Source organism: Martinezella sp. CNPSo 3732 (genome assembly GCF_057784515.1).
Window position 1 is genome coordinate 55,642 of the sequence record NZ_JBXSOO010000010.1, and the last position, 57,671, is coordinate 113,312.

The 57,671-nt window shown below is 58.1% G+C and carries 49 protein-coding genes and 1 riboswitch (2 of these 50 only partly in view); of the genes, 21 read left to right on the forward strand and 28 right to left on the reverse strand.

Annotated features, from left to right (window positions below; all coding sequences use genetic code 11):
- Positions 1-7 carry the start of a M24 family metallopeptidase gene (locus AC13RM_RS17660; RefSeq protein ID WP_374818061.1) on the reverse strand. 1,139 nt of this gene lie to the left of the window's left edge, so the window shows 7 of its 1,146 coding nt (coding positions 1-7); its start codon is at positions 5-7; its stop codon lies beyond the left edge, outside the window.
- Between the two features lie 222 nt (positions 8-229).
- On the opposite strand from AC13RM_RS17660, the gene AC13RM_RS17665 reads away from it, so the two are divergent.
- The 7 genes from AC13RM_RS17665 (at position 230) to AC13RM_RS17695 (ending at position 7,522) form a co-directional block, all read left to right on the forward strand.
- Positions 230-457, forward strand: coding sequence for a DUF1127 domain-containing protein (locus tag AC13RM_RS17665; RefSeq protein ID WP_113231234.1), 228 nt, complete (start codon positions 230-232; stop codon positions 455-457).
- Positions 458-526: 69 nt separating this feature from the next.
- On the forward strand, positions 527-1,378 hold the full coding sequence (locus AC13RM_RS17670; RefSeq protein WP_374818063.1) for a helix-turn-helix transcriptional regulator: 852 nt from the start codon (positions 527-529) through the stop codon (positions 1,376-1,378).
- Positions 1,379-1,460: 82 nt separating this feature from the next.
- Positions 1,461-1,622 carry a hypothetical protein gene (locus AC13RM_RS17675; protein WP_167078173.1) on the forward strand — a complete coding sequence of 54 codons (162 nt, stop codon included), beginning with the start codon at positions 1,461-1,463 and terminating at the stop codon, positions 1,620-1,622.
- A gap of 266 nt (positions 1,623-1,888) precedes the next feature.
- The gene (locus AC13RM_RS17680) at positions 1,889-2,503 is read left to right on the forward strand and encodes a hypothetical protein (protein ID WP_374818065.1); all 615 of its coding nucleotides are present in this window, start codon (positions 1,889-1,891) and stop codon (positions 2,501-2,503) included.
- A 245-nt stretch (positions 2,504-2,748) separates the two neighbouring features.
- Complete coding sequence (locus AC13RM_RS17685) at positions 2,749-4,239, forward strand: efflux transporter outer membrane subunit (RefSeq protein ID WP_374818067.1); 1,491 nt, start codon at positions 2,749-2,751, stop codon at positions 4,237-4,239.
- 4 nt (positions 4,240-4,243) lie between these two features.
- Complete coding sequence (locus AC13RM_RS17690) at positions 4,244-5,563, forward strand: efflux RND transporter periplasmic adaptor subunit (protein ID WP_374818069.1); 1,320 nt, start codon at positions 4,244-4,246, stop codon at positions 5,561-5,563.
- A gap of 3 nt (positions 5,564-5,566) precedes the next feature.
- Positions 5,567-7,522, forward strand: coding sequence for a MacB family efflux pump subunit (locus AC13RM_RS17695; protein WP_374818071.1), 1,956 nt, complete (start codon positions 5,567-5,569; stop codon positions 7,520-7,522).
- A gap of 398 nt (positions 7,523-7,920) precedes the next feature.
- On the opposite strand, the gene AC13RM_RS17700 is transcribed toward AC13RM_RS17695, so the two are convergent.
- From AC13RM_RS17700 to AC13RM_RS17740, 9 genes are all read right to left on the reverse strand, one after another.
- Entirely contained in the window at positions 7,921-9,186 is a 1,266-nt protein-coding gene (locus tag AC13RM_RS17700) for an ATP-binding protein (protein ID WP_374818073.1), read from the reverse strand.
- On the reverse strand, positions 9,183-9,914 hold the full coding sequence (locus tag AC13RM_RS17705) for a response regulator (RefSeq protein WP_113231278.1): 732 nt from the start codon (positions 9,912-9,914) through the stop codon (positions 9,183-9,185). Before AC13RM_RS17705 ends, AC13RM_RS17700 begins: the two co-directional genes overlap by 4 nt.
- A gap of 238 nt (positions 9,915-10,152) precedes the next feature.
- A complete protein-coding gene (locus AC13RM_RS17710) occupies positions 10,153-11,208 on the reverse strand; it encodes a hypothetical protein (RefSeq protein WP_374818076.1) in 1,056 nt (351 codons plus the stop codon).
- An 18-nt stretch (positions 11,209-11,226) separates the two neighbouring features.
- Complete coding sequence (locus AC13RM_RS17715; RefSeq protein ID WP_374818079.1) at positions 11,227-12,558, reverse strand: glycosyltransferase family 4 protein; 1,332 nt, start codon at positions 12,556-12,558, stop codon at positions 11,227-11,229.
- A gap of 34 nt (positions 12,559-12,592) precedes the next feature.
- Complete coding sequence (locus AC13RM_RS17720; RefSeq protein ID WP_374818081.1) at positions 12,593-13,456, reverse strand: FkbM family methyltransferase; 864 nt, start codon at positions 13,454-13,456, stop codon at positions 12,593-12,595.
- A 123-nt stretch (positions 13,457-13,579) separates the two neighbouring features.
- The gene (locus AC13RM_RS17725; protein WP_374818083.1) at positions 13,580-14,752 is read right to left on the reverse strand and encodes a polysaccharide biosynthesis/export family protein; all 1,173 of its coding nucleotides are present in this window, start codon (positions 14,750-14,752) and stop codon (positions 13,580-13,582) included.
- Between the two features lie 57 nt (positions 14,753-14,809).
- Positions 14,810-15,739 (reverse strand): helix-turn-helix transcriptional regulator, encoded by a 930-nt coding sequence (locus AC13RM_RS17730; RefSeq protein WP_285172101.1) that lies wholly within the window; start codon positions 15,737-15,739, stop codon positions 14,810-14,812.
- A gap of 734 nt (positions 15,740-16,473) precedes the next feature.
- On the reverse strand, positions 16,474-17,208 hold the full coding sequence (locus tag AC13RM_RS17735; RefSeq protein ID WP_374818085.1) for an ABC transporter ATP-binding protein: 735 nt from the start codon (positions 17,206-17,208) through the stop codon (positions 16,474-16,476).
- A complete protein-coding gene (locus AC13RM_RS17740) occupies positions 17,205-18,410 on the reverse strand; it encodes a KpsE/RkpR family capsule polysaccharide export protein (protein ID WP_374818087.1) in 1,206 nt (401 codons plus the stop codon). The genes AC13RM_RS17735 and AC13RM_RS17740 overlap by 4 nt, the downstream gene beginning before the upstream one ends.
- Before the next feature lie 639 nt (positions 18,411-19,049).
- Between AC13RM_RS17740 and AC13RM_RS17745 the strand changes: the two genes are divergently transcribed.
- The 3 genes from AC13RM_RS17745 (at position 19,050) to AC13RM_RS17755 (ending at position 23,633) form a co-directional block, all read left to right on the forward strand.
- The gene (locus AC13RM_RS17745; protein WP_374818089.1) at positions 19,050-21,167 is read left to right on the forward strand and encodes a capsule polysaccharide biogenesis protein; all 2,118 of its coding nucleotides are present in this window, start codon (positions 19,050-19,052) and stop codon (positions 21,165-21,167) included.
- Complete coding sequence (locus AC13RM_RS17750; RefSeq protein ID WP_374818091.1) at positions 21,164-22,531, forward strand: glycosyltransferase family 4 protein; 1,368 nt, start codon at positions 21,164-21,166, stop codon at positions 22,529-22,531. The genes AC13RM_RS17745 and AC13RM_RS17750 overlap by 4 nt, the downstream gene beginning before the upstream one ends.
- A gap of 61 nt (positions 22,532-22,592) precedes the next feature.
- A complete protein-coding gene (locus AC13RM_RS17755) occupies positions 22,593-23,633 on the forward strand; it encodes an FkbM family methyltransferase (protein WP_374818093.1) in 1,041 nt (346 codons plus the stop codon).
- Positions 23,634-23,669: 36 nt separating this feature from the next.
- On the opposite strand, the gene AC13RM_RS17760 is transcribed toward AC13RM_RS17755, so the two are convergent.
- Positions 23,670-24,479 carry an ABC transporter permease gene (locus AC13RM_RS17760; protein ID WP_488555361.1) on the reverse strand — a complete coding sequence of 270 codons (810 nt, stop codon included), beginning with the start codon at positions 24,477-24,479 and terminating at the stop codon, positions 23,670-23,672.
- Between the two features lie 164 nt (positions 24,480-24,643).
- On the opposite strand from AC13RM_RS17760, the gene AC13RM_RS17765 reads away from it, so the two are divergent.
- The gene (locus tag AC13RM_RS17765) at positions 24,644-25,855 is read left to right on the forward strand and encodes a KpsE/RkpR family capsule polysaccharide export protein (protein ID WP_488555362.1); all 1,212 of its coding nucleotides are present in this window, start codon (positions 24,644-24,646) and stop codon (positions 25,853-25,855) included.
- 143 nt (positions 25,856-25,998) lie between these two features.
- Positions 25,999-27,099, forward strand: a complete 1,101-nt coding sequence (locus AC13RM_RS17770; protein WP_285172095.1) for a DUF4214 domain-containing protein — start codon at positions 25,999-26,001, stop codon at positions 27,097-27,099.
- Between the two features lie 229 nt (positions 27,100-27,328).
- Here the strand turns inward: AC13RM_RS17770 and AC13RM_RS17775 are convergent, their stop codons facing one another.
- From AC13RM_RS17775 to AC13RM_RS17825, 11 genes are all read right to left on the reverse strand, one after another.
- A complete protein-coding gene (locus tag AC13RM_RS17775; RefSeq protein ID WP_285172094.1) occupies positions 27,329-28,570 on the reverse strand; it encodes a hypothetical protein in 1,242 nt (413 codons plus the stop codon).
- A gap of 458 nt (positions 28,571-29,028) precedes the next feature.
- Positions 29,029-29,223 (reverse strand): hypothetical protein, encoded by a 195-nt coding sequence (locus tag AC13RM_RS17780; protein WP_285172093.1) that lies wholly within the window; start codon positions 29,221-29,223, stop codon positions 29,029-29,031.
- Between the two features lie 52 nt (positions 29,224-29,275).
- Positions 29,276-30,112 (reverse strand): class I SAM-dependent methyltransferase, encoded by an 837-nt coding sequence (locus AC13RM_RS17785; RefSeq protein ID WP_285172092.1) that lies wholly within the window; start codon positions 30,110-30,112, stop codon positions 29,276-29,278.
- A 95-nt stretch (positions 30,113-30,207) separates the two neighbouring features.
- On the reverse strand, positions 30,208-32,358 hold the full coding sequence (locus AC13RM_RS17790; RefSeq protein WP_285172091.1) for a tetratricopeptide repeat protein: 2,151 nt from the start codon (positions 32,356-32,358) through the stop codon (positions 30,208-30,210).
- Between the two features lie 192 nt (positions 32,359-32,550).
- The gene (locus AC13RM_RS17795) at positions 32,551-34,353 is read right to left on the reverse strand and encodes a Hint domain-containing protein (RefSeq protein WP_167078169.1); all 1,803 of its coding nucleotides are present in this window, start codon (positions 34,351-34,353) and stop codon (positions 32,551-32,553) included.
- An 896-nt stretch (positions 34,354-35,249) separates the two neighbouring features.
- Entirely contained in the window at positions 35,250-36,440 is a 1,191-nt protein-coding gene (locus AC13RM_RS17800) for a Hint domain-containing protein (RefSeq protein ID WP_167078167.1), read from the reverse strand.
- Positions 36,441-36,493: 53 nt separating this feature from the next.
- On the reverse strand, positions 36,494-37,225 hold the full coding sequence (locus tag AC13RM_RS17805) for an outer membrane protein (protein ID WP_440479035.1): 732 nt from the start codon (positions 37,223-37,225) through the stop codon (positions 36,494-36,496).
- Between the two features lie 857 nt (positions 37,226-38,082).
- A complete protein-coding gene (locus AC13RM_RS17810) occupies positions 38,083-38,646 on the reverse strand; it encodes a DUF982 domain-containing protein (RefSeq protein WP_440479034.1) in 564 nt (187 codons plus the stop codon).
- Between the two features lie 411 nt (positions 38,647-39,057).
- Positions 39,058-39,303 (reverse strand): helix-turn-helix domain-containing protein, encoded by a 246-nt coding sequence (locus tag AC13RM_RS17815; protein WP_092706051.1) that lies wholly within the window; start codon positions 39,301-39,303, stop codon positions 39,058-39,060.
- Between the two features lie 304 nt (positions 39,304-39,607).
- A complete protein-coding gene (locus AC13RM_RS17820) occupies positions 39,608-40,141 on the reverse strand; it encodes an NUDIX hydrolase (RefSeq protein ID WP_167078165.1) in 534 nt (177 codons plus the stop codon).
- 297 nt (positions 40,142-40,438) lie between these two features.
- A complete protein-coding gene (locus AC13RM_RS17825; protein WP_167078163.1) occupies positions 40,439-41,767 on the reverse strand; it encodes a dicarboxylate/amino acid:cation symporter in 1,329 nt (442 codons plus the stop codon).
- Between the two features lie 218 nt (positions 41,768-41,985).
- On the opposite strand from AC13RM_RS17825, the gene AC13RM_RS17830 reads away from it, so the two are divergent.
- Together AC13RM_RS17830 and AC13RM_RS17835 are read left to right on the forward strand one after the other, a co-directional pair.
- On the forward strand, positions 41,986-43,863 hold the full coding sequence (locus AC13RM_RS17830) for a sensor histidine kinase (protein ID WP_488555363.1): 1,878 nt from the start codon (positions 41,986-41,988) through the stop codon (positions 43,861-43,863).
- Positions 43,860-45,236: a sigma-54-dependent transcriptional regulator gene (locus tag AC13RM_RS17835; RefSeq protein ID WP_488555364.1), complete on the forward strand. Its 1,377-nt coding sequence runs from the start codon at positions 43,860-43,862 to the stop codon at positions 45,234-45,236. Before AC13RM_RS17830 ends, AC13RM_RS17835 begins: the two co-directional genes overlap by 4 nt.
- A gap of 53 nt (positions 45,237-45,289) precedes the next feature.
- On the opposite strand, the gene AC13RM_RS17840 is transcribed toward AC13RM_RS17835, so the two are convergent.
- From AC13RM_RS17840 to AC13RM_RS17850, 3 genes are all read right to left on the reverse strand, one after another.
- Positions 45,290-46,900, reverse strand: a complete 1,611-nt coding sequence (locus AC13RM_RS17840; RefSeq protein ID WP_488555365.1) for a hypothetical protein — start codon at positions 46,898-46,900, stop codon at positions 45,290-45,292.
- Positions 46,901-47,112: 212 nt separating this feature from the next.
- Positions 47,113-47,988 carry a glutathione-dependent disulfide-bond oxidoreductase gene (yghU, locus tag AC13RM_RS17845; protein WP_113231202.1) on the reverse strand — a complete coding sequence of 292 codons (876 nt, stop codon included), beginning with the start codon at positions 47,986-47,988 and terminating at the stop codon, positions 47,113-47,115.
- A gap of 562 nt (positions 47,989-48,550) precedes the next feature.
- Positions 48,551-48,697 (reverse strand): DUF1127 domain-containing protein, encoded by a 147-nt coding sequence (locus tag AC13RM_RS17850; RefSeq protein WP_015342994.1) that lies wholly within the window; start codon positions 48,695-48,697, stop codon positions 48,551-48,553.
- Positions 48,698-48,931: 234 nt separating this feature from the next.
- Positions 48,932-49,028: riboswitch (TPP riboswitch) on the forward strand.
- A 53-nt stretch (positions 49,029-49,081) separates the two neighbouring features.
- Between AC13RM_RS17850 and thiM the strand changes: the two genes are divergently transcribed.
- From thiM to AC13RM_RS17870, 4 genes are read left to right on the forward strand one after another with little or no spacing between them, the layout of a single operon-like run.
- A complete protein-coding gene (thiM, locus tag AC13RM_RS17855) occupies positions 49,082-49,885 on the forward strand; it encodes a hydroxyethylthiazole kinase (RefSeq protein ID WP_488555366.1) in 804 nt (267 codons plus the stop codon).
- The gene (gene thiE / locus AC13RM_RS17860) at positions 49,882-50,520 is read left to right on the forward strand and encodes a thiamine phosphate synthase (protein WP_488555367.1); all 639 of its coding nucleotides are present in this window, start codon (positions 49,882-49,884) and stop codon (positions 50,518-50,520) included. Before thiM ends, thiE begins: the two co-directional genes overlap by 4 nt.
- A complete protein-coding gene (gene thiD, locus AC13RM_RS17865) occupies positions 50,517-51,329 on the forward strand; it encodes a bifunctional hydroxymethylpyrimidine kinase/phosphomethylpyrimidine kinase (RefSeq protein ID WP_488555368.1) in 813 nt (270 codons plus the stop codon). The genes thiE and thiD overlap by 4 nt, the downstream gene beginning before the upstream one ends.
- A 4-nt stretch (positions 51,330-51,333) precedes the next feature.
- The gene (locus AC13RM_RS17870; RefSeq protein WP_488555369.1) at positions 51,334-52,098 is read left to right on the forward strand and encodes a 3-oxoacyl-ACP reductase; all 765 of its coding nucleotides are present in this window, start codon (positions 51,334-51,336) and stop codon (positions 52,096-52,098) included.
- Positions 52,099-52,174: 76 nt separating this feature from the next.
- Here the strand turns inward: AC13RM_RS17870 and AC13RM_RS17875 are convergent, their stop codons facing one another.
- The 3 genes from AC13RM_RS17875 to AC13RM_RS17885 form a co-directional block, all read right to left on the reverse strand.
- Positions 52,175-53,047, reverse strand: a complete 873-nt coding sequence (locus tag AC13RM_RS17875) for an undecaprenyl-diphosphate phosphatase (RefSeq protein ID WP_285172076.1) — start codon at positions 53,045-53,047, stop codon at positions 52,175-52,177.
- 200 nt (positions 53,048-53,247) lie between these two features.
- Positions 53,248-53,460: a hypothetical protein gene (locus AC13RM_RS17880; protein WP_285172075.1), complete on the reverse strand. Its 213-nt coding sequence runs from the start codon at positions 53,458-53,460 to the stop codon at positions 53,248-53,250.
- 103 nt (positions 53,461-53,563) lie between these two features.
- On the reverse strand, positions 53,564-54,268 hold the full coding sequence (locus AC13RM_RS17885; protein WP_069615499.1) for a transcriptional regulator NanR: 705 nt from the start codon (positions 54,266-54,268) through the stop codon (positions 53,564-53,566).
- 186 nt (positions 54,269-54,454) lie between these two features.
- Here AC13RM_RS17885 and oiaX point away from each other — a divergent pair, with 186 nt between their 5' ends.
- The 3 genes from oiaX to AC13RM_RS17900 all read left to right on the forward strand — a co-directional run.
- Positions 54,455-55,714 carry a 3-oxo-isoapionate-4-phosphate decarboxylase OiaX gene (gene oiaX / locus AC13RM_RS17890; protein WP_488555370.1) on the forward strand — a complete coding sequence of 420 codons (1,260 nt, stop codon included), beginning with the start codon at positions 54,455-54,457 and terminating at the stop codon, positions 55,712-55,714.
- 5 nt (positions 55,715-55,719) lie between these two features.
- Positions 55,720-57,048, forward strand: a complete 1,329-nt coding sequence (locus AC13RM_RS17895) for a four-carbon acid sugar kinase family protein (RefSeq protein WP_374818141.1) — start codon at positions 55,720-55,722, stop codon at positions 57,046-57,048.
- A gap of 90 nt (positions 57,049-57,138) precedes the next feature.
- A protein-coding gene (locus tag AC13RM_RS17900; RefSeq protein ID WP_113231193.1) for a phosphogluconate dehydrogenase C-terminal domain-containing protein crosses the window boundary here: on the forward strand, positions 57,139-57,671 show its 5' portion. 295 nt of this gene lie beyond the right edge of the window; only the first 533 of its 828 coding nucleotides appear in the window; it begins with the start codon at positions 57,139-57,141; its stop codon lies off the right edge, out of view.

The following is a 57,671-nucleotide window of genomic DNA, read 5'->3' on the forward strand; positions in this document are numbered from 1 at the left end:
ACGACATTCCTGCTCTCCTCAATAGTTTTCGCCCTGCCTACCTTTATCGTTGCCGTATGCCGAGCGGTGCCGACACTACCGCTGCCGCAGGCGTTATGTCGACAAGGAAAATACAAATACATCGCTTTCCCAAAGGCCGCTGCCGCGTTCGATAGCTAAATTATTTGACAGCGCGAATACGGCTCCGGTGGTTCACTGCTCTCATCGAAGCAACCGATGGAGTATCGCCATGCAAGCCACAAGCATCATCACATCTTCCGAACAGGCCCGCCCCTTCCGCAAGGCTCGACGCTCGTCTTTCTCGACCGTGCTGGACCTTGTACGTATGCTCGTACGCAAGATGGTCGAGCGCAGGAACCGCAATGCGCTTCTGGGACTGTCGGACGATCAGCTGAAAGATATTGGCCTTTCCCGCGGTCAGAATGGAAGCGATGTCCATATTTATAGCCGCTACTAAAAAGATGGCGCAGGATGTGTTAGGCTTCACTGGTATGGCGGGCGTCAACGCCGGGGTGGGGAGTTCGGCATGTCAGAAATTACGACCGCCTTGCTGCTGAAGACGAAAACTGTCCTCATCCGCGATATCGTCTGCAATGGCGAATGCCGGCATAAGAGTGGTGAGGAATGCGCCCACAAGACGAGTCTTGTCTATCCCTATCGCGGCGTTTTCAAGCGCCACGTCGACCAGAGTGATGCCGTTGCGGAAGCAAATCAGGTGCTGTTCTTCAATAAGGGACAGGGATATCGAATCAGTCATCCTGTTGACGGCGGTGATTCCTGTCTCGATCTCAGTATAGATGAGAGCGTCCTTCACGAGCTTGCGCCGAAAGAACAGGTTCAGTCCGGCGAAAGCGTCATCTTCCGCCGGCAGCACCGACGCATAGATCCGCGCGCGCAGGCGCTCGTGGCGATGCTTCGCCACGGGCTTAGCCGCAATATAGCCGAGAGCCTTGAAGGCGAAACGCTGGCATTAACCCTGGTGCGCCGCTCTCTCGGCGAGCGGACATCGCATGCGGCCGGCGCAAGTTCCGGCCGGCAGAAGCTCGTCGATCGGGCAAAGCTCGTTCTGTCCTCCGATCTCGCACGACGCTGGACGCTCGCGGAGATCGCGAAAGAAGTGGGAGTCTCGCCCGTTTATCTGACGCAAGTCTTCCAGCAGGTGGAAGCCATCCCTCTTTACCGCTATCAGCTGCGGCTTCGGCTGGCACGCGCGCTCGATCTCCTCGCTTCCTATGACGACCTGACCATGCTCGGGCTCGATCTCGGTTTCTCCAGCCATAGCCATTTCAGCGCCGCGTTCAAACAGACCTACGGGCAGACACCGGCGGAATTTCAGCGTTCGGCGCAATTGAAGCCGAAGCGCTACGCGGTTCGCTAAAGATTCCGACAGCGCCGACATGATGATCAGTGCTCTTATGATCCTACCCCGGCAAGGGGATCGATCAAGAAAGGATCACGAGATGAAGAGAACCACATGTGCCGCTTGCGATTGCGAACTCGGCGCCGAGACCATCAAGGTCAATCTCGGCGGCAAATCGGTGGAGGTGTGCTGCGAGGAATGTGCGTCCGCCTTGAAGGAGGCGGATCAATCGACATCCGCTGCTTCCGCAAGCAGGGAATAGCAAACACCGTGGAGAGAACTGTCGCCAAGCGACAGCTCTCTCCATCTACGACCTGAGATTAGCCCCACACGCCGCTTGTTGTTAGGCCAGAGACGAACTTTAAGGCGACAATAGAGGAAATTGTAATGAAGCATTGCTGTCAGGCTATCGGCAAACTTCGTTCGCAATATTCCCCTCGCGGGAAAAGTTAAGAAACATATCGACGTATTGCATTCATAAGGCCCCATTAGCTTTTGCTGCAGTTACTCGTAGCGAAGGCATTGATTATGAAGAAACGACTTATCGTCGCGGCTTTATTGGCAGCAGCAATTGGCGGCGCAACCGCTTCGGCTTATGCAGCCGGTGCAGAAATCGCATCCGACCAGCAAAAGCCCGCAGGCGCCGAGACCGCGCAGCCGGGTCCGGTCGGCCCACCATCGGACGGCTGGTATTTCCAGGACCGTCATCCCGAAGGGCCGATGATGGCCTTTGGCGGCGGCATGCCCATGCCGCCGGGACCTCCGCACAGACCGAACCCGGCCCTAATGATCGCGGAAAAATTATCGGCGCTCGAAACCTTGATCGGTGTCCGCAGTAACCAGCTCGATGCTTGGCGGGATTATACCAGCGCCCTGGTCGATCTCCTGACGCCTGCGAAGAATGAGCTGCCAGACCCGCCGCCCATCGATGACGCCGCCGCGCCCCAGGCCGCCCGTCAGGGCGACGGGCAAGCTCAGCTTTTCGGAGAGCGCCTGGCCGATCGCCTGCTGGATCGCGCCGCCAAGGCCAAGGCTCTCAAGGACAGGGCCGTCGCTCTGCACAACGTGCTGAACGCCGATCAACTCACCAAACTGGCGGACGCGGAGCGATCGCTCGTTCCCGGCCCGCATCCGTTCCACTGATCACCACGACAGACCATTTCCCCTCCGCTTCCAACCAACCGAGATCCCCCCGGACGCCCCTGTTGGTTGGAAGGAGCGGCCCTTCGCCGGGCCGAATGGTCCGGGAACGCCCCGCCCGGCGCTCCCGGACCGATGGCGTGTGCGCAGCGTCATCCTTCTTCGCAGAGGAAAAGCGATGGTCTTCCTCATGCTCCATGCCTTCCTGGCCTCAATCGAGGCCAGCCCATAGGATCAACAAGCCAGGGATGGAAATCTTGCCGATATGTTTGCGCTCAAACACGGGACCGTCGAATATTGCCATTGCCGCCATAGTCGTCGGAACATTGACAGGCTGCGTCGTAGGACCGGATTATAATACGCCCGACCTTGCCGTGCCGGCGCATTGGGGCAGTAAGACGTCGAAGGAAATACAGCCGCCGCAATTGTCGCAATGGTGGAAACGGCTTCGTGATCCCACGCTGGATGCTTTGATTGAGGAGGCCGTCGCAGGCAATCTCGATGTTGCAACAGCGAAAGCAAAGATACGCGAAGCTCGCGCGACCTATCGCGAGCAAAGAGGCGCACTTCTTCCGACCGTTGAGGGGACAGCATCAGCAACGCGCACCCGAACGGCTGCCTCTGACGGCACCCCTGCCAGCGTCTACAATGAGTACGAGCCGGGATTCGATGCAAGCTGGGAACTCGACCTGTTCGGCGGCAACAAACGTGCCGCCGAAGCTGCGAAATACGGCGTCGATGCCGCGGAAGAGGATTTACGCGATACGCTGGTAACGCTCGTCGGGGATGTTGCTTCCTATTATGTTCAGGCCCGTGAGTATCAGGCCCTGCGTGACCTGGCGCAGCGCACCGGCGTCTCACAGCGAAGGACGGCGGAATTGACGCAAGCTGAATTCAAGGCCGGGACAGCGACAGCCATTGACGCTGCGAAAGCAGCAGGCGAGGCGGCCAGCACTGAGGCGGATATTCCAACCTATGAAACCTCCTATGCGCAGGCAGTTCATAAGCTTGCCGTACTCCTTGGTAAACCGCCAGCAGCCCTCGACGAACGTCTAAAGACCGGCGGTGCCATTCCACGACCGAAGCTTGATGTCTCGACAGGTATTCCCGCCGATATCCTCTTGTCCCGTCCTGACGTTCGCAGTGCCGAGCGCCAACTCGCACAATATACCGCCAAGATCGGTCAGGCCGAGGCGGATCGCTATCCTTCAGTCTCGTTGACGGGCAGCATCTCATCATCTGCCACAAGCATTTCGGACCTTGGCAAGAAGTCAACGATCGGCTGGTCGTTCGGCCCATCGCTCACCGTACCGATATTCCAGGGTGATCAGCTCAAGGCTGCGGTGGATGTCGCCAAGGCACAACGCGACCAATATTATATCGCCTACCAGTCGGCGGTCTTGACGGCTATGCAGGATGTCGAAGATGGCATTGTGTCACTGACGCAAGAGAGACTGAAAAACGCCAAGCTTGTCGTTTCCGCCGCATCTTATCGCAAGGCGGCAGACTTGTCCCACGAGCTAAATCAGGCCGGCGCAGTCGATTACCTTAACGTGCTTGATGCGGATCGCTCAGTCTACAGCGCCGAAAGTTCGCTTATCCAAAGCACCGCAAATATTGCTTCAAATTACATTTCCCTCAACAAGGCGCTGGGCGGAGGTTGGGACGGACAGGTCGATGTCTCCGCGCCTGTCGTCGTTGACGCCGATACGGGTCCACATCTGGCCAAGGCCAAATAATCTCATGTCGAACACACTCGAACATAAGGCACCGCCGACCGTCAGCCCGAAACGAGCCAAGGATGCAAGCTCTCTTCCCACCAAAGTGCTCCCAAAGCGGAGCATCAGACCGCGGCACATGCTCTATGCAGGTCTTCTTGCCTTTGCCGCAATCGGCATTCTCTCTTTCCAATACGGCTATTTCGACCGGCAGGCGACATCGGCCATCACGGCGCCGGTGACGCGAGGCAATGTCGAGGAAGCCGTGCTCGCATCCGGCACCTTCAGGCCGATCAAGCTGGTCGCGGTCGGCGCACAGGTCTCCGGTCGGATCACAGCTGTTCATGTCAAGCTTGGCGATACCGTCAAGAAGGACAGCCTTGTTGCCGAAATCGACTCGACCACACAGAGCAACGACCTGAAGACCGCTCAGGCCTCCCTGGCGAACGTTAGGGCACAGCGCCAGGAAAGCGAGGCCGATCTTGAAAACGCGCAGACGACGCTCGTCCGCCAGCAGACGACATTCCGCAACCAGGCAGGCTCCAAGGCGGACCTCGACAGTGCGGAAGCGAACGTTAAGAAGATTACCGCCCAAATTGCAGCTCTCGACGCGCAAATCACATCGGCCGAAGTCGCGGTGGAAACAGCGCGCGCCAATCTTTCCTACACGCACATCACGGCGCCGATGGACGGCACGGTGCTCGCCATCGTCAACCAGCAGGGCCAAACGGTGAACGCAGCGCAATCGGCGCCGACGATCGTCATCCTCGGACAAGTCGATACGATGATCGTTCGCACCGAGATCTCCGAAGCCGATGTCGTCAAGGTCAAGGTGGGGCAACCGATTTATTTCACCATCCTTGGCGATCCGAATAGCCGGTATGAGGCCACATTGCAGTCGATCGAGCCGGCACCTGAATCGATCACCAGCGACAGCAGCATCACCTCGTCGTCGACCACAGCGTCATCGAGCAGCAGCACGACATCGTCATCTTCGACCTCGGCGATCTACTACAACGGTGTGTTTGCAGTGCCGAACCCCGATAATTATTTCCGCACCTACATGTCGGCGGAGGTTCACATCGTTCTCGGACAGGCCAAGAATGTGCTCACCATCCCTTCCTCTGCATTGGGCGCCAAATTGGCCGAAGGATCTCGCATCGTTGAGGTCGTAAACGACAACGGCAAGAGGATCCGACGTAATGTCATGGTCGGCCTCAACAACAACGTCTCTGCGGAAATCCTGTCCGGCCTCTCTGAGGGAGAGAATGTCTTGGTCGGCGAGGCAAGCAATGCAGCCAGTAAGAGCAGCAGTGGCGGCCCTCCCCCTCCAATGGGGTTCTGATGCATGCCTTCTCCGATTATCGAATTGAAGCGCGTGCGCCGCGAATATCAATCCGGGGATCGCACGATCGCGGTCTTGCAGGATGTCGATCTATCCATCGCCGAAGGCGAAATGGTCGCGATCGTCGGACCTTCCGGCTCGGGGAAATCCACGCTGATGAACATCATCGGTCTATTGGACCGTCCGACTGCCGGCACGTATGCGATCGCTGGCGAAGAGACGCATCGCCTAGACAGCGATGCGCTATCCAAACTGCGCAGAGAGCATTTCGGCTTCATCTTTCAGCGCTATCATCTGCTTTCCGAGCTGACGGCGATCGGCAATGTCGAGGTACCGGCCATCTATGCCGGGCAACCGAGTGAAACAAGACGAGCGCGCGCGGCAGCGCTTCTTGAGCGGCTCGGCATGAGCGAACGAAACAGCCATCGCCCGGGCCAGCTTTCGGGCGGCCAGCAGCAGCGAGTTTCGATCGCTCGCGCCCTGATGAACAATGGCAACGTCATTCTTGCCGACGAGCCCACGGGCGCCCTAGACCGGCAGAGCGGTGAGGAAGTCCTGCGTATTCTGGGCGAGCTCCATGGCGAGGGCCACACGGTCGTGATCGTCACTCACGACATGAACGTCGCCGCGCGCGCCGATCGCATCATCGAGATCTCCGACGGACGGATCGTCGACGATCGACGTACGCGCAACGAAGTTCCAGCATCGCGGGCCTCCGCTACTGCGGCCGGGTTCGGCAAATTCGGCTGGCGAGAGATAGCCGGCCGGCTGACGGAGGCCTTCCGGATGGCACTCCTTGCACTCAAGGCTCATCGGCTGCGCACCTTCCTGACCATGCTCGGCATCATCATCGGCATAGCCTCGGTCGTCAGCGTCATCGCGCTCGGCGAGGGATCGCAGCGCAAGGTTCTGGAAAATATCAATAGCCTCGGCACCAACACGCTCGAAATCTTTCCCGGCAAGAGCTTCGGCGATACGCGCTCGGGTCGCATCAAGACCCTGGTGGTCGCCGACGCCGATGCATTGGCGAAATTGACCTATGTCGCCGCCGTTACACCGACCGTCTCGACGAGTAGCACCGTGCGGGTCGGCTCGACGGAGGCGAACGCCCTCATCAATGGCGTGGGAGATGCGTATTTTTCCGTGAAAGGATCGAAACTTATCACAGGGAGATTCTTCGATGCGGATAGCGTGACGCGCTTGTCGCAGGATGCGGTAATCGATCAGAACACTGCGACGACCTTGTTCGCCGACCGCGGGCTCGATCCGCTCGGGCAAACCATTCTCGTCGGCAAGGTTCCCGTGCGCATCATCGGCGTCATCGCCTCCCAGCAAGGCGGCTTCGGCTCAAGTGACAATCTTTCCGTCTATCTGCCCTATACTGGCGTCCAAGCCCGCCTGCTGGGCGACATGTCGTTGCGCAGCATTACGGTACGGGTCGCCGACAATACCGAAAGTTCTGCGGCGGAGGCGGCCGTCACGCAGTTTCTGGAGCGCCGCCATGGCACCAAGGATTTCTTTATCCTCAATACAGACGATATTCGCCAAACCATTACCAGCACGACCCGAACGATGACCCTGCTCGTCTCGGCAATCGCCGTCATATCGCTGCTGGTCGGAGGTATCGGCGTCATGAACATCATGCTCGTCTCGGTGTCAGAGCGTATCGCCGAGATCGGCGTGCGCATGGCAGTCGGCGCGAGACGCCAAGACATCCTCCAGCAGTTCCTGATCGAAGCCGTCCTCGTATGTCTGCTGGGTGGTGCATTCGGCATCGCGACCGCGCTCGGCTTCGGCTTCGCTTTCAACTATTTCGGATCGAACTTCACGCTCGTTTATTCCGCAAGTTCGATCATCCTGGCCTTCGCATGCTCCTGCGCGATCGGCCTGACCTTCGGCTACCTGCCGGCCCGCAACGCATCGTTGCTGGACCCTGTCGCGGCATTATCAAGAGACTGATATTTCTGGGAAAAAATCAACGGCGGAGCCGGAAAGCAATCCGGCTTCGCCATTCGTGTTGGGGGCGTCATGGCGAAGCCGGGTATGCGGGGCGACCAAAGCCTGCTCGAGCCAAGCTACTGATCGATCACGATTTTACATCAGTTGCCAGCACTGACATTTCTGAATGTTGCTGAAACAAGGCATTTTGGGGAAATTTAATGTCTCGGCTTTTCCGCCGGCGCGAATTATTTGGTAAGTTCTGTAACCTTACTTTCAATATTGGTTTATGTAGAATTTTCGAGAGTTCTACGTAAGTAAAGCCTGTTTGATCGCGCGGATGTTCCGTCAACAGATCCCGTCCCTGCCAGGGACGTCCAAGCTGCGATACCACGATGGTTTGGGTCGCGTCGCTCGTGCTAGCTTGCGACCTTGACCCCGGCGCTCTTGAACGACACGACCTGCTCCAATCCGTGCGGCTGACGGTTACGCACAGTGATCTCGCCCTCGAATCGGGTGACGATCTCACGCGCAATGGCCATGCCAAGGCCGGCTCCCGGAAAAGACCTTTGCCTTGCGATGTCGATCCGGAAGAAGGGTTCGAAGACCTGATTGAGCCGATCCTCCGGAATGCCTGGTCCGGTATCGACAATTCGCACAACGGCTCTATTGCCAAGGTGCGTCACCGTCACCATCGCAGACTGGCCGTGCGTTGCCGCATTGATGAGCAGATTTCGAAGGGCTCGGGTGACGGCGAGAGGGCCTGCACTGATCGTTGCCTGCTCCAGTTCGCCGCTCGTGACGTTCATATCGATCGCTTTCAACTCGGTGACGATATTGCCGACGATCTTGTCAAGCCTGACCTGCTCCAGACTGTCCTTGGAAATCTCTTCCCGAACCAGCCCTATCGCGCTGTCGGCGATCCTGTCGAGCTCCTCGAGGTCGGCAAACCACTTGCGCCGCTCTTCATCATCCCGGATGAACTCGGCCCGCAGACGCATCCGGGTCATCGGCGTTCGCAGATCGTGTCCGGCGGCAGCAACGAGCCGCATACGGCTTTCCGTGGCGGCCTTCACCCGGGCCGACAGGCCATTGAGCGCCTGCGCGGTCGCCCGAATTTCTCCCGGTCCGCTTTCCGCTATGTGCGGCAGGGTGCCGTCGGGATTGATCGCCGCCGCCGCCTCCTCCAGCAGACGCAGCGGCTTCATGATCTTCGAGGCGGCAAAGATGGAGACGAGTACGCTGCCGATGATGATGAGACCGAGCCACCCCACAAGGATTTTCCACCCGCCCGGCGGCGGGCCATGGTCCGGCATCGGCATGATCAGCCAGCTGCCGTCGGAGAGCTTCAGTGACGCGATCATCTCGCCCGTCGACTGGCGTACTATGGCGGCCTCGCGCATGCCTGATCTTCGAAGCAGGGCTTCCATCAGGAAGCGCGACAATTCTTCGTCACGTTGGCCTTCAGCAGGCCCAGGGGTAACCACCAATCCCGCCGATGCCGCGGTGGTTCTGTCCTTCTCTGCGAAAGTGGCAAGAATGGAAAGCTGGTGGGCCATCCGTTCGATCGTCATGTCCGGCCGCGGTCCGCGCATGACAAGGCTTGCCACGAAAGACGAGGAAATGACGACCAGAACGATGGCGGTCATCAAAAGTAACGCCAAGCGCGCGCCAAGCGACCTCATGAATCGCCCTTGATGGCCGTCACCGGAACGACGAGCTGATAGCCTCCATTGCGGATCGTCCTGAAGATGGGCTCCTCTACCGTTTCTCCAAGCTTGCGGCGCAGCCGGCTCATCAGGACGTCGATCGAGCGATCAGCCGGATCGCGGTCGCGCCCCTGGGTCAGATCGAGCAGCTGATCACGCGACAGGAGCCGACCGGCACGTTCCAAGAACGCCTTCAGAAGGTCGAATTCAGCGCCCGTCAGCGAAATCACCTCGCCACTGTCTCTGCTGACCCGACGAAGCTGTGGGTCGAGCATCATGCTCGCGAACTGATAGCGCCTCTGCTCGGGCTCCAACGAGGAATCCTCGTTCGTGCGGCGCAGGACCGCACGGATGCGCGCGGCCAATTCACGCGGGTTGAACGGCTTGCCGAGGTAGTCGTCGGCGCCGATCTCGAGACCGAGAATGCGATCTATGTCTTCTTTCAGGGCAGTCAGCAGAATGACCGGCACACGAGGGCGGCGGTTTCGCAGATCGCGGCAAAGATCGAGGCCCGACCCATCGGGAAGCATGACATCCAGGACGAGGAGATCCGGATGACGCCGGTTGAGCGCATCGTTACATCCGCGCAGGTCGCTTGCCGTCGACACGCGGAAACCCTGTTCCTCGAGATATCTGCTCAGAAGAGAGCGTATTTCGTGGTCGTCATCGACTATCAGAATATCGGGTGCGGCGCTCGCGTTCATGGGATTCATTCCGTTTTCTCAATTCTTATACAAACTATAGTTTGCCTGAAAAGAAGGGTTTTGCGGCGCCAATACGGAAAAATCCGACCGGGAAACATTCATTTACAAAATTCCCGACGCTGGAAATGTTGGGTAACAAAATAATGCGCAGAAAATGGAATCCGCTGCCGATGACGTGTCAACGCGTCGAAGGGCGTTGCTCACCCGTGGTCATCAGAGCCAGTCCGTCACCCGGCTATCAAGCCGCTCGCAGCCATTCGACGCTCCAGGCGGAAAGCCGCCCTTCAATGGCACCGCTGTCCATCATCAGCCGAATTTCGATCGGCGCACGTGGGTCGATAATATTGACCGGTACTGCCGCCTCGAAAGAGCCGGTGCCTTCGGGGCAGACACGCAGGCTCCCTAGCAATTCGGCAGCATGCACCTCCAGGGTGAATATCTGCCCCTGACAATCTTCGTCGACATCGAAGGCAAATTTCGCATTCCACCGACCTGGCGGCAAGTGAAGATAAGGACCATAGATCAGGCACCGGGCTCCCCCGGTGAGGTCGACAAGATCGTCCAGGGCCTGCCCCAGGCTGTCGCCTGACAGAAATGTCTCCTGCGGCCAGAAAATCGTGGCGCGCGGGCTTTCCCGACGGTCGAATTCCAGAGGACGAAGAACCTTCCTTGCCGTATCGCGCAGTGCCTCGCTAACCTCCGGGACAGCCTCCTGCGGCATCAGATATCCTGCGATCACCGCCGCTGCAGCCTCCTCCAGTTTCGGCGGCTCGGCATGCGACGGCTGTCCGGCCGGCGCCATTCCCACATGAAGAAGCGCATTCGCGATTTGCTCAAATTTGAGATCAGTGCTGAAATGCCGGTCTATCGTCTTCAGAAGCAGATCTATGCTGCCCTTTTGAGCGATGTCGTTGCGACGTAAGACCAGCGCTCCGGAAGCGCCCGCCAGCGGCTCGAGGCAGGCAAGGCTGGCCGAGACGGCCCTGACCAAGCCGATATCCCGCTGCTCGGTCGCCCGAGCCAGATATGAGACCGCATCGAGCGGATCCTCGAGAAACAACAGAAACGGCACATTGACCCTGAGGATCAATTCCGAAAGCCGGGCTTCCGGAAATTGCGAGACAAGAACGGCATGCATGCCCTTTCGCGCCACGACATGCTGCTTGAGGTCCTCCACCGTATCGGTTGCAATGACCGCATAATCGCCGAAGGCTTCGCGGGCCAGGGCATGCACCGCGGCAACGCCCCAGGAGGACATGACGCCCGGCATCCCGAATGCAAAGAGAATGGTCATGATCCGCCCTTTCTGCGGTTATCCGTTGAAGAGGCTGTCATAAAGCGCGCTCACCTTCTGTTGATATCGATCCGTCGAAAAACGGGCGGCCTGCCTGGGGCCAGACTTGGCAAACGAGGTGCACAGCCCGTCGTCCTGATCCAGACTGACGATCGCCTTGCGCATCTCCTCCGTGTCATAAGGATCGACCAGCAGCGCGGCATCTCCGGCTATTTCGGGGATCGATCCCTCCGTGGAGCTCAGGACAGGCGTTCCAAGCTGCATGGATTCCAGCACCGGCAGCCCGAAGCCTTCATAAAGCGAAGGAAACAGCACCGCCCGCGCGCCCCTGATCAGGCTGATCAGCAAGGGATAGGATACGAAATCGAAGCGCTGGATCTGCCGCTGCGGCAGGATGCGGTCTTCCGCGCGAAGATAGAAGCGAAACCGGTCGTCATCAATGAGCTGCTGCGTTTCCGCTCCCTTCCATCCCGGAGCACCCACGATGATAAGCGGCTTGGAAGTCTTTGCGGCAAGATAGGCCTCGATCAGACGTGAGATGTTCTTCTTCGGCTCGAAAGCACCGAAAAAGAGGAAATAGCCCTTCCAATCGAGATGGAAGATGCCGGCAACCTCATCGGCGACCACATCGGCCGGCTTCTCGCGAAGTCGCTCCGGCACGTGAACGGCCTGGTAGGTATTGCTCACGCGCGCCTCATCGGCACCGAGAACCCTGATGATATCGGCCCTCGACGTTTCGGATACCGTGACGATGTGATCCGCTCGCCGGACCAGGGAGCGCAGCATCTTGTAGTGATAGCGCTTGTCGTCCTCGGTCAGATAGGGCAGCCGCAAGGGAACAAGGTCATGGATCGTGTAGATATTCAGCGCCTTCCCAACCGCAATCGGCATCGGATAGGTGCAATGGAGAAGATCCGGCTGTGCCTCGAACTTCATTGTGAGATTATTGCCGTAGCGCTTGAAATGATGGCGCGCGAGATGGAACAGGTCGCTGGAAGCATAGGCCAGGGCTGCATCGCCGAGCTGCACCTGAAGAGATTTGAGAATAACCGTTCCGCTGAGTGGAATCGGAACCGGCTTCACACCAAAGGGCGCGGCGATGCGACGACGCAGCCAATGCCGAACTTCGGATAATGCTCCGCGCGGGCGGGCGCCGGATGCATCGAAGAGAACAACCTCCCGCAATACCGGGTCCTTCGGAACCTTCCCCGGAATTCCGTAAACAACTCCGGTCTGATAACCAAGCGAACGGGCCGCCGACATCAGACTGCGGGTGTAGGTCGCAACACCCGTGCCCTTTTGCAGAGAAAGATTGAGGCCGTCGTAAAGGATCGTCTGGCTCACTCCCATCTCTCCTTCAGCATCTGGAAATCCCTCGTCGCTATCAAGCCGGCTTGTCGCGCGACAAGACGAGCAGCGAATCATCGGCCGCATATTTCGAAAGCAGGTCTTCGCTGGTGATGGGAACCGCCTCGCCGCTGAAATCGAGGCGCCGCATTGCCCCGTAGATGCCGACGAGCCGTTCGAGAAAACCGGATGCGTCGGCATAGCGGGCAGGATTGAATTCGACCACGAGCATCGGCTTATGGCGGGCAATGGTCTCGGCCATTCCTTCGAGTATCACCTCCTCCGCCCCCTCCGCGTCGATCTTTATGAAGTCGACGCGCGAGCAGGAGGCGCTCATCCCGTCGAGGGTCGTCACGGGGACCTTTATGACGACACCGTCCTGTGGGCGAGGTTGAAACACGTCCGAAACGATCTGCGCGTTCTTCGGTTCGCTATGGGGAACATATAAAGACGCTTCTCCCGATATCGTTGCACCAAGCGCTGATGTTTCGATCCGCGTCCGTCCGAGCAACCCGTTGAGCTCGACGCTGCGACGCAGGAAATCGGCGGCATGGGGATTGGGCTCGACGGCGATCAATTCGCCCCTGATACCGACGAGTTCGGCAAGCAGAAGGGAGTAATAGCCAAAATTCGCACCGACATCGATCGCGGTCATTCCGCGCTTGACGTTGCGCGCGCAGAACAGCGTCAGCCAGATTTCCCAAAAGCCGTCCAGAAGAACATGGGATCCGAAACCTCTATCTCGGGTGTCTACATAAAGCTTGTAGCGACCGAGTACACGCACCAAGGCCGTGTGGTTTCCGAGGTAGGCGCTGTTCACGCGCTGCAAGATGGCGGTTTCGGCCTGATGCCGATCGAACGCCATCAATTCATGAAGATGTAGCAGTGCCGAAGAACTCATTGTACCTCTCTCGTTCCAGCATGCCCGTAACGCATTCCGCAGGCCGGGCAACATCAGGAAACTCCCTCGATCGCCGCGAGATTATCCGCCTCCGGCCTGTCCCTCGCCTTTGCTCCGCCGTTTTCAGTTTGCCGCCGACGCGGAGATGCCGACCGACGCCGCCGACAGAGCCGTCCCGGTAACCCCCTGGAAGAGGCCCATGAACTTCTGGATATCGATCGACGAGGCATTGGAGATATAAATTATATCTCGCGGCTGAACCTCGAAGTTCTGCATCGCAAGCAGCGTCGAGCCGTTTTTCAGGTTGAACCGATAGACGATCGGGACAGGTCCGCCACGGCGCAGCAACGGATTGCTCGGCGCAACAATGCGGCGGGCGACCTCAAGCGGTTCGTATCGGAAAAGGAAGACGCCCGAAGCATCGGCGCGGCTATCCTGCAAGCCTCCCGCCCGTGCAACGGCGTTCGCCATGGTCAAATGCTGAACGCTGAAGGGGACCTCGCCGCTCTGACCTGAGGCGCCAAGAATCGTATAGGTAACCGGCTCGCGCACCACAGTGACCACGTCTTCGGGCCGCAATCTCACGTTTTCGCGCGGATTTTGAACAATCGCGGTAAAAGGCAGATGCATCGTTCGCCCGCCACGCGTCAGGTAGACGACGCTGTCGTTGACGCCGGCGCGCAATCCTCCCGCCGCGGCAATAGCATCGAGTATTCGGCTGCCGGCGGGCGAAAGTGCGACGCGTGCACCACCGGCCACCTCGCCTGTAACCGTGACGGTGTTCGACGAGCTTTGCTGGACGGTCACCAACGCCTGCGGCTGCACCGCCTTGCCCGTCAGGCCGGAAACCACCGCCTTTTCGACCGACGCCGGAGTGCGGCCGGCAGCCGTAATCCGGCCCACATAGGGAATACTGATCGTGCCATCGCTGTTGATGGTTTGCGGCGGGATCATCACCGAACTACCGGTCGCCTGTTGCTGCCCCGAAACGCTCGAGGCCATCCCGAACAGACTGCCGGGAGGCGCCTCCCAAAGGCTGACGGAAACGACATCGCCAACCGCGATCCTGAGGCCGGGATCCCGTGCGCCCTCACCGAAATATGCCGCAAAGCTGGCTTCCGGTCGCGCGACGCTCCTGACCAACGCCGTCGATGTCACATCGACCACCGCGAATGGCGGCATGGCGCGCGCGGCCGCTTCCTCTAATATGCGGGAGGCCTTGGGGCCGGCCTCCGGTAATCCACAACCAGTAAGAACGCAGGCAAGAACGCACAGTAGTCCGAACTTCAACGGCATCGATGATCCTGATTGGCATGGAGGCAGTTTTGACGAGGCAACATCGTGCCAAGCAGGCTAGGCCGTTCCGGCATCGTCGCTACGCTCCCGGGAAAAACGAAGGATCGACGATGGGCTGGAGCCGTAGGCATGTTTGTAGAGAACGGAGAATCGCCCGGGATTAGAGAATTGCAGGCTCATGGCAAGATCGGTGATGCTTTCGGCCTGACCGCCCTTGATGGCGCCATGTGCTGCGGCCAGCCGGTAATTGCAAAGGATTCCCATCGGCGTATCGCCGCGATAGGTCTTGAACATACGTTGCAGCGCGCGCGGGCTGCAGCTCGCCGCATGTGCGAGATCCTCCAGCATGATGGCATTATGCAGATTGTCGCGCATGAATGCCTCCGCCCGCAGGAGCTGCCGCGGCGCGTTATCCAAGGTGCCTCGATTGAAGGCGTCGGACAGATTGTGCGGCAGCTTGGCAAACAGCTTGACCAGCAGAAGCTCGCTGTAAGCCTTGGCGAGCATCATCCGCTCGGTTTGGCGAGCTGTCGTCAAATCTTTCTCGGCCTGGCGCAGTGTCTGATAGAGCCCTTGTGCGCCGCCTTGACGAAAGCTCACCGGTGCAAGCGCAAATTCCTGCACATAGGGTTTCCCGGTCAGCTCCTCGAAATGCTGGCGGATTACCGATTCTGGGATCTGAAACAGCAGCCAGGAACTGCGCGGCTTGATCTCCAGCCGCTTTCCCGCCCGGTCGCTGATGCTGGCGACGTAGTTGGCAGGAATGCGCAAGGATTTGCGCATTCGCCGATGATTGATCTCTATTTCACCTGCGAGGACGAATACGATGCTGACGCGCGGCAAATCCTGCTTCGCGATCCCCTCGAGGCTGGCCGAATGCTCGGCGCTTATGATCGAGGCCGACTGAAGCGGTTGCTTGCTGAATTTGAAGGAATAATCGCCTGATGTTTCCGAGGGAACCGCCCATTTCCAGTTTGGTTCAAGCATGTCAAGGTTGCGAATGATTGCATCCCGGGAATATACCTCGAAAGTGCCAACGCATTGCTCGACAACTCTTTCCAACATCGCCATCCGCTAATCCTACTCAAAATCTCAGGTTGTATATTAGCCATCGCTAACGCTCGATTTCTATCTAGGCTACATTTTTCTAGCGTTCGTTTTTGACGACTCCATTACTTTGCTCCCGTGCCCACTTCGGGATGCAAGACGTTCATCGTAAGTTGCATTACCTATATTTAAATTAGCACGACGAATTTTAGCACGACAGTACAGATAGTGACGATGTTATACAGAATCCTACCTCTTCGTAGCGCGGCCACAGGTTGAGTATCCCCAGCGACGATATCGGACAAAATAATCGCTGCCGGCAAATATATTCGACATGCTTACGGGCAAAGGTTGCAAAAGTAGTTACTAATTTATCTTGATCGAATTATCGGAGGTTCGTTGCGTGCACAAGGCTCGCTGGTAAAATTGAGAAGTCATGCGACTACCCGGGCTTGTGGCTGAAACAATCTGCGCGCTACGTTCATTTTAATTATTCTAATACATGATGAGGCTTAGGTAGGAGCCTGCGTCAGCACCCGGAATGCCGCTGTCCGTATATAGCCGGGTCCCGCAAAGCACAGAGACGCGGTGCATTCTATCGTTCTATATTGTGCCAATTTGCAAATACAGCGTGCACTATTGTTGCCTATCTACACGACAAACAGACGGCGGCTTTACAATGTGGAGTAGATACGAAACGCCGTTTCTATGTCGTCGAAGACGCGGCCGCGACCATTCTTCAATACGAGCGCCGACTTGCACAGATCCCCGATCATATTGAGATTATGTCCCACAATGATCATCGAGCGATCCTTGCGCTTGACGAAAAGCTCTTCGAAACAACGGGATTGGAAGCGTTTGTCGCCAACGGCCAATACCTCGTCGATAAGATAGCAATCGAAATCGATGGCAAGCGACATGCCGAAGGCCAGCCGCGCCCGCATGCCCGAGGAATAAGTCCTGAGAGGCATGCGCAGATAGCGGCCAAGCTCACTGAAATCCTCTACCACATAGCGAATTTCATCGAATGGCTTGTCATAAATGCGCGATAGGAAGCGCATGCAGTCGTAGCCAGTCATCGAACCGCCGAAGCCACCGCTCAAGGCAATGGGCCACGACATCGACATGTTGCGTACGACCTTGCCCGACGTTGGCTCCTCTATCCCTGCGATCATGCGCACAAGCGTTGACTTGCCGGCCCCGTTGTGCCCGAGGACGGCAATCTTTTCACCGCGACCGATCTTGAATGTCACGCCATCGACCACGCGACGCATCCGGCCATGCACCTCATATTCCTTGACGAGATCGAACACGCCGACAATGCCATCCTCATGCCAGGGTATTTCGCTCTTCGGCGCCAGCGTCCCCGGGGAGGCAATCTGCATGAGACTGGAAGGGAGACCCGTCATTGCTGAGCCGCGTGCTCATATACCTGGATCGTGAAGAAGCGCACGATCCAGAATGTCGCGAAGCAAATCGCAAGCAGCATCAGAAACGAACCAAGGCGTTTCGGGTACAACGCATGATCGGGCAAATTCGGATCGGCGATTCGTTCCAGATACAATTGTTGCCGCTGCGCATCGATCCTGGCATTTTCCAGGGAGGTGGTCGCCGATGTCAGCATCTTCGCTGCCATTTCCCTCTCCAGAAGCAGCTGCTCATATTGCGCGATACGGGGCGCCATCGAGCCGTCATCGCCGACGATACGAGCCCGTTCATCGCTGATCTGCCGTTCCATCGCCGCCACGCGCGCTCTCAACGCCTCCCCTTGCGGACTTTGCGGCGCCTGTTCTTGCAGGGCCGAAAGACGCGCCTTGCTGTCGGCCAGATCATCCGAAAGCCGGGCAATCATGTCCAAGGCGGCAGACGATTGCTTGCTCGGGTCGACAAGCGCTTCCCGATTGCGAAAATCGGTCAGGCTTGTCTGCATCTTGGACAGTCTCGTCTGGCTGTCATTTACCTCGATCTGAGCATAGCGAATGGCATCCTCACGGGCGCGATCGTTGAGCCGGTTGATGAGCTCTTCCGCATGCTGCACCAGGGCATTGGCCAAGCGATAAGCATCATCGGCGCGAAATGCACGCACATCCAGCGTGGTCACGCCGCTGCCGCTATCGGTATGCACATTGATGGAACGGAGATAGTGCTGATACAGCTCCTCATTATTGGCTTCGGCCCAGGGTAGCGGATAGCGGCTGAGGAAGTCGCCTTCCGGCCGGGAAAGAATAGCTTTCAGATCGTCCCTGCTCACCAGCGCGTCGACAGCTGCGCGCGACTTGATGAACTCGGTGACGATGTAGCTATCATCCTGTGCGCGGACGAATCCGGTGCTCTGAAGGAAACCGCTGAGCAAGCCGGCTGCATTTCTATTAGGGCTGCGCACGACAAATTGCGTTTCGGAAGCATACTGATCGGAGCAGATGAAACCGTAATAGATCGCCCCGAACAGGCCAGGAACGACGACGATCAGCAATAGCAGCAGTTGAGATCGAGTCCATCGCGCGACAGAACGCGGCCAGGAAACGGGTTGACCTATGACGACACCGGATGAGCGTGCACTCACCAGCCTAACGAAATCAGTGAATTCCTTATTATTCTCGATGCGGCTCATTTGGGACCATCAAATCTCTCTTGGAATGGTCAGAACCACCCCACAGCTGCCCTTCCGGAGCTCCGATCAAGCAACCCCAGTCAGCCGGCCTCCATCGTTTGGGCTCGTCGTTCCGAACAACGCACAGGACGATTTCGACGGCAATTTATTTTGCAAGAGATTCCCATATATCCTTTGAAAGTCAAATATATTTCTGGGATTTCGAAATTTTTACATACGGAAACAAGAATAATTTGCCTTATGTCGCAATTAATACTTTGGCGACGCGATCCGTATGGCGAGGCCGAATTGCGGCGGCAATAACTGCCATTCGGTTAGCCGTTTCACCCTCATTGCTGGTTCAAGGAATTCGGTATGGGAAAGTTCGGGGGTATCTTGAAGCACGTCGGCAGTAACTTTGCCTCGGATGGTCGTGCAGACCTGTTCATCGGCCGTTTTTGCCGAAGCCTCTTGAAATTTCTCCTGAGTAGGCGTCGCAACCTCCCATTTTCGATACCGGAAGATGTCATCCAGCTACCGTTGCCCTTCATGCCCCAAAAGGCGGTTCCGCTCATGCAGCCAGCCGTGAGCGGGCATGGCAGGCAGTTTCGTTCAGGCGCTGGTCATCGCTCCTAGCGGACATCTTTTTGGGGGACTTATATGCACATAGATTCGACGATCTTTCCCCCGGAGGCGCGGTCCTCGGCAAAGACAGACGAGCAGCCATCCTGGTTGCCCCCGACCAACGCGCGGCTGCTTGCTTTTCTTCCGACACGTCAGCGCTTTCCCCTCATCGGCCCCGCCTTCTCCGCGTCCCTCAAGCCGATCGAATTGACGATGGGGGCCGCAGATGGTGTGGTCAGTTGGGGAGACGGGCCGCTTGCCCGACTGGCACGCCTCTATGCGCAAGTGCTGCGTCTGCCGTTCTGGACGGTGGCGGGCGGCTTCCTGCAATCGGCCGGTCAGGACGCCACATCGCCGATCTCCATCGTTGCCGACGATCTCGGTATTCATTCTTCTGCCCGCCAGCCATCGCGGCTGGAGGCGCTGCTTCAAAATGTGCCATCCGACACGGAGATTCAGCGCGCCCGCGACCTGCGGCGATGGATCATCCGCGAGCGATTGTCCCAAGACAATCAGCTGCGGGACGAGGCAGTTTCGCTTCGCCGAAGCCGTCGCAGGCGCATCCTGCTTGTCGACGAGGTGATGGGAAATCACACTGTGCAAAGCGCCGGTGCCGATGCAGCGACCTTCGCAAGAATGTGGACGGCGGCTCTTGCCGAGGAAAATGCCGATGTCATCGTCAAATGCCATCCCGACGTTATCGCAGGCCAGGCCCGGGGCTTTCTTCAACCCTTCGCCCGAACGGCTGGCGTGCAACTTGTGGACCGCGCTGTTTCGACACATTCCCTGCTGGACATGGTGGATGAGGTCTGGACCGTGTCAAGCCAACTCGGGCTGGAAGCGTTGCTGCGGGAAATACCCGTCGTCACCTTCGGCATGCCCGCCTATGCCGGCTGGGGACTGACTGCAGACCGCGCCGTGGGCACGGTCGCAACGACCGCACGCTCGCGTCGTGGACGCCGTGTCAGCATAGACGAGTTTGCTGCTGCTGCGCTCTTTCAATATTCCCGTTACGTCGATCCTGTCTCGCGTAGCCCGATCACGGCCGAGCAGGCGGTCGAACGGCTGCTCGAATGGCGCACGCACGCCCGTGCGCTCTCCGGCCGTTACCTTTGCGTCAATTTCTCGCTTCACAAACGCGCGGTCATGCGCCGCTATCTGAGCAGCCCCCGGTCGCAGGTGCAGTTCGCCACCAATCCGAGCGCGTCAGAGATCCAGGGTGCCGACACCATCGTCCTTTGGGGGAACACCACTGCTCCCGATGAATCCATTCTGTGGAAGCAGGGCAAGAGATTGCCGATCATTCGGGTTGAAGATGGCTTCATTCGCTCCTCCGGCCTCGGCAGCTCGCTGGTGCCGCCATCTTCGCTCTGCTTCGATGACCAAGGCATCTATTTCGATGCCTCCGCTCCAAGCCGGCTGGAGACGATCCTGAACGGGACGAATTTCGACGATGCACTTCTTGCGCGTGCAAAGCGCCTGCGGCAAGCCATCGTCTCGATGGGCATCACCAAATACAATCTGCCGCCGCAGCCGGCGCCGGATTATCGCGCTCTCGCCGAAGGCCGCGATATCGTCCTCGTGGCCGGACAGGTGCCAAACGACGCTTCGCTGCGGTTCGGCATGGCAAGTCATTCATCCGATATCGAACTGCTCAAGGCCGTACGGCGCGCGAGACCGACAGCCTTCATCATCTACAAGCAGCATCCCGATCTTCTGGCGAAGGCGGCCGGTCGTCATCCGCCTCCATTGCCACCGGCGGAGGCTGCAGATCTCGTCATCGGCAATGTCGATCTGGATAATCTCCTCGACGCTGTCGACGAGGTTCACGTCGCAACATCCCAGATCGGGTTCGAAGCGCTGCTGCGAGAAAAGCCGGTATGGTGTCATGGTCTCCCCTTCTATGCCGGCTGGGGCCTCACGCAGGATTCAGTCGTTTCGTTGCGGCGAAAGCGCGCTTTAACGCTAGACGCACTCGTCGCCGGCACGCTCATCCTCTACCCCCGATACTGGTCGAACATCACCAATCTTCCGTGCGAAGCGGAAGACGTGGTCGCCGAACTCTATCGCTCCCGTCTGGGCACGGCTCCCAATCCATCACGGAGGCGCTGGCTGGCACAGGCCATCCACATGCTCGAGGCTAGAAAATTATGACCAAGCCCATCATTATGGATATTTCCAGATTGATGGAACGGGCGCATTGCCCGACGCCCACCGGTATCGATCGCTATGAGCTTCATTATGCGAACTGGTTGAACGAGCGTCGCAAACGGACTACCTTGACCGATCTCGATGCGTTTCCGCCACCGTCGTGGTTTGTCGAAACTGGCCATAACGGCGCCGTCGCCATTCCGTCCGAGCGGGCGGACAAGTTGGTCTCCATGCTCAACAGCCGCTGGTCGGCAACAGAAATCTCGCCCGCACAGGCCGCCCTTCTCGAGCGGATTTTCGCCGCCATCGATGGCAAGATCAGGTGGCAGGCTGCAGCGGAAGTGAAGGCAGGCGAAGCACATACGCAAAAACTGCGCAAGATCGTACATGCTGTTGCCAATCGCTTCGCGCACGGTCTGATGCTGCCGCCCAAGGCTTCCTTCGTCCACGTATCACACAGCCGCCTTGATCGGACTTCGGCTTTTTCGTGGCTGGGAGAAACCGGCCGGAACGGCGTCTTTTATGTTCACGATCTCATCCCACTATCGCATCCGGAATTCGTCCGGCCGGAGGAGCCGGAGCGGCATCGCCGCAGGATGGAGACGGTGCTGAAACACGCATCGCTGGTGCTTTGCAATTCGCAGGTAACCGCACGTGCCCTGCGCACGTTTGCCCAGCAGAGCGACAGGACACCCCCCTCGATCGCCGTGCTGCCTCCAGGCATCGAGCGCTGCTTCCTGTCTCCGCCAAACGACATGCCACGCCCGCGAATGCCCTACTTCGTGACGCTCGGAACAATCGAACCGCGCAAAAACCACATGTTGCTGCTGCACCTGTGGCAACATCTGGCCGAACGCGATGGGGCGACGGCTCCGCGGCTCGTCATCGTCGGCAAGAGGGGGTGGGAAAACAGCCACATCCTGGCAATGCTGGAGCGATGCCCTGCCCTGCCGGGACTTGTCATCGAGGTGCCGGGGCTGGAGGATGCGGCTTTAGCGCAGCTGGTCGCTGGCGCAGCTGGTCTTCTGGCCCCATCCTTCACCGAGGGTTACGGCATGCCTGTCGCCGAGGCCATCGCGCTCGGCACGCCCGTCATCGCCTCCAACATCAGTGCCCATCGCGAAGCCGCCGCCGGACAGCCCGCTATCTTTCTCGACCCGCTTGATGGGCTGAGCTGGAGAGCCGCGTTGGACATGATCACCGCAACGCCGCAACGCCGAATGAAGCCCGGCCTATCGAGCGGGTGGGATACGCATTTCGATGATTTGGAGGCGTTGATCGAGGCCGATTTTTCGGCCCGACGCCATGCTGCCCAGAGGGCTCCGAGGCGCATCGGGAGAATGTCGACCTTGCCGGTTTTGCAGTGAGACGCAGCAGTGCAGGCACAACAAATAACAAAGTTGGCCAGCAGGACGTGGGAGCAGCGATGTGACAAGCTTTTACGACATCGAGAATTGCTACAAATTCATTCTCGGCCGTCCGATCAACGACGATGAGCGAAATGTCATCGGCCACCATCTCCTGCAAATCACCGACCTTCCGCTGGACGACCACCGCAGACGCTTTCTGACTTCCAACGAATTTCACCAACGTCATAGCGAATTGCTGTTTAACAATTTCGTGCCGAGATCGATCGTCGTGCTTTTTGAAACTGCATACAATTTCAAATTGTATCTGGACCTTCGCCAATATCATATTTCTTTTGGCATCATGAACGGTGAGTATGAGAAGTTCGACATCGAGCTCGTGAAGGCCATCGTGCCCGATAACGGGCAATTCATCGATGTCGGCGGCAATGTGGGGTACTATTCCCTCTCTGTCGCAGCCCATCATTCCCCATTTAGAGGAACGGTTCTCGCCTTCGAGCCTTTGCCGAAGTTCTGCGAGCTGTTCGCCCGATCGATCGTGGAGAACGGATTTGGAGACCGAGTGAGCGTTCACCAGCTCGCTCTTGCCGAAGTTCCGGGAGAATTGCCGCTTAATGACGCGGGCGAAACGGTCAACGCGGGAGCCACGCGACTGATTACTACCCGCGCTGAAGCCAAGGCCGATCGCATGACCAAAGTCGAAACACTGGATCGTGTTATCGGCAATCTGCGGCCTGATGTCATGAAAGTGGACATACAGGGAGCGGAAGGCTTGTTCCTGAAGGGGGCGCAAAGAACCATCGCCAGATGTAAGCCTTCTCTATTGATGGAGATCAATCACGATATGCTCTCCATTGTCTCCAAAACCGCTCCAGGCGCGATCCACCGTCAGCTCGCAGATTTCGGCTACCACATCTGGACAAGTTCCGGGCATCGCCTGACGCGAATGGCGACATCCGAGGAATTCAACTCAAACTTCTCGGCCGGCACCGTGGCAAACATATTTGCGGTTCATGAAGATCGTGCAGAGGACGTCGACCGGCGGCTTCAGCAGCTGGAGTTACAACGCTCCCACGCTCCTTGGAATTCCAGAGCCAGGTGACAAACTATGCCAAACGTTAGCGCGCCCGCCGCAGCGTCATTCGAACTTGATGTGATTGCGTGCCACGTTGATCAGGAAGAGCCCGACAGCCGTCGTAAACAGGCAGCACTTCGCAAGGTAATCAATGTCATAGAAGGTTTGCACCGAATCGCCGAAGACGCCGGCGCGAAAAAGCTCGAAGCAATGAACGAGAGGGACATAGAGCGCCAGCTTCTGGGCGCCACTGGGAAGCCAGGCCACCATGAAGAACATGCCACAGATCGGCAATGTGAGATATTGAAATGGCGGCACCAGCTTCTCAACAAACTCGAACCGTTCCGAACCGGCGGCAAAGATGAGCGCCACCGCGAAAGAGAGCCAGGCCATGAACAACCAGCCCGCCAGCACCAGAGCGAGATTCTGATAGGGCGGAATGATGTTTGCCAAACGCGCAACCGTGTAGACGAGGATGAGAGCGGCGGTCGTGCCGGCGGTCTCCAGAAGCGCACGGGCAATCATGGCGTCAGCCAGGCGGATCTGGCGATGATACATCAAGGGCATATTCTGGCGCAGGCAAGAAACCGCGTGACCGGTTATGTGGCGCCAGAGCGTCAGCGGCATGTAGCCGCTCAAAACGAAGGCCGCGACCGTCAATCCGTGCGCCTCGTGATTGAGCAGCGTCCACATGATCATGACACCCGTGGTCAAGATCATCGGCTCCAGCGCAAGCCACAGGAAGCCGATGTTTTCCCGCCCGTAGCGTATGAGCATTTCGCGCATGATCAGCGCACCAAGGACGCGACCCTGAATCTTCAATCCGGTGATGAACTGGGGACCCCCGCGCGCGTTTGCCGATACCTGATGCACCCGAAGCCCTCCTGGTTGCTATCCCATCTCCATCGGACGGTCGGTCAACGATACCGACGAAGGGCAACCGCTCAATCTTCATTGCGTCGGGCTCGGACAATTAGCGTCCGTGACGTCCGCTCGCAGATCTGCAACGACAGACGATCACCAGAAAGGGCATGATCATGGCTCTGATCAACTCCGAGACCCAAAACAAGAAAGTCGATGCAGACCAGCGGCCGCAGCCTTTCCGCCGCATGATTGCCACTTCGGTTGCCGGACCTGCAAAAGCCCGAAAGCGTCGCAAGCATTACGGCCGTCTAAGCGTTTATCTGCTGGCGGTTATTGCCCCTACCTTGGCGGTCAGCGCCTATTACGCATTCATCGCCGCTCCGATCTATGTGTCCGAATCCTCCTTCGTCGTCCGCATGGCCGCCCCGCCATCCTCCAATGTCTTCGGCTCTCTGCTGCAGAACAGCGGGATAACGCGCTCGCAGGACGATACTTTTTCCGTGCAGGAATATATCCGCTCCCGCCAGGCACTGAAGGAACTTGCCGAACGGCTTCCCGTGCGTGCTATTTTCGGCAGTCCACAGGCGGACTGGCTGACGCGCTTTCCGCGCTTCTGGGAAAACAACAGCGAGGAACAGCTCTATAATTACTATTCGGACCGTGTCTCCGTCATTCACAACGACACCACAGGCATCACCGTCCTGCGGACAACAGCCTTTCACGCGCAGGATGCCGCGGACTTGAACACTTCATTGCTGGCACTCGGCGGCGATCTTCTTGACCGGCTCAACAACCGCGCCCGCGGCGATGCGGTTCGCTTTGCCGATGGCGAGGTGCAGCAGGCGCAGCAGCGGGTCATCGACGCGCAGAGAAACATAACGAACTTCAGAAACAAGGAGCTGATGGTCGATCCGAATGCCAGCTCCATGTCGATGATCGATCTCATCAGCAATCTGACGTCCACTCTCGCCAATAGCCGGGCGCGGCTTGCGGAAACGCGCAAGACTGCGCCGGATAGCAGTTCCATTCCGTTTCTGACGAGCCAGATCGCTGCACTGGAGCAGCAGATCGAGAACGAACGAGCTAAGATGGTCGGATCGGATAAATCCGTCGCGCCCAGAATTGCGGATTACGAAAGTCTCGTCCTGATGCGGGAATTTTCCAACAAGGCGCTCGTTTCCGCTCTTGATTCGCTCGAAGCGGCCCGAGCCGATGCCCGCCGCCAACAGCTTTATCTTGAGGTCGTCGTTCCACCGCAGATGCCCGACGAGGCAGAGATGCCTTATGCGCTCAAGAACATTACAGTCGTTTTCCTGTCCTTGAGCCTTTGTTATCTGTTGGGCTGGCTCATGGTCACCGCCTTCAGGGATCATGAAAGCGGCTGACCTTGCCGGAGCTATGATCGAACCCGAATATGCCGACCTCGATATTAGTGCCTCTGAGAGGGTTGTCTAATCGCAGTTAGGCGTGCCGCATCGCTTTTGCAACCCATGCATTTATTGAAGTTCACTATCACATAGAAACGGAAATGGAGCACATTGTGATCGAAGAGCAATCGAAAACAAGCAATGCAAAGGACGTCATCATCGCGGCATATAGAGGCCTTCTAGGAAGAGATCCTGACAAGAACGGCATGAGTTCTTATCTCGATTTGCTGGAGAAGAACTCAATTTCATATGAAGATCTTATACGGCAAATCAGTGGTTCTGATGAATTTAAGACCATACATGGATACATTCACACATATGGTTCCTCCAGAAGAGAGGCAATGGATGTATTTCGGCAATTCAGAAAGTATGAGGGTCCGGGCCGAGCAGGCTTTGTGACCAACTTTCTCGGTTGCGTTTCCAACGTGAACCATGTCGGTCTTGCAAGCCATTCGGGACTGGTTGAATCATTTCCGTTTCCCGGTAATTTTCATGGGGCCGCCTTGGAATGGATCGCGGTATTGCGTTCAGTTCTCGACGCTCGGGAGCGATTCAGCATGATCGAGCTCGGCGCCGGATGGGCACCTTGGTCGGCAATCGGCTATGCGGCCGCCAAACAGAAAGGCTTAAGCGCTCACGTGATCCCGATCGAAGGGGATCGCGGTCATATCGATTATATTCACCATTCGTTTCGTGAAAACTCCATCCTCGATAGCGATGCCGACGTTATCCATGGGGTCATCGGCGTTGAGGACGGGATAGCCAGGTTCCCTCGGGCAGCGCAGGCCGGGCATGTCTATGGCGCCGCCGCTGCTTTTTCTGGCGAGGGCAATGATGGCGATGCATTCGGGACATTCGTGAGGCACCATGGCGGCCTTGTCGCGGAAATTGAAGAGGTTACATGTTATAGTCTCGCAACGATCCTGAACGGCAAAGGGACCATTGATCTCATCCATTGCGATATTCAAGGTGCCGAGGGCGACCTCTTTGAACACCATATCGATGTGGTGACGAAGCAGGTGAAGCGCGTATTCATTGGCACGCATTCCGCTGACTTGGATCGACGCCTCATCAGCTTGTTTCCCAAGCATGGCTGGGTCTGCGAAGGCATCGTTGCCGCAAAGATGAGGGACGATTCGCACGGAGATCCGATGCTTGTTGCGGATGGTGATCAGGTATGGCGCAATCCGGCGTTTTTCTGATCCAGGTCCTGGGACGGTGTTTCGAAGCCTACCTCGTGTCGGCGTTTTCGCAAGGATGCTTGATCATTCGGCATGCAGGCAGACGATCAGTGACCTGGCACAGCGAATTGATCTTCATCCATCATCACGACCGCTTTTGCGGCGAGGACACCACGTCGCCGCCAGGCGACAAGCTCACCTAAAATCGAAAATACATCGTAATGCTAGAGACCGATAACATTCACCCAGGCTACTGAGCTTTATTGCACTCAACGTCGAACTGAATTTGAGAGCTTGTGGTGAAATTGGCATCCGTTAGGACAACTTGACCAACGCTTGCATACTGGGTCAAGACGACGGTCGAGTCCGAGAGCATCTGCGCCTGTACACTGCTCACCAGCCCAGACATGTTGAGCAGGACCATCGGCGTGCCGCCACCTGGATCTCCTACGCCGGAGGTGCTGCACAGGTATGGGGAGCCGGACACATTGAAGCTCCCCGTCGCCGCGCCTCCTGCTTTTGCTGAGAAGGTGATCTCGCCATGCAACTTGAAGCCGCCGTTTGGCAACCTCGCCGCAAATCCGCTCGATGTATAGGTCCAGCCCGTGCTACTGCCGCCGCTTCCGCCAAACTTCACGACGGGAGTCCAGGCAATTTGCCCAAAACCGGATGCACTGATGTTCCCCGTCGCAGTGTCTGCTAGTCCGCCTACCATGTTGTCGGAGTTGACCAGATTGCCCCACGTCCCACTCAGCGTGAGTTTGCCGATGTCCGTGTTTTGATTGAGGAAAAGCGATGTGCTCGATCCTCCGGCCCACGAGACCGTTCCGCACCAAGTGTTATGCGTGAAGAAATTTGCCTCACCATAACTGGTCGATGCAGAGAAATCGATGCTTGTCCCGCTGCAGTTCCATGTGGTGTCCTTCATATGGAATTCTTGCAATGCGGTCGCTGAGTTGAAATTGAAGAGTCCCCCGGTCAAGCCGTTATCACCATCGACATTGTCAATCCAAAGCGCACGAATGGTGGGAACTGTATTATCGGAGCAGAAAAAGCCCTTCGCGTTCGATCCCGTGTAGGTGTGATATTCGACATGCGAGTTCGTGATCTTGAAAACTTGTTGCGCGCCGCCGGAGCCTGTATATCCGCCCCATTTGAAGGCGCAGCCGACGCCACCCACGCCCGGATTGAACTGAATGCCGTCTAGAATGACCGTATTTGGGCCGCCACCAGCACCGACAACCGTCGTCCGCGTGAACAGAACAAAATCGTCAGAGTTCGTAAAATCCCCAGCATTATTCATCCCCCAGCGGCCGCCATAAACATAGACCTCGGGAAAACCGTCAACGACCGAATAATGCGTCCGGCATCGGCCTTGGTTTAGGTTGTAGACATGCGCCGCAATGCCAGCAATGGTCGGACCCCATTTTGTGCAGGTATCGAAGTTAAAGACACTAAGATCTCTGATGGTTATGTTGTAGCCGTCCGTCATCTGATAACCGACCGCACCGGAATTCGGCACCGATGGCGAACCGACGATCGTGATCCGCTCAATTATTCCGGGGCTATGAGAGCCATCGGAAGCAGCCGACAGGACGCAAGTCGAGTTAGCAACAGCTACGCATTTTATCCATGACGTGCCGGCATATCCCGCGTTATAATTTCCAGGCGCGGTAGCGGAGCCTCGTAAGCATCTGCCCTGGGGGATCGTCAAAGCATCCACATAAAATCCGTTTGTCGAGGGCGGTACGAGGACACAGATATTTCCGGCAGCAAACGCGGCGTTGAATGCGGATGTAGCAAGGGTAGATCCGTCGGCTTTCGCCCCCCATTCTCGAATATCTGCGCCTTCTGCCGGAAATGTAGCGACCCAGCATTTCCCATCGGCACTCGGTACTTGCGCACCACCATCGCCGGAACCGGAATTCATCGAGCAGGGTGAAGATGATGCTATGTAAAGAAGGGCGGAGCATCACCTGCCGCTGCATAGCCGAGACGCATGACAGCAGGAGGCCCATCCGACACACTCATCGCCGACAGAGCAGCGGTATTCGTTGCTGTCTGCACGTTGTCGGCCTGCGCTGCGGTGGCAATCAGCAGAAATGCAATTACGTGTAAGATATATCCATGGATGCGGTTTCGCATTTTATAGTCTCCATTGACCAATAGAGATGACGCCGCCGCTGTTCCGTAGGGTTTATAGTTTTGTGATAATAAGAAGAACGGATGTGGCAACAAACCCTTGCATATAGAGTTTGATGTGATCGCGATTATGCATTCCGTACGGCGGATAATCGAACAAGCGATCTTCGTCGTCGTCTCCTAGCCTTAAATCCAATGGCGCAACATCAAATCCATTTTCTTCCAGCGTCTTCTTTAGGCGCCGCAGATCTTGGCCTCGATAAATCACGTCGACTGCATTATCGATCGTGATCTCGTCAGACAAGCAATTGAACTCCGTTGTATGAACGGCAACGCCGCCTTTTCGAAGCAACTTTGACGATTCTTCTACGAAGTTAATTCCAAGCGCCAAGTTCCCTAGATGCTCAAACGAGCAAGAGCTCCAAATAAAGTCGTAACTATCCGGAGTGAACCCCGACAGATCCCGCATATCTGCCGGGTGGAAAGATACTCTGCGTTGGAATAGTTCTTTGCTTAGCAAATAATCTTTATAAAGAGCGTCGAGACCGCTCGCATGCTGATTGGTTCCGGTCCAGTGATCGGCCTCCTCTCCGACAAAAAGATCGGTTGCCTCGATGGTTGCTCCTTGGCTGGCAAAAAGCGAGGATAGAGGTTCAGTTCCGACAGCGAAGCCGAGGCCCTTGGAGCCCTCAATGAGCTTCTTCCTCTCTTGGAGAGCCTGTATTATCGCACACCATTCCCAGAGCTTTCTGTGATGCTTCAGCTCGTAACTCCAGTTGGGGTCAATCGCCTTCGCCCATCTTTCGAACCAATCTTCATGGAAGTGCTCATGTCGACAAACCACAGAAGACGGAAGCTGGAATTGATAGAACGTTTCTGTGTCTCCACCCATAAAAACTCTCCATACACAGCATTAATCTCCGAGATCGAGATACTGATCAATTTCGGAATTGAAGCGGACCAAGCCGCCTAACGGGACGGCATCGATCAGTTTCGGCCTAGCTGCGATTGGAGCATGACTTTCTCCAACAAACCCACTCGTTCCAGTGGATCCGCCCCATCGCAGTACGCAACGGCTGAGAGCCCGAGATGGCATGACCGATCGCCGGTATCACCAAATCTGCCCCGCGTCAGCAGATTGACCGTAACTCTCCCGCGTGGCCCGACGATGCCCTCGAACGAAATATAGGTCGACCGATCGACGAGCTGGAAAGAACACGTTTCTCCCCCGGCATCGGCGATAACGGCGATATTCTCGCTGAGAGGCGGACATTTCACCTCAAGATAGACGCGCACGCTCTCGCCCTCGGCGAGTTCGCTATCGAACACAAGCCGCGAGCGGCGTTGGCTTGCCCAAACGCCCCAATCCTCCATAGCGAACCAGCCTGAATCCCGCGCTGCGCGAAACGTGAGAATCCGCCGGCCTTCGGCAGCGATGCGCAACAGTGCCTTGTCGCCACCTTCGATGATCGTGTTGCGAGGCAAGCGGCAATTCAAAAGCCCAGGCTGGTCTCCCAGACCAACGCTCATGTCGATCGCCGTCGAGAACAGCTCGGAGCAGAACGAATCCCATGATTTTGGCACGAAATTCTCTTTGATATCGCGCTGCCAGTCGGCCAGCTCATTGCGATCAACAATGACCTGTTTAAAGACGTTATAGCCGTCCTCGACGTTGTACGGATTGATGTAACGCACGAAATGCCCCCCAACCTCTGGCATCGAGGTGGCGTTGGAGGCGATGCAGGGCTTGCCGTAGTTCAGGCTCTCGCCAATGGGCAGGCCAAAGCCTTCGGCAAAGCTTGTATAGGTCGTAAACAGAGAATGCCGGTACAGATATTCCAGCTCGTCATCCGAAATGTCGTTGAAAATGTAGAGCCAGTCCCCGACATAGCCGTGAGTGGCCAGATGGTGGCGCAATTCGTCGATCTGCCAACCCCATTTGCCCACCCAGACGAGTTTCGGTGCCTTCTCCCCCAGTTCGCGGATCAGGCGTTCCCAGATGCGGATCTGGTACATATGATTCTTGCGAACCTCGATCGTTGCAACACAGAGGACATATTCCTCCTCTGCCATGCCGAGGATGTTGGTATTAAGGATCCTGCTCTTCTTCTGTGTCTTCCGCAGCTCCGTAGCAAGCGGAATTGCCTTGACGGGCAGCTCGAAGTTGAGACGCTCCTTGAAATAGGCCCTGATTTCGGATGCGACGAACTCCGAATTCGCCAGAACGAAATCGCAAACCGACAATACGTCGATCAGCTGTCTTTGAAACTTGTCGACGGCGGCCTGCTGGACATATTCCGGATTCCGGATCTGAATGAGATCGTGAATGAATACGCAGAAGCGCATGCCCTTTTCACGAAGCTTCCGCATGACATCGTAGTGCGGATAGATCCAGAAAGCGCCCGCAACGACGAATATATCATCCTGCGTGGGCCAAACTTCGAAGCGGGCGTCGAACACGGCTGCAATTGCCTTATCGACCATGCTGCGATCGACGATCGGGACATCGAACTGACGAACAAGCGTTGCAAGTGCCGCGGGGCTCGCGGCGAGAATACGATGGCGATCATATTCGGGGATTACCGGGATAACGCGGTAATCCTTGAAAATACCGGACTCGATATGAAGGACGAGGTTGGCAACGACGCGTTGAATTCCACTCAGGCTCTTGTTGTGCTGAGCATATTCCATGAGGTCGGTAACATCGAGCCAAATGGTCTTCACCGCTTTTTCGCTCTCGGCGCTGAAATCGGAAAAGACATCACCGGCGGCACCCGCTGCCACGAGTTCTATGACGGCATCGTGGTTGCCGGGGTTGCATTCTACCGAGCGCTTGTAGCTTTCGATTGCTTCGCCCGTGCGACCCATGACCTTCAGCAGGTGCCCGCGCTGCAGGTGAATGTCGGAATCATCCGGGCTGAGCTCGAGCGCCTTCTGGTAGCGCTTGGCTGCCTCACGGTAGTTACCCGCCTCCTTGAGGCAGTTTCCCGCCTGAACCCAGATCCCCGTGTCCTCGGGATTGGTCTGCAGATGCTCGTCATACAAGTCGGCCGCTTTCTGCCACAGTCTCGCATCCCGCGCCACGTCGGCCTCACGGACGACATTTCTCATTTCTTCCTTGCTGCGAAAAATGTTCATGAAATCTCGCCCGGTTTGTTGGGTCAGGTTGATCGCGATGGCTAAGGGGATTTCGGCGATGGTTCGTCGGCGCTCGCAACTCCGCCGGTTCCTGCCGGAGACGGATAGGTCTATCCCATCCGTCTCCGGCTGCTGAACAGCGCCTCACTCAGTCGGCGGCCCAAAGGTGGGCCGCCGCAAGGTGGGCTTTCCTCAAGCGGCGCGGAGCCCCGCGACGTCTGTTTCTTCCGGCGCCACCCAAGGTTGGCCGGCTTCCGCATAACCGGTCAGGCGCAGGATCACATGACCCTTGCAATCGGCCCACAGCGTGGCCGGCAGCTCGAGGTGACCATTGGTCCAGGACCAGTTGCAACCTGCGGCGAGCTCTTCCGGATGAAGGCCGATGAGGCCGTCCAAGGCAACGACATGATCGGTCTTGAGGCCATCCAAGATGCGCAGGCTCTCAAGCCGCACGCCGAGCGCACGAACCTCGCGGCCGGGAGAGAAGGTCCGCGACACCAGGCTCGCCGTCTTGGCGGAAGCGGGGAAGATGAACCGGGCGAGGTCGCCGTCGATTTGCCCCTCCACGCGTTTGCCGTCGACCAGCATGTGCAGGTCCATATCCGCAGCCCGGCTCCAGCCGAGTGCCTCCGCCCGCGCGATCAACCGCTCGCGGATCGCCTCGACGAGGACACCGCGGTCGACGAAGGGGCGGGAATAACGGGTCAGGCTCTCGGCAACACGCTGGGCGGCGTCGACCTCGACAAGGCGACCATAGGCTCTGCCGAAGAAGGCGCGATTGCCCACTTCCATGTAGCTCTCGCAGCCCATGCCCTCGGCCATCAGCACATCATGGCTTTCCAGCTCCACGTGCCAATATGTGACCTCGGGCCACTCCTCGCGCACGATCGTCGCGCCATTGGCCAACTCGCCGACCGGCACGAACACTTCGCCCATCAGGTCCACGCATACCGCATGGCCGCCGGACAGAAGCAGATCGCGAGCGGGCAGGTTATCGCCGAAAGCGCCCGCACGAACCCGGACCGGCCATTCGTTGCGCACCGGCCGTTCGACCTGTTTGCTGCCGATCCAAATGATTGGCCGAGCTTCGCCGGTCGCCGTGATCGCCAGGTCGCCAACTCTCAGATCTTCGACGGCGACCTCGCCGCGGGCGGTGAGGATACGCGTTCCGGAAACGAAGCAGGGTGTTGCCACCGGAGTAATGTCTATCGCCGCACCATTCGCAGTGATTGTCAGCGGACCTGCCTGGCCGGCTGTGAAAGTGCCGGTCGTGAAACTAGTGCCGGCAACGGTGACATTTCCGAGCGGATTGTTGCCGCTGTCGAAAAGGCTGATCGTCTGGGAGCCGCCGCTCGAAGTGATGGTGTAGTGATCGATCGATCCGACCAGCCCCTGGAATTCAATCTTGTCCGTCGCGGCATCGAAACTATTGATGGTCGTCGACGAAAGATCGAGAACAGCCCCACCGGCGTTCGCGACGAAGGTGCCCCCACCGGCTCCGAAGTTGATGGTCGTGCCGTTCAGCGCGCTTATCAAGGCCGTTCCGTTGGTGAACGTGCCGCCATTCTCGATATCGACAGTCAAGCCACTCAGCGCTCCGAGGACCGAGCCGCCGGCAGCGGTGGCGGTGCCGCCGTCAACGATGACGGTCATGCTGCTCAGGGCGCTAATACCGGAATTGATGGTAGCGTTGCCGCCCACATAGACCGTGGACGAGCCTGCTAGCGCAGCGGTAATGTTGACGGTTGCCGTTGCGCCGGGGGCGACCACATAGTTGGTGTTCCCGAGAACCGAGAGGATGGACAGCGAACTGGTGCCATTAACCGGCGTCGCGACATTGCCTGGCGCGATATTGGTTACCGTTGTTGTCGTAGCATCCGGGTTGGTGATGGTGAGGTTGTAATTTGCACCTATCCCACCTATGCCACCAGGGTTGTAGGTCAGATTATATTGTACGCCACTCGCTGTGGTGGCGCTATAATTGCCTTCCGCCATGTTTCTTGCTCCGTTGAAGTAAACGAGTTCAGAACTAGTCTATGCTGACCCTCATCGCGTAGGACGATGGAGCTTCGGTTCGCCCTTCGCACATCTCCTTCAACGCCGTAGCACGAGGAACTCCAGAGCATGCAAAGACCATCAGCACTCTTGTCCAGGCAATCCCGCCCCTGCCACACCATTCCCGTCACAACAGTATAAAACGCGACAAAATCTTTATGATCATAGTTTAACAGAGATTTTTTCTGATTTTCTCCGAAGCGTAATTGACTTTCCAAAGCGGAATCACACTGGTTGTGAGATGGGTGCAGCGTCCGCCGTGATGGAGATTCGGGGCGCCTCGCTTACCGTCTAAAGGCCGCCGATCGATCGTTCGCCAGCTTTTCTCAGCAAGATTTTGAGGTTTGAGAATGGGGTTCGCTCGGATTGAAATCGGCTACGCAGCGCGAGGTATTCTTGCTCTGCAGCAATGCTCGATTATTTCGCCATCGCCGAGCCGCGCACCATCAGGGTACTCGCGGAGATTGTCGTTTCCGATAGTGGGATGGACGTCCCTGAAGGCACCGATGTGCCGAAGTTGTGGCGTTGAGAACCACTGAAGGAAGGCATAGATTTGGCTATTTAACAATCTTAACGTGCATAAGCAGTGAAGATCTTGTGAGCGCATTATAGCCCTAAGATCGACACCTATCGTTATGCCGTCAGGTCGATGGGGAGTTGATGTGTATCCCCTTTGTAAAACAACAGGTAAGGATGAGTAGTCGTGACAATCGGCAGATACTCAAAACAGGGAGAACGCGGGATGGAAAAGGACCCGCGTGTTTTCGAGGCGACCGGTAGCTCTCTCGAAGCTCGTCCATTGACCGGATCCACATCCAGTAAATAGGACGAAACCGTCAGGATGCTTCAGCCTCGCGGACTCGATAGCCCATTTCCTCCGCCCGCCTTTCGATAGACATACGGGCCTGCTGGAGCACTCTGCCGGCATAGACTGGCGGATAGCACCAGTCGTTCCAGGTGCGCGTTGCCGTGCTTGCAAAGGAACCGAACCGCAATACACCAGGCTCAAGGAAAGACATACGACCACCAAGAGCGAGATATGTCTCGGTCTGTGCGCCTTCGGCAAGAATGATCGAATGCTGTTCGAGCTCGATATGGTAATACTCGAACGGCACTAAAGTCGTCTCCTGCGTGATCGTCGTCCCGTTGAGGAGGAACTTTGCTGGAATCAACGATTCCTCCAGAAACATGCAACGGTCCGGCGAAACGTAAAGATCCCGGGACGGGACGTTTTCGGCAAGGGCGCCCGCCTGTATGCGAACCGGAAGGGTATCGCGTGGCTTATCGATCGCCTTCGGATCAATCCGGCGCCGTCCGACCCATCTGATTTCCGCAACGCCTTTGTGGGTGACCACAAGATCGCCAGCCCGCAAATCCTCGACCGGAGTATCTCCCTCGGGTGTGCGGATGAGTGTGCCACGCAGGAAGCAGCTCGTAAAAGTCAGGCTATCCGTGTTGGCATCATAGGTGTAGGTGACACCCATGGGTATAGTATAGGAGCCGAACGGTATCGCATTCAGCAAACCGCCGAAGAAGGTGATGGTATTCCCTGCTTGAGAGACGACGTTCGAGCCTACCACCTCTATCCTGTCTCCTGATTGAACGTTTACGACGTTCGGCGGGGCCGAGAGGCTCAAATTGATGCCGCCTGGATCGTAGGCGAAAAGCCCACTGCCATTTGCATCGGCAAAATCCACGGTAGCTCCGTTCAAAAGATCAACGGTAAGCAGGCCCACATCCGCCGTAATACTCGAATTGGCACCTATCGCATAAGTATAGGTCGAAGCGGCCCCGACATTTGCGAGACCGGCATTGATTGTCACATTCGCACCACCAATCGCTTTGATCGTTGTATTTGAAGCCGCGCCGATGCCGACGATGCTACTGATCTCGACATCAACGCTGTCAACAATCACTGTGCCTTTGGCAACAAGATTGAGTTGGATGCTATCCGAGGGAGTGCCGGCATTGCTACTATCAATCCTGGTCGTGCCGTTGTTGATTAGGTTGATGCCAATCAAAGCCATGTTGTTATCCCCTCCGACAGATTGACATGTTGTATTTTAGGGCAAAGCTGCCGTCAGAACTTGTAGTTCAGACCCACCCGAACGGCATGGAAATCAAGGCTGGCTTTGGAGTTGAGCGCATCCCCGCCCATGTTGCTGCTGCCGAAATCGACATACTGATATTCGAGTTTTGCCGTCACATGGTCAGTGAAAGCATGTTCGACGCCCGCACCTATGGTCCAGCCAGTCTTGGTCTTGTCATCGTCGAAACTTACGCCGGCCAATGCACCCTTGTAATCGACATGCCCATAGGCGAGACCGCCGGTGCCATAGAACAAAGTATTGTCATAGGCATAACCGATGCGAGGACGGACGGTGCCGTACCAGTCGATCTTGGAAGATGCGCTTGCGGTGCCGTTTCTGAAGGAGTCACTGATGTCAGCACCCTGAAAATCGGCTTCGAGGCCGACTACCCAGTTGGGGTCGAACTGATAATTGTAACCGATTTGACCGCCACCGAGAAAACCGGACCCTTCGAGCTTGCCGTATCTGCCGAGGTAATTTCCGAAGGAATGGAAACCAACATCATCGCTGCCGCCAAAACCGCCGCCGGCGTTCACACCCACATAGAAGCCGGTCCATGAAAATACCGGCGCAGCTTCAATAGGAGCTTGAGGCGGCGTGGAAACCGCAAGGTCTGCTGCATAAACGGTACTCCCCGCAACCGCCGCCATCAGGAAAACGGTGGATCCCAAAAACTTGCGCATTCGAAAATTCTCCTTAAAGGAATTCACGAGATTCAACATGTAACTTGTGAAAGTTCACGTTGAGGCCATAATATCGACGCGATTATAGCTGTAAATACGTAATTGCTAATAAATATTTTTATAAACTATACATTATTTGTATGATGCTGTCGCAATATGTATTGAGGTAATTCTGATTCTATACTTTAGCGAGCATCCAAATTCCGGAATTTGCCATTGACGATCAACGCGATTTAGAATCAGGCGGAGCGCTCCGCGTTGCTGCATGCGGACAACTCGCTCCGCCGACGAAAGACCGCCGTCAATTCCGATGACGCAATCGGATGCAACCTGTCGTTTTCGATATAGACAGTCCACGCGCTGTTCTGCAGGTTTCGAGCGCTACCGCAGATACCAATCTGCTGCGCCGGGAGGCCTGACGGGGCGGACCCTTTGAAGGAACGTCTGGCCTCCCAACTGCGCTCAACGCCCTGAGCCATCAATCTTTTCGGAAAGAACCCGGTCCGCAAAGCATGCGCTGAAGCAGACGCATATGGGCTGTGCTCGCGCTGCATTCACACGGGGAAGAACTCGGCATATCGAGCTGTAGCATTGCGGGACAAGTTGCGTGCCGGCGTTAGGCAACGGCTTACTTTGAAACCTGCTTTCCAACGTCAGGCGCAATCAGACCTCTGCTGTCGCTTTGCGTATGGACGACAGGGCAGTGGCAAGCCACATCTTCGTAGCTGTCGCAACCGCCAATTTGCGATGGACGGGAGGCCCGGCCGCCTTGCTTCAAGAACCGGTTGGGCCTCCTCGGTTATACCATGCGCAGTTCGCCATGCGCTTGCGTCTTTCTCGCACGCTGCAAAGGTTCTGTGAGTCCATGGGACAGGAAGCTTTGGCAGACTGGCGGCTTAATCGCCGGACGGAATGACGCGTATACTGGCCGCACCTGCTGCTTTGAGGAAGGCAGAGCGAACCTGTTCAGGCGAGGCTCTACCTTTGACGCCGTCGATACAGGCTTGTAACGCTTCTTCGAAGGCATCTCCGCTACGGATCGGCCATTGCGTCGTAAGATACTCTACGGCTTGACTGATCGAACCGATGAATTGAATCTCGTCACCATCACGCGGTGCGATGCCGATAGGCGCGAATGCCAATTCTTCTGGATCGTTGGAGGCGTCACTTAGCGGCGCCTGATCTTGATCCTCGGTGCTTTCGGATTTGGCGTGTCGCCGTCTCGTCACGAGTGTGGCGAGCAATGTCATATCCCGAGCGATCCGGTCTAGGGCTGCCAGTTTGTCCTCTTCAGCTGGCGCACGACCCAAACTGCTCTCTTCGGCTTGTGTTCGCTCCGGGGGTAAAGCCAGGCGATAATCCGCGTTCGTTTGACGACTGGGAACTTCAACAGGAATCGAATTAACGAGCTGCTCGCCATGATCGAGGTCGGCGCCGCCATTCTTATCATTCCGCCCCATGCCTGTATGTCCCACTGAGCATTATCGAATACATCTCATCTACGGCAGGCACTGCCGCATTATGCTGTTTCGATAAAAGTACGACTAATAAAACGTATTTGATTGGCACAGGTTAAAGCTTTGAAACGATTTTGACCAGTATCGCTACAGGAGAAAGAGCGATTACCTACAAAATCACTCGGATACTGGCTTATTTTCGATGTATAATTACAGAAGTTTTCGCTTAAAAAGCCGATAGACATCCGCGGCCGAAACGGACTCTCTTCGGCATGGAGATCTCTCCTCGTGAGCGCATAGCTCTCTTTGAGAGCCATCATGCCAAACCGGAGCATGTCGCGCCAAAATCTGCAGTGTTTTGCGACGAAAAACCCGTCGGAACGTTGAAGGGGCGCACCGAAGTGCGCCGCCTGCTCAGACGATGAAGAAAGTCGATGGAGGAACCTGCAATGCGGTAGCAATGCGGCGAAGCTTCGCTGGATCGGCCTCTGCACCAGCCTCGATTTCTGTGATTTCCTCACTGGTGAGGCCACAGGTCTCCGAGAGGTCGTCAATCGTGTAACCGATGGCTTCACGCGCCTGCCGCACCGCAGCAGCAATCTCACCATCAGGAACGGTAGAAACCTTTGAACTATCGATATTATTCGGAGTAATGGACATGAAATTTCTCCTTCCAAAGTCCGCCGGCCAATTCGTTGCCGGGTGAAGGCAGCTATTGCAGCCATGAGGCATATCGACCTAAACAGACACGGCCGAACGCTGCGTCAATATAGGCATCAATACGGCGAGGGCAAGCACGGAAGCGCATAGCTGCCAATCGCCTGGCTCTCGGCTAATGTCGCGATTTAATATTCTGTGATAGCGACAACACGTCACGGTTACAGAGGAATGAACGCTGGTGCGCACCGTCTTCCGACGACGGCCGCCGACCGGCCGACTGCGAACCACCCTGTAACGATGGCGATCACCTCCTGCCCTTTGCCTTGCGCGCCTTCCGCTCGGCCGCCAGCAGGAGCCCCTTGAGTTCCGGTTCACGCACACGATTGGCTGCCTCGATGAAGGAGACCCACTCGACGCGGCGTTGGCCTCGCTCCGGGAAGTCCTGCAAGGTCTGATCAACCTCAAGCAGATGCAGTCCGACAATGCAGGGGACGCGATTGCCGTCGGCAAGCTGTTTCAGATAGGTGAAATAGCCGAAAGGCTTTTTCTTCACTTTGCCGCGCACTCCGGCTTCTTCATAAGCCTCGATGGCAGCAACCTCGTATGGTTTCTTGCCCTTGATCGGCCAACCCTTGGGAACAACCCATCGGCCGCTTTCACGACTGGTGACGAGGAGCATCTCGGCATCCTCGCATTCGGATACCTTCCTGTAGCAAATGGCCGCATATTGCTCATGGACCTGGCCGTGCAGCAACTCCTCCGCATGAGAGGCAAGCTCGGACAGAAAGCTCCCCGACCGTCGCAAGGCTTTTTGCTGTGCTGAGAGTGAGGAGGCCATGTGCGCTACTCGCGATATGGCCGATCGACGCACACGCCTCTCGAAACTGGCTGGCTGGCGTTCACAAAAGTCGTCTGTGACACGCTGCCCTCCTGTCCGCTCGGGTTTCGTCGAAATTCACAATTGTCGGTATGATGCTGTGAGCCGTTGCGGTGACAGTTTTATGAAGGCGGCTGTTGATGACACTGGAGGGATCAGCCGTCTGGCGGTGGTACACGAAACTGTGATCGAACGGCACGAAAGCGAAAAAACGGCCCCCGAAGAGGCCGTTTCATCCCTGGGAGGATGATGCGAAGTTTACTCGGCGGCCTGCAGGGCAGGCACCTCGATTTCTTCGCTCAATTGCCCCGCCATGGCGGCGGCAAACTTGGTCTGGTCGAGCTCGTTTTCCCAACGGGCGACGACGACCGTGGCTACCGCATTGCCAACGAAATTGGTCAGGGCGCGGCATTCCGACATGAAGCGATCGATGCCGAGGATCAGCGCCATGCCCGCGATCGGAACCGACGGTACGACTGCGAGGGTCGCAGCAAGCGTGATGAAGCCTGCACCCGTGATGCCGGCAGCACCCTTGGAGCTCAACATGGCGACGAGCAGCAGCAGGATCTGGTCGCCGAAAGTCAGCGGCGTATCGGTCGCCTGCGCAATGAACAGCGCCGCCAGCGTCATGTAGATATTGGTGCCGTCCAGATTGAAGGAGTAACCCGTTGGAATGACGAGGCCGACGACGGAGCGCTTGCAGCCGGCACGCTCCATCTTGTTCATCAGGCCCGGCAATGCGGCTTCGGACGATGAGGTGCCGAGCACCAGCAGCAGCTCTTCCTTGATGTAGCGGATCAGCGCCAGGATCGAGAAGCCGTTATAGCGGGCGACGGCCCCGAGCACGACGAGAACAAACAGCAGCGATGTGGCATAGAAGGTGCCGATCAGGAAGGCCAGATTGGCGATCGTGCCGATACCATATTTGCCGATGGTAAACGCCATCGCGCCGAAGGCACCGATAGGAGCGAACTTCATCAGCAGGGCAACCATGCGGAAAATCGGCGTGGTCAATGCCTGCAGGAAATCGGTCACCGGGCGGCCGCGTTCGCCGGCAGCGCCAAGCGCAATACCGAAGACTACCGAGAAGAACAGCACCTGGAGAATATCACCCTTGGCGAAAGCGCCGACGATCGTATCCGGAATGATGTTCATCAGGAAGCCGACAACCGACGCGTCATGGGCCTGCGCCGCATAGTTGTTGACGGCCTTCGTATCTAGCGTCGCCGGATTGATGTGCATGCCGGCACCCGGCTGCACGACGTTGGCAATGATGAGACCGACGATCAGCGCCAAAGTCGAGAAGGTCAGGAAGTAGATGAACGACTTGCCGACCACACGACCGAATTTCTTCAGGTCCGACATGCCAGCGATGCCTGTCGTGACCGTCAGGAAGATGACGGGCGCGATGACCATGCGCACGAGCTTGATGAAGGCATCACCGAGTGGCTGCAACGACGTGCCGAGCTGCGGATAGTAGTGACCAAGCAGGATGCCGGCGGCGATGGCGGTGAGAACCTGCACGTAGAGATGCCGGTAGAAGGGAACTTTGGCGCGCGTTTGCGCGGCAGCGATGGGAGCAATCATGATGTCCTCCGTTAAGCCCAACCGATCTCTCGGCCCTCCGGGCGACGACTAGAATTCAACAGCCTCCGACTGTTTCGTCATCCTTTGCAATGACCGTGCCAAATGCCCGCCATGATTTTAACGTATTGCTTTTGTTGACTTTTAATTTCCTGAGCCGATCGAAGATCATCGACCTGTGCGACTATCCGCACAGATCGAATTGCGGTGCGCGCGAAATCATGCACAATACAGCAATGCTGCAGCGCCCGGCCAACGAACGATTTCTAACGCCCGAGCAACTGGGCCGGCGCTCCCGCCGGGTCTGGCTCGTGTTCGCGTTTCTAAGTGCGGCGGTCATTGCGGCTGGTCTTTATGGTGCGAATTTCTATGGTCGGCTTTCGGCAATAGAAGCGCTAAAGCGACAGGGGCACACGGATGCGAACCTCAAGGTTGCCCTGCTGCGTGCAGTCCTCGAACGTCCGCGCGCCTTGCCCCTCTTGCTCGCTGATGATCAGCAGGTGCGAGATGCGCTCGCCGAGAAGCACATCGACGATGTTGTCGCTCTCGACCGCAAGCTGGAAAGCCTTGTCTCGGGCACCAGCGCATCCGTCCTTTACGTCACCGGTAAAGACGGCGTTGCCATGGCCTCCAGCAACTGGCGCGAGCCCTTGAGCTTCGTGGGCAATGACTATTCCTTCCGTGACTACTTCCGCAAAGCCATGGAAACGGGAACCGCGGAACATTATGCGCTCGGCACGGTCAGCAATCGCCCCGGCCTCTACATTTCCCGGCGCGTCGGCGATGTCGGCTCCGCGCTCGGTGTCGTTGTCGTGAAGATGGAGTTTGATCAGCTGGAGGCTGACTGGAGCGAGACCGGCCGCCCCGCTTACGTGACCGACGAACGCGGTGTCGTGCTCATCACCAGCCTGCCCTCATGGCGCTTCATGACGACTGCCCCCCTTGCGCGCGAGGAAGCCGACGCGATTCGAAAAAGCCTGCAATTCGGCGCAGCACCCCTTTCGCCGCTTCCAGTCAGCCATCCCGAAGAAGTTGGCCCGGATGCAACCATCGTGCGCGCCATTCTGCCCGGAAGCAGCGCTGCGGAATATTTGCAGCTGACAGTCGCGGTTCCATCGACGCCCTGGCGGCTTGGCTACCTGATACCGACCGATCAGGCGATCGCCTCATCCGTGCGCGAGACGCGCTTCCTTACCTTGACCGTCCTTCTGCCGATCCTTGCATTCGCCGCTTTCCTGCTGCGCCGCCGCGATGTATCGGCTATGCAGATCGCCGTCAGCAGGATCGCGCGTGAGGAGTTGGAACGCCGGGTTCTCGAGCGCACGGAGGATCTCAGCCAGGCCCGCGACCGGCTGGAGGCGGAAATTGCCGACCACCGTGCGACGGAAGCCAAGCTGCAAGGTGTGCAGCAGGATCTCGTGCAAGCCAATCGCCTTGCCATCCTGGGTCAGGTCGCCGCCGGCGTCGCTCATGAAATCAACCAGCCGGTCGCGACGATCCGTGCCTATGCGGACAATGCCAATGTCTTCCTTGATCGGCGGCTGACAGAGCCGGTGAAGGAAAACCTTTCGGCAATCGCGGCGCTGACCGAGCGTATCGGCACAATCACCGAAGAACTGAAGGCCTTCGCCCGCAAGGGAAGGACTGCACCCGAGCCGGTTGACCTCAGAAGCGTGATCGAGGGAGCCGTCGTCCTGCTCAGAAGCCGCTTTGCCGGCCGCCTGGATGCGCTCAAGATCGAGCTGCCACCAACGGGGCTCGGTGTTGTCGGCACCCGCATCCGGCTGGAACAGGTGCTGATCAACCTCTTTCAGAATGCTCTGGAAGCCCTGGAAGGTCGTGACGAAGCCAAGGTAGAGGTATCGGTGCGCGAAACTCCGGATGAAGTCGAGATCGTGGTTTCGGATAACGGTCCCGGTATTCCCGCGGCAATCCTCGACTCGCTGTTTACACCCTTCAACACGTCCAAGGAAAAGGGCCTCGGTCTTGGTCTCGTCATTTCGAAGGATATCGTCGTCGATTATGGCGGCCGGATCGACGTCGAGAGCAATGGCAGCGGCACCCACTTCACCGTCCATCTGCGCAAGGCTACACCATGAGTGAGAGTTCCCCGGTTTTCCTGATCGACGACGATAGGGATCTGTTGAGGGCGACAAAGCAGACGCTTGAACTGGCTGGCTTTGCCGTTTCCGCCTTCTCTGCTGCTGCCGAAGCGCTCCATGCTCTCGGGGCCGATTTTGCCGGTGTCGTCGTTTCCGATATTCGCATGCCGCAAATGGACGGGCAGCAGCTCTTTGCCCGCATCAAGGCGCTCGACGCCGATCTGCCGGTCATTCTGGTGACTGGTCATGGCGATATTCCGATGGCGGTGCAGGCGATCCAGGATGGCGCTTATGATTTCATCGCGAAGCCCTTCGCCACGGATCGGCTTGTGCAGAGCGTGCGGCGCGCGGCCGAGAAGCGACGCCTTGTGCTCGAAAATCGGGCGCTGCGGCAGGCAGCGGAGCAGGCCCAGAGCGATCTGCCGCTAATCGGCCAGACCCCCGCAATTGAACGGCTGCGGCATACGCTGCGGCAGATCGCCGATACGGATGTCGATGTGCTTGTCACGGGCGAGACCGGCAGCGGCAAGGAAGTGGTGGCAAGCCTGCTGCATCGCTGGAGCCGTCGCGCAAACGGTAATTTCGTTGCGCTGAACTGCGGTGCACTGCCCGAAACCGTGATCGAGAGTGAGCTTTTCGGCCATGAGCCGGGCGCTTTTACGGGCGCCCAGAAGAAGCGCGTCGGGCGCATCGAGCATTCAAGCGCTGGCACCCTGTTTCTCGACGAGATCGAAAGCATGCCGCCGGCAATCCAGGTGCAGATGCTGCGCGTGTTGGAAATGCGCGAGGTGACACCGCTCGGCACCAATGAGGTCCGCCCCGTCGATCTTCGCGTCGTCGCGGCAGCGAAAGTCGATCTCGGCGATCCCCGCCAGCGGGGCGATTTCCGCGAAGATCTCTACTATCGCCTCAACGTCGTCACGCTCTCCATTCCGCCATTGCGTGAGCGGCGCGACGACATTCCCCTGCTCTTCGGCCATTTCGCCGATCGCGCCGCCGGCCGCTTCAAGCGCGAGGTGCCGGCCATATCCACAACGGTGCGCCGCCATCTGCGAGAACATGACTGGCCGGGCAATGTTCGTGAACTCTCGCATTTTGCCGAGCGCTTCGTGCTCGGTCTCGAATCGGCAACAACGGTAAAATCCGACGAAGCGCCGGCGGCGGATGAAGGCTTGCCTTTGCCCCTTCGAGTAGAGCGCTACGAAGCCGAACTCATCCGCGAAACCCTGTCGCAGAACAATGGCGACGTACGCCGCACCATCGAAGCGCTCGGCATTCCCAGGAAGACCTTTTATGACAAGCTTCAGCGACACGGCATCGTCAGAGGCGATTTTGCCGGCTTTGACGGAGATGATCGCCGAGGCTCATGATCCCATTGCCGATGAGCCACCACGCCAGCTGAAGCGCGTTTCCGTGATGCGCTTCAGGCGCTGCGGCGCATCTCCCTGGCATTGGGACCGTCGCTTAGTCGGGCTGCTGTCTCGGCGGTGCGATCCAGAACCAGCATCGCTTGCGCGACCACCGCCCCAAAGGCTTCATCGCTTCTGGAAGCGGCCACGACCAGCGGCGCGCTCAGGCAAATTCTAAGGGCACTCGCCGGCACATCACCAAAATCGGCGCAGCGAACGGGCTGCCCGAGACGCACCAACGCAACTCCATTGCCGCCGGCAGCCAAATCCTTGTAAACGGCAGCCATTTCCGTCGCCGTCAGCACCGCGCCATTCGTGCAATTGCGCAGGTAGAACGAAAAGATGGAGGGAATCTCGTCCCAGCGAAGAGCCGATGATGCGCCCCACAGCGCACGCCGGTCCAATGGCCGGCTCTGCAAAGGCTCGAAAGCCGGATCGTTCGCAAGACGATCAGAGACGGCGTCGGCAAAAGCGGACAAGACGGCAATCATGCGATCTTCGGCTACGCCGACGAGGCGTTCGAGCTCGAACAGCGCGGCTTTCCAGCGCAGCAGCAGGCCGAGATTGGCACGCTCCGGCAAAAGGTCGCGAGCGGCCCAGTCTTCTGGCCACTCCGCTTTCCCGCAGTAATCCGCCAGAGCGGCGGGCAGCATACGCGACTTGAAGCGCGCCGACATTTGCGGCGGGCACAGAAGCGCGCCGCTGAAAATCGGCCCTGCAAGGAATTTCGAACCCGTGAGCGCGACCATGAAACCATGTGCGAGATAGGCCCGGATCGTTGCCGCCGACAGACGAAACTGGCAGGCGTCGATCATGATATCCAGCACCGTCCCGAAGCGCTCCTTCAGACGCAGAACGGTCTCGAGACCTGGCGCTAGGAGGCTGGTCTTCGATACATCGGTTACCACAAGCAGGCATCTGAGGCCGGCTGCGCGAGCAAGCTCGATAAGGCCGCGCAACTCCTCCTCCACCTCGCTATCGGCACGAAGAGAACCATCCTTGTTGCGCACGGCGATCGTGGCGTTGCGCGTGGCATTCCCCGGTCGCAATTCCTCGCCCTTGGCAACGGTCCGTGCGCTACTGACACGGCTCATGAAATGCCGCCCGGCCGACGCCATCATGACGCCGCTGCCCGTTTCGTTCCCCATCAGCGTGATGGTCATCAGGGCACGTTCATCCTCGCCCGCCAGCAGCGCGGCCGAAAAAAGGTGGATGTCTGTGCCCGATGTGGCCAGGATCGCATCGATTCGGGCGGCCGAGTTTTGACTCAAGCCAAGTAAGCGCAGCAGATCGTCACGCACGTGCTTGATTTCGCGATCGTAGACAGCCGCCGACGATCCCGCTTCCATCGCCCTCATCAGATCCGCGTAATAGGATTCGACCGCGGCGAAGGCGGCGGCGGAGATGGTGGATGCCGTCGACGAGCCGAAAGCGAGATCTTCGGGCCGCGGTGCCGGACCATAGCCATACATGTTGAGCCCGCTGACCGGATCGCAATCCAGCCGCTCATCGCCTCCCGACACCAGGTACTTCAGGAGCGTATCCCTCGCCTCGCCTCGCTGCTGCGACGCCGCACCCGCGGTCATGTTTTCATCCAGGGCACAATCGTCAGCAATTTGCTGCATGGAGAAGCATTCCTCTTTCGCCAATGTCGACACGCTTTGCAGAATCGCGCTGCGGTCTATGCCGAGCGGGGGAGCCTCGGCAGCCGAACATTACGCTTCACAAGATGGAGCGAGGCTGACTTGCCAAGGCCGGCAGCACCCGCAGTAAGCAAAATAAAAAAGCTCGCGATCCGGAGGGTCGCGAGCTCATTTCTGCAAAGCGAATTGGCATATCAGCCGGCTGCTTCCAGCTTATCCTGCGTCTTCGTATCGAAGTCGCTGGCATCGTGGCGCTCACGCAGCTGCTCGGATGGATCGCCCGACATGCGGTTGACCATGCGGCCGCGCTTGACGGCAGGACGCGAGTAGATTTGCTCGGCCCAGCGCTGCACGTTCTTGTAGTCCTGCACCTGCAGGAACTCGGCCGCGCCATACTGCCACCCCTTGGCCAAACCGCCGTACCACGGCCAGATGGCGATATCGGCAATCGTGTAGTCGCTGCCGGCTATATATTCGCTTTCGGCCAGGCGGCGATCGAGAACATCGAGCTGACGCTTCACCTCCATGGCAAAACGGTCGATCGCATATTCGATCTTCGTCGGCGCATAGGCGTAGAAGTGACCGAAGCCGCCGCCGAGATAGGGAGCGCTGCCCATCTGCCAGAACAGCCAGGAGATGCATTCGGCACGAGCCGGCTGCTCGGTCGGCAGGAAGGCGCCGAACTTTTCGGCGAGGTACATCAAAATCGAGGCCGATTCGAAAACGCGGACCGGCTTAGGCCCGCTGCGGTCGAGCAAGGCCGGAATCTTGGAGTTCGGATTGACGTCGACGAAACCGCTGCCGAACTGATCGCCCTCACCGATCTTGATCAGCCAGGCATCATATTCCGCGCCGCTGTGACCAAGCGCCAGCAGCTCTTCGAGCATGATGGTGACTTTCACGCCGTTCGGCGTTCCAAGCGAATAGAGCTGAAGGGGATGGCGTCCCACAGGCAGTTCCTTCTCGTGGGTAGGGCCGGCGATCGGGCGATTGATATTGGCGAACTGGCCGCCATTGGCCTTGTTCCAGGTCCAGATTTTCGGCGGCGTATATTCGGCAGAACCGGTCATGGGCATCCTCCTTTTTCGGGAATCGAATTTGGGCGATCTTCGATGTAGCGCGCTACATAGGTCGCACATAGGGGCCGCTCTTCATTTTTGCGAGAGGAGAATGCGCACTCTTTAACTCGGAAGCGCTCTTGCCGCCCCGGTTAGGGCGCGGACTCTTCGACCACGTTAGGCCATTGGAAATGTCTGGAGGTTCATGAAACGAAAAAGCCTGCCGCGGGAGGAGGAGCGGCAGGCTTTTTACAAGAACCGAACAGCGGATGGGAGGAGGAGTTCCGCTATTCCTGCAGCCGTCCCTGGGAGGAGGATAAGGACGTCTGCCAAGCGAAGGGATGCGGGAGGAGGTGCATCGCTTCGATAAAGACAAACATACCAGTCTTTTGCTCAGTTCATAGGCATTTCTTTGCAAGGCAGTTATGCGCCATGCGAAAACCGGGCAGCTAGATCGAACGCAATCTTCAACCAGCACGGCGAAGAATGAGCGGGATGCCCACAAAGCAAAAGCGCCTGCTCGGGGGAACAGGCGCTGGCATAATGCAGCTTTTATAAGGAGCCGTTGCGGCCGTTAGCGAGCGATCGCTGCGCGGGCAACGTTGCGGATTTCGCCGCGATCGATACCCAGATCATGCAGTTCGCGCGTGGACATACGGCCCAGTTCGGCGACCGTCTGACGATACTTGCGCCAGTTATTGAAAGAGCGTGCTACGTTCATGATGATCCCCTTTCCTTGGGCTTTCGAAGCTGAGCTGCCGTGCTTGGCGCTCCCGTCGCTTCGATGAGAAATATATAGTCGAAACCCTCGGCTTTTTGCAGAGCTAAGGAATCACTGCACCTATGCAAATTCTGCATATGTCGCCCGAAAAGCAGGCGGTCGTCATCCTGTCGATCACGCCTGCCTTTGCGATTTGCTGATGACAGCGCCTCCTTTGTCTGCGAAAAGAAGAGAGATGAGAGACAGGGGCGTCCGCCATTCGGCGGGCTGAGAAGCACCCTTCGAACCTGAACCAGATCATGCTGGCGGAGGGAGTCGCTCGGGACCTCGCGAAACACTGCACGTCGTCCCCACGCGTCTCGCCCGCCCGAAAGAAGGGGCGATATGCAGAACCAAATCACAGCAGGCAATCAGCTTCGCACCATGCGGGCCAATCCTCCGCTGGTGCAATGCATCACCAATTTCGTCGCCATGAATATCGCGGCCAATGTGATGCTTGCCGCCGGGGCATCGCCGGCAATGGTACATGCCGAAGAGGAAGCCGGCGAGTTTGCCGCTATCTCCGGCGCACTGACAATCAATATCGGCACGCTCTCGTCCGGCTGGCTTGCCGGCATGTTGAAGGCCGCGCAGTCGGCAAACGAGGTGGGCAAACCCTGGGTCCTCGATCCCGTCGCCCATTATGCGACTGCGTTTCGTCGCGGTGCCATCGCGCGCTTGCTGGAATTAAAGCCGACAATCATTCGCGGCAACGCATCCGAGATCATCGCGCTTGCCGGCGGCACGAGCCGCGGCCAGGGCGTCGATAGCAGGGATGCCGTCGAGCAGGCGGAAGATTCCGCCCGTCAGCTTGCGGAAAAGCACAGCTGCGTGGTGGCAGTCACCGGCGTTACGGATTTTGTGACGGATGGGCAGAAGGCGAAGCGCATCGCAGGTGGTTCGCCATTGATGCCGCAAGTAACCGCACTTGGATGCTCGCTAACATGCCTCGTCGGTGCGTTTGCGGCGGCAGCTTCGGATGATCCATTCGACGCGACGGTAGCGGCGCTTGCCGTCTTTGCCGTTGCCGGCGAACAGGCGGGAGCAATTGCAGATGGCCCAGGCTCCTTCTCCTGGCGCTTCCTCGATGCCCTTGCCGCCCTCACCCCGGAAACGCTGGATCGCGACGCAAGGATATCGGCAGCATGAAGAAAGACTTCAATCTCTCGCTCTATCTCGTCCTCGATCCGCTGCTATGCCGTGATCTCGGCATGGTGGAGACAACGCGGGCGGCAGTGGCCGGTGGCGCCACCATCATCCAGCTTCGCGACAAGGAGGCTTCGACCGCTGCCATGATCGAGACGGGCCGCGCCCTCAAGCAAATCCTGCACGGAACGAATGTCCGGCTGATCGTCAACGACAATGTCGAGGCCGCCATCGCCATCGGCGCGGACGGCCTTCACATCGGCCAGGAAGATATGAATGCCGCCGACGCCCGCCGCATGATCGGACCGGACATGATCCTCGGCCTCTCGGTGGAAACGGAAGCGCTTGCCTCCTCCATAGATGCCCGCATCGTCGACTATGCCGGGATCGGCCCGGTCTTTGCCACGCCCACCAAGCCCGACCACAAGCGGCCGATCGGCTTCGACGGGCTTGCCCGCATCGTCAGGCTTTGCCCAGTTCCATCAGTCGCGATCGGCGGCCTGAAAGCAGAGCATGCCGCAAGCGTTTACTCGGCCGGAGCCGATGGTCTCGCGGTTGTCTCGGCCATTTGCGGCCAACCGGACCCGCAAGCCGCGACAACCATCATCGCGAAAGCCATCAAGGAGGCTCGCCAATGATCCGCAATGTCTTATCCATCGCTGGCTCCGATCCCTCCGGCGGCGCTGGCATTCAGGCCGACCTAAAGGCTTTCTCCGCCCGCGGCGTTTATGGAATGGCAGCTCTGACCGCATTGACCGCGCAGAACACGCAGGGCGTCTCAGGCGTCCATCCCGTGCCTCCACATTTTGTGGCAGACCAGATCAATGCGATCTTTGCCGACATCCGCGTGGATGCCGTCAAGATCGGCATGATCGCCAATGCCGCCATCGCCGATGCCGTCGCGGACATTCTGGCGCGACATCGTGATGTGCCCGTCGTCCTCGACCCAGTCATGATTGCCAAGGGTGGCGCTGCCCTGCTCGCCGCCGATGCCATTGACGTGCTGACCACACGATTGCTGCCGCTTGCGACCGTCGTTACCCCGAACCTGCCCGAGGCGGCTGCGCTGTTGCATGACGCCGAGGCGAAAAGCCGCAAAGACATGGCGCGCCAGGCGCTTGCGTTGGCAGCGCTCGGACCTTCGGCTGTCCTCGTCAAGGGTGGTCATCTCGAAGGGGATGAAAGCCCGGATGTGCTCGCAAGCGGCGGTCATCTTACCTGGTTCGAAGCCGAGCGGCTGCCGACCAAGAATACGCATGGAACGGGTTGCACGCTTTCCAGCGCCATTGCCGCCGAGATCGCCAAAGGCCTGTCGCTCGCCGAAGCCGTTGCATCCGCCAAAGCCTATCTCGCCGCCGCGGTTGCTGCCGCAGGCCAGCTTTCCGTAGGAAGCGGTCATGGACCTGTGCAGCATTTCCATGCGCTCTGGCAGAAAAACAAGGAGTAGAGAAATGAGCCTGTTACTCAAGGATCAGATCGTGATCGTTTCAGGCGCTGGGCGCGGTCTCGGCGCCGCCATCGCGACGGCCTTTGCCCGGGAGGGAGCAAAGGTTGCCATCAACTATCGCGCAAGCCGCGAGCGGGCAGAAGCGCTCTCAGCGGGCCTCGGCGGTCATGCGAAAACCTTCCAGGCCGATATCCGCGATCTCGGAGAAACGAAGCGGCTTGTCGCGGAGGTGACCGAGCATTTTGGCGCACCCACGACCGTCGTCCACAACGCGCTTGCCGATTTCAGTTTCAATGGCGATGCGCGCTCGAAATTGGACACCCTGAGCTGGGCCGAGATGGCGATACAGCTGGAAACCGCACTGCAAGGCGCCTTGAACCTGATACAAGCGGCGCGCCCGGCGATGGCGCAGGCAGGCTTTGGGCGAATCGTGACGATTGGCACCAACCTCTTCCAGAACCCGGTGGTGCCCTATCACGATTATACCGCCGCCAAGGCGGCGTTGCTGTCATTGACTCGCACGGCCGCATCCGAACTCGGTCCGCTTGGGATCACCGTCAACATGGTCTCCGGCGGTCTTTTGCGCACGACGGATGCGAGCAGCGCCACGCCGGAAGCCGTTTTCGACATCATTGCCGCGAATACGCCGCTGCGCCGCGTCACCACGCCCGAAGAGGTTGCCGATGCGGTTCTTTTCTTTGCAAGCCCCTGGGCACGGGCCGTTACAGGACAGAACCTGATCGTCGATGGCGGTCTCGTCTTCGGATAGCGGCTCGAGAACAAAAAAGGCGCTGCCCGGAGAGGCAGCGCCAATTAAGCTTTCGCAGCCGATTAGGACTGTCTGTTCATGCCCAGCCCATGGTCAGCACACCAAAGAGGATGACGGCGCCGAGCACAATACGATAGATGACGAAAGGCCAGGTCGAGAAACGCTCCAGGAAGCGCATCAGTCCCCAGATGGTAATGAAGGACGATATGCTGCCGACGATCAGGCCGACGAGCAAAACCGACCAGGCTTCCATCGGAATATGCGCCTTATGGAGCTCATACAGTTCCTTCAAGCCGGCGAGCGCAATGGCAGGCAAGCCGAGCAGGAAGGAGAATCGGGCGGCTTCCTCGCGCTTCAATCCGAGGAAGAGCGCGCCGGTCAGCGTCGAACCCGAGCGCGAGACACCGGGGATAAGAGCACCGACCTGCGTGATGCCGACAAAAAGGGCATCAATCAGCGTCATCTGCTCGATGTCTTTCCGATGGCGGCTATAGAGTTCCGCAATCGCCAGCAGCAAGCCCATGACCAGGCAGGCGATGCCGATCACCCAGAGGCTGCGCAACGACGTGCCGCAGGCATTCAGGGAGGACGACAGTAGCAGGCCGGCGATCACGATCGGTACAGTCGCGATCACGATGGCGATCGCAAGGCGGATGGAAGGGGAGCTCCAGTCCCTTTGCCTGACGGCATCGAGCGAGCCGAAGGTGACGTAGCGAACGTCGCTCCAGAAATAGGAAATGATCGCGGCTAGGGCGGCAAGCTGCATCGTAGCCGAGAAGGCGGAACCTGGGTCCTGCCAGCCGAGCAAGGCCGGCACCAGGCGCATATGGGCCGTGGACGAAACCGGCAGCAGCTCCGTCAATCCCTGCACGACGCCTAGAATTGCGATCTTGGCATAGCCCAGGGCGACAAAGCCCGTGTCCACGCCTTGCGTACAAACATCAGCCACGTTTTGATATCCTCAGTTGTTCATGGGGGCTTGCACCGGAGTGGTGCGACGAACTAGCTGTGAAACTGGTTCCCAGTTTGAAATCGGCAACACCTGGTGAAGGTGTCACCGATTTCGCATCGGGACAGGGCGAGGATATAGCCGCGCAGGCTGAACTCTATCTGAAATTGCCGGCTCGAATTTCGGAGTTTGGCGTATTTCTAGCCTTCGTCATCGGGCAACGCCTGCATGTAGCGGATCATGGTGTAGAAGCCGGCGAGAAGGACCAGGGCGCCTGTCGCATGATGCAGATCGTGCAGCATCGTGTGGTGATGCCTGAGCAGAAGGCAGCTCAGATTGTAGAGGGTTATGGCCACCGCCGTCATGAGAGCGGCCAGGAAAAGCGCCATGTTTCGCTGAAAGAAATCAATCATCACGCACACCTCGTTTGAGTGCCAACAGATTCCGTAAGGATTGGGGAGGAATTACGACAAAGGCGGTGGGTATTGTGCCGTCGCAGGGCGAATACTAAGGGGTTCACTTCGTATAGAGCGCGCGTGATCTTTCCAGATGCTTGAGCATTGCCTGCTCGGCGCCATCGGCATCGTTTTCAGCCAGGCGTGCAAGGATTTCCTCATGTTCGACCAGCGTGAACTTTTCCTTGCCCGTCCAGATCAGCATGTCGGTGTGATAGGCTTTCAGCCATGCGAGCATCGCTTCGCTGACAGCGGCGAAGATCGGATTACCGGAAATCTGCGCAATGCGCGTGTGGAACTGCATATCGGCAGAAATGAAGTCCTCGGCATGACCGAGGGATGCGCGCTGCCGCTCGATGATCTCATTAAGGTCGGCGACATCCTTCTTGCTCGCGCGCTGGGCTGCTTCGCGTGCCATGCCGCGCTCGAAGAAGATGCGCGCGCTCTTCAGCTGCTCAAGGGAGTCGGAGGATTGCGACAACATGATCTTTGCGGTGAGGTCGACCTGCCGGAAGATCGACTTCGCCGTCAACTGAAGCACTTTGGCGCGTTCGCCGTGGGAAATGTTGACCAGCCCCATATTGGCAAGTGCCTGCATGGCTTCGCGGATCGCCGGACGCCCGACACCGAAGCGCTCCATGAGAACGCGCTCGGACGGCATCTCGTCCCCGGGCTTGAGCTCTCCCGACGTGATCAACCGTTCCAGTCGGTCGAATACTTCATCGGATAGTTTTCGACGTACAATTTGTTCGACTGGCTGGCTCATGGAATCCCGCTTTCCCAAAGCTTTTCCTCCCTTATGCATTTTTGGCCGCCAGGGCGGAAGCCCATACGAGTCGCGTTATCGGCAACCGGACAAAAAAATCGTTGCAGAAGTTGGAATACTCATTATACCAGATCACCAGTTTGCGCCACGCGAAAAATCGTCGGCGAGAGGAGCATTCATCCACTCATGACCATCACCATCACCTACCGTATCGAAACGCCGGGCAGCATCGAGGCGATGGCTCGCAAGATCGCCAGCGATCAGTCGACAGGCACCTTCGTCGCTGTGCCGGGCGAGACGGAAGAGCTCAAGGCGCGCGTGGCCGCGCGTGTCGTCGCGATCCGCCCGCTTGCCGACGCGGAGCGTCCGACCTGGACCGAGGTGGCTGAAGGCCATGGCCCGATCCGTCGCGCCGATGTCGACATCGCCTTCCCTTTGGATGCGATCGGCACCGATCTTGCGGCGCTGATGACGATCGCGATCGCCGGCGTCTTCTCGATCAAAGGCATGACCGGCATCCGCATCGTCGACATGAAGCTGCCGGAGGCCTTCCGCGATGCGCATCCCGGCCCGCAATTCGGCGTTGCCGGCAGCTTGCGCCTGACCGGCGTCAGCGGCCGCCCGATCATCGGCACGATCGTCAAGCCGGCGCTCGGCCTTCGGCCAAAGGAAACGGCGGCACTGGTCGGCGAGCTGATCGGCTCGGGCGTCGATTTCATCAAGGACGACGAGAAGCTCATGAGCCCGGCCTATTCGCCGCTAAAAGAGCGCGTCGAAGCCATCATGCCGTTGATCCTCAATCACGAGCAGAAGACGGGCAAGAAGGTCATGTATGCCTTTGGCATTTCGCATGCCGATCCCGATGAGATGATGCGCAACCACGATCTCGTGCTGAAGGCTGGCGGCAATTGCGCTGTTGTCAATATCAACTCCATCGGCTTCGGCGGCATGAGCTTCCTGCGCAAGCGCTCCGGGCTGGTGCTGCATGCGCACCGCAATGGCTGGGATATCCTGACCCGCCATCCCGGCGCCGGCATGGATTTCAAGGTATATCAGCAGTTCTGGCGCTTGCTCGGCGTCGATCAGTTCCAGATCAACGGCATCAGGGTCAAATATTGGGAACCGGACGACAGCTTCGTCGAATCCTTCAAGGCGATCCGAACGCCGCTTTTCGACCCATCCGACTGTCCGCTCCCCGTTGCCGGTTCCGGTCAATGGGGTGGCCAGGCGCCCGAAACCTACCAGCGCACCGGCCGGACGACGGACCTTCTCTATCTCTGCGGCGGGGGCATCGTCAGCCACCCCTTCGGACCAGCCGCTGGAGTGCGAGCGATCCAGCAGGCCTGGCAGGCGGCGGTTTCGGACATACCGCTTGTTGATTATGCGAGGGATCATCCGGAGCTTGCCGCCTCGATCGCAAAATTCAGTGACGGCAAGGACGCCTAACAGCAATGTCCAATCTTCTTCTCAGCTATTACGGCGATGACTTCACCGGCTCCACCGACGTCATGGAGGCTCTCGCCTCGAACGGTGTGCCGACAGCCCTCTTCCTTGGCGTTCCGAGCGAAATAGAGCGGTTCAAGGACTGCCGCGCCATCGGCATTGCCGGCACCAGCCGCAGCGAAACGCCGCAATGGATGGACGAGCATCTGACGCCTGTCTTCACATGGCTGAAGAGCCTCGATGCCGCCATATGCCACTACAAGGTCTGCTCAACCTTTGATTCCAGTCCGAAGGTCGGCAACATCGGCAGGGCGATCGAGATCGGCAAAGCACTCTTTGCGCAGTCCGTCGTGCCGGTCGTGGTCGGTGCGCCGCAGCTGAAACGCTACACCGCTTTCGGTCATCTTTTTGCGGCCTATCAGGGCCAGGTCTTCCGCATCGACCGCCATCCTGTCATGAGCCGGCATCCCGTTACGCCAATGGATGAGGCCGATCTCACCTTGCATCTGAGCAAGCAGACGCCCCTCCCCGTCAGCGTCGTGGACCTCGCCACGATCCGAACAGCCGATGCCGACGCGCGGATCGATGCGCTGACGGGAGGCAAGGAGGGTATCCTACTGCTAGACGTCGATAGTGCAGAAACCCAGGCCGCCGCAGGACATCAGCTATGGCGTCTCGCAAGCAAGGGCAACGCCTTCGTCGCAGGCTCATCCGGTGTCGAATATGCCCTTCTCGATGCCTGGCGCAACGAAGGTCTGATCGACGAGAAGCCGGAGTTCGCTCCTCCCGGCAAGGTCGATCGCCTCGCGGTCGTTTCCGGCAGCGTATCGCCGACGACCGAACGGCAAATCCGCCGCGCCACAGCCGATAGTTTTGACGGCATCGATCTCGACCCCTTGTCGCTTGTCGGCGAGAGCGCCGAGCGTGCTCTGGACGCAGCGGTCGCTGCGGGCGTGGCCAGCCTCAAGGCCGGCCGCAGCGTCATTCTTCATACGGCGCTCGGCCCATCCGCCGACCGCGGCGGCGATATCGACCGCATTCCTGGCGCCCGGCATCGTCTCGGCCAAGCCCTCGGCACGATCCTGCGACGGTTGATCGAGCAGGAAAATCTCGGTCGCGCTGTCATCGCCGGCGGTGACACATCGAGCCACGCGCTCAAGGAATTGCGGGTCGAGGCGCTGACGACACTTCTCCCATTACCGCAAACGCCGGGATCACCGCTTTGCACCGCCCATGGCAGCTACGCGCTCACCAATGGCCTGCAGATCGCGCTGAAAGGCGGACAGGTGGGCACCGACGATTACTTCGCGCAGATCCGCGACGGTAGGGGATCCTAGCCTCGCCATTTTCCGCTATGCCATTGGCATGCTCATTGACTCATTATACCACTTGCGATACCACATTCTGAAAGTGAACGAGGTACTAACATGACTGCAATTGCTCTTTTCGGCGCCGGCGGCAAAATGGGCTACCGGCTCGCCAAGAACCTGAAAGGCTCGCGCTTCGATGTGCGCCATGTCGAGGTCAGCGATGCCGGCAAGGCCCGCCTGAAGAATGACCTTTCCATCGATTGCGTCCCCGTCGATACCGCGCTGGATGGCGCAGACGTCGTGATCCTCGCAGTACCGGATACCGCGATCGGCAAGGTTGCCGCCGGCATCGTCGACAAGCTGAAGCCCGGCACGATGGTTGTTGCTCTCGACGCCGCCGCACCCTTTGCGGGCCATCTGCCGAACCGCGACGATCTTACCTATTTCGTCACCCATCCCTGCCATCCGCCGATCTTCAACGACGAGACCGACATGCAGGCCAAAAAGGACCATTTCGGTGGCCTCTTTGCCAAGCAGCATATCGTTTCGGCGCTGATGCAGGGTCCGGAAAGTGCCTATGCTCTCGGCGAGGAAATCGCCAAGGTCATCTGGGCGCCCGTCATGCGTTCGCACCGCGTCACCGTCGAGCA

Excerpts from the sequence above, each read along its gene's own strand:
- AC13RM_RS17685 (WP_374818067.1), top strand. The coding sequence starts at position 2,749 with ATGGAAATCTTGCCGATATGTTTGCGCTCAAACACGGGACCGTCGAAT.
- AC13RM_RS17705 (WP_113231278.1), bottom strand. The coding sequence starts at position 9,914 with ATGAACGCGAGCGCCGCACCCGATATTCTGATAGTCGATGACGACCAC.
- AC13RM_RS17775 (WP_285172094.1), bottom strand. The coding sequence starts at position 28,570 with ATGACGGACGGCTACAACATAACCATCAGAGATCTTAGTGTCTTTAAC.
- AC13RM_RS17695 (WP_374818071.1), top strand. The coding sequence starts at position 5,567 with ATGCCTTCTCCGATTATCGAATTGAAGCGCGTGCGCCGCGAATATCAA.
- yghU (WP_113231202.1), bottom strand. The coding sequence starts at position 47,988 with ATGACCGGTTCTGCCGAATATACGCCGCCGAAAATCTGGACCTGGAAC.
- AC13RM_RS17690 (WP_374818069.1), top strand. The coding sequence starts at position 4,244 with ATGTCGAACACACTCGAACATAAGGCACCGCCGACCGTCAGCCCGAAA.
- AC13RM_RS17725 (WP_374818083.1), bottom strand. The coding sequence starts at position 14,752 with ATGCCGTTGAAGTTCGGACTACTGTGCGTTCTTGCCTGCGTTCTTACT.
- AC13RM_RS17820 (WP_167078165.1), bottom strand. The coding sequence starts at position 40,141 with ATGGCCTCCTCACTCTCAGCACAGCAAAAAGCCTTGCGACGGTCGGGG.
- AC13RM_RS17680 (WP_374818065.1), top strand. The coding sequence starts at position 1,889 with ATGAAGAAACGACTTATCGTCGCGGCTTTATTGGCAGCAGCAATTGGC.
- AC13RM_RS17795 (WP_167078169.1), bottom strand. The coding sequence starts at position 34,353 with ATGGCGGAAGGCAATTATAGCGCCACCACAGCGAGTGGCGTACAATAT.
- AC13RM_RS17885 (WP_069615499.1), bottom strand. The coding sequence starts at position 54,268 with ATGAGCCAGCCAGTCGAACAAATTGTACGTCGAAAACTATCCGATGAA.
- AC13RM_RS17735 (WP_374818085.1), bottom strand. The coding sequence starts at position 17,208 with ATGACGGGTCTCCCTTCCAGTCTCATGCAGATTGCCTCCCCGGGGACG.
- AC13RM_RS17740 (WP_374818087.1), bottom strand. The coding sequence starts at position 18,410 with ATGAGCCGCATCGAGAATAATAAGGAATTCACTGATTTCGTTAGGCTG.
- AC13RM_RS17670 (WP_374818063.1), top strand. The coding sequence starts at position 527 with ATGTCAGAAATTACGACCGCCTTGCTGCTGAAGACGAAAACTGTCCTC.
- thiD (WP_488555368.1), top strand. The coding sequence starts at position 50,517 with ATGATCCGCAATGTCTTATCCATCGCTGGCTCCGATCCCTCCGGCGGC.
- AC13RM_RS17870 (WP_488555369.1), top strand. The coding sequence starts at position 51,334 with ATGAGCCTGTTACTCAAGGATCAGATCGTGATCGTTTCAGGCGCTGGG.
- oiaX (WP_488555370.1), top strand. The coding sequence starts at position 54,455 with ATGACCATCACCATCACCTACCGTATCGAAACGCCGGGCAGCATCGAG.
- AC13RM_RS17730 (WP_285172101.1), bottom strand. The coding sequence starts at position 15,739 with ATGCTTGAACCAAACTGGAAATGGGCGGTTCCCTCGGAAACATCAGGC.
- AC13RM_RS17830 (WP_488555363.1), top strand. The coding sequence starts at position 41,986 with ATGCACAATACAGCAATGCTGCAGCGCCCGGCCAACGAACGATTTCTA.
- AC13RM_RS17710 (WP_374818076.1), bottom strand. The coding sequence starts at position 11,208 with ATGACCATTCTCTTTGCATTCGGGATGCCGGGCGTCATGTCCTCCTGG.
- AC13RM_RS17675 (WP_167078173.1), top strand. The coding sequence starts at position 1,461 with ATGAAGAGAACCACATGTGCCGCTTGCGATTGCGAACTCGGCGCCGAG.
- thiE (WP_488555367.1), top strand. The coding sequence starts at position 49,882 with ATGAAGAAAGACTTCAATCTCTCGCTCTATCTCGTCCTCGATCCGCTG.
- AC13RM_RS17880 (WP_285172075.1), bottom strand. The coding sequence starts at position 53,460 with ATGATTGATTTCTTTCAGCGAAACATGGCGCTTTTCCTGGCCGCTCTC.
- AC13RM_RS17840 (WP_488555365.1), bottom strand. The coding sequence starts at position 46,900 with ATGCAGCAAATTGCTGACGATTGTGCCCTGGATGAAAACATGACCGCG.
- AC13RM_RS17835 (WP_488555364.1), top strand. The coding sequence starts at position 43,860 with ATGAGTGAGAGTTCCCCGGTTTTCCTGATCGACGACGATAGGGATCTG.
- AC13RM_RS17790 (WP_285172091.1), bottom strand. The coding sequence starts at position 32,358 with ATGAACATTTTTCGCAGCAAGGAAGAAATGAGAAATGTCGTCCGTGAG.
- AC13RM_RS17700 (WP_374818073.1), bottom strand. The coding sequence starts at position 9,186 with ATGAGGTCGCTTGGCGCGCGCTTGGCGTTACTTTTGATGACCGCCATC.
- AC13RM_RS17815 (WP_092706051.1), bottom strand. The coding sequence starts at position 39,303 with ATGTCCATTACTCCGAATAATATCGATAGTTCAAAGGTTTCTACCGTT.
- AC13RM_RS17745 (WP_374818089.1), top strand. The coding sequence starts at position 19,050 with ATGCACATAGATTCGACGATCTTTCCCCCGGAGGCGCGGTCCTCGGCA.
- AC13RM_RS17770 (WP_285172095.1), top strand. The coding sequence starts at position 25,999 with ATGGAGCACATTGTGATCGAAGAGCAATCGAAAACAAGCAATGCAAAG.
- AC13RM_RS17825 (WP_167078163.1), bottom strand. The coding sequence starts at position 41,767 with ATGATTGCTCCCATCGCTGCCGCGCAAACGCGCGCCAAAGTTCCCTTC.
- AC13RM_RS17850 (WP_015342994.1), bottom strand. The coding sequence starts at position 48,697 with ATGAACGTAGCACGCTCTTTCAATAACTGGCGCAAGTATCGTCAGACG.
- AC13RM_RS17765 (WP_488555362.1), top strand. The coding sequence starts at position 24,644 with ATGGCTCTGATCAACTCCGAGACCCAAAACAAGAAAGTCGATGCAGAC.
- AC13RM_RS17810 (WP_440479034.1), bottom strand. The coding sequence starts at position 38,646 with ATGGGGCGGAATGATAAGAATGGCGGCGCCGACCTCGATCATGGCGAG.
- AC13RM_RS17805 (WP_440479035.1), bottom strand. The coding sequence starts at position 37,225 with ATGTTGAATCTCGTGAATTCCTTTAAGGAGAATTTTCGAATGCGCAAG.
- thiM (WP_488555366.1), top strand. The coding sequence starts at position 49,082 with ATGCAGAACCAAATCACAGCAGGCAATCAGCTTCGCACCATGCGGGCC.
- AC13RM_RS17720 (WP_374818081.1), bottom strand. The coding sequence starts at position 13,456 with ATGAGTTCTTCGGCACTGCTACATCTTCATGAATTGATGGCGTTCGAT.
- AC13RM_RS17780 (WP_285172093.1), bottom strand. The coding sequence starts at position 29,223 with ATGCGAAACCGCATCCATGGATATATCTTACACGTAATTGCATTTCTG.
- AC13RM_RS17785 (WP_285172092.1), bottom strand. The coding sequence starts at position 30,112 with ATGGGTGGAGACACAGAAACGTTCTATCAATTCCAGCTTCCGTCTTCT.
- AC13RM_RS17895 (WP_374818141.1), top strand. The coding sequence starts at position 55,720 with ATGTCCAATCTTCTTCTCAGCTATTACGGCGATGACTTCACCGGCTCC.
- AC13RM_RS17750 (WP_374818091.1), top strand. The coding sequence starts at position 21,164 with ATGACCAAGCCCATCATTATGGATATTTCCAGATTGATGGAACGGGCG.
- AC13RM_RS17665 (WP_113231234.1), top strand. The coding sequence starts at position 230 with ATGCAAGCCACAAGCATCATCACATCTTCCGAACAGGCCCGCCCCTTC.
- AC13RM_RS17715 (WP_374818079.1), bottom strand. The coding sequence starts at position 12,558 with ATGGGAGTGAGCCAGACGATCCTTTACGACGGCCTCAATCTTTCTCTG.
- AC13RM_RS17800 (WP_167078167.1), bottom strand. The coding sequence starts at position 36,440 with ATGGCTTTGATTGGCATCAACCTAATCAACAACGGCACGACCAGGATT.